59 protein-coding genes and 1 riboswitch (2 of these 60 cut by a window edge) are annotated in these 57,671 nt (G+C 46.6%); of the genes, 12 read left to right on the top strand and 47 right to left on the bottom strand.

Annotated features, from left to right (window positions below; all coding sequences use genetic code 11):
* The 7 genes from SATMO3_RS08525 to SATMO3_RS08495 all read right to left on the bottom strand — a co-directional run.
* Window positions 1-1,321, bottom strand: partial view of a tripartite tricarboxylate transporter permease gene (locus SATMO3_RS08525; RefSeq protein WP_371380045.1) — the 5' portion only. The gene continues 167 nt to the left of window position 1, outside the view; only the first 1,321 of its 1,488 coding nucleotides appear in the window; its start codon is at window positions 1,319-1,321; its stop codon lies beyond the left edge, outside the window.
* Between the two features lie 16 nt (window positions 1,322-1,337).
* Complete coding sequence (locus SATMO3_RS08520) at window positions 1,338-1,790, bottom strand: tripartite tricarboxylate transporter TctB family protein (RefSeq protein WP_371380044.1); 453 nt, start codon at window positions 1,788-1,790, stop codon at window positions 1,338-1,340.
* Window positions 1,787-2,785, bottom strand: coding sequence for a tripartite tricarboxylate transporter substrate binding protein (locus SATMO3_RS08515; RefSeq protein WP_371380042.1), 999 nt, complete (start codon window positions 2,783-2,785; stop codon window positions 1,787-1,789). Before SATMO3_RS08515 ends, SATMO3_RS08520 begins: the two co-directional genes overlap by 4 nt.
* A 573-nt stretch (window positions 2,786-3,358) precedes the next feature.
* Window positions 3,359-4,555 (bottom strand): MFS transporter, encoded by a 1,197-nt coding sequence (locus SATMO3_RS08510; RefSeq protein ID WP_371380040.1) that lies wholly within the window; start codon window positions 4,553-4,555, stop codon window positions 3,359-3,361.
* A gap of 34 nt (window positions 4,556-4,589) precedes the next feature.
* Window positions 4,590-5,027: a MarR family winged helix-turn-helix transcriptional regulator gene (locus SATMO3_RS08505; RefSeq protein ID WP_371380038.1), complete on the bottom strand. Its 438-nt coding sequence runs from the start codon at window positions 5,025-5,027 to the stop codon at window positions 4,590-4,592.
* A 140-nt stretch (window positions 5,028-5,167) separates the two neighbouring features.
* The gene (gene dapF / locus SATMO3_RS08500; RefSeq protein ID WP_371380036.1) at window positions 5,168-6,025 is read right to left on the bottom strand and encodes a diaminopimelate epimerase; all 858 of its coding nucleotides are present in this window, start codon (window positions 6,023-6,025) and stop codon (window positions 5,168-5,170) included.
* A gap of 64 nt (window positions 6,026-6,089) precedes the next feature.
* On the bottom strand, window positions 6,090-6,527 hold the full coding sequence (locus SATMO3_RS08495; RefSeq protein WP_371380034.1) for a GNAT family N-acetyltransferase: 438 nt from the start codon (window positions 6,525-6,527) through the stop codon (window positions 6,090-6,092).
* A 134-nt stretch (window positions 6,528-6,661) separates the two neighbouring features.
* On the opposite strand from SATMO3_RS08495, the gene SATMO3_RS08490 reads away from it, so the two are divergent.
* Both SATMO3_RS08490 and SATMO3_RS08485 read left to right on the top strand, forming a co-directional pair.
* Window positions 6,662-7,531, top strand: a complete 870-nt coding sequence (locus SATMO3_RS08490; protein ID WP_371380032.1) for an AraC family transcriptional regulator — start codon at window positions 6,662-6,664, stop codon at window positions 7,529-7,531.
* 104 nt (window positions 7,532-7,635) lie between these two features.
* Window positions 7,636-8,655 carry a glycosyltransferase gene (locus SATMO3_RS08485; RefSeq protein WP_371380031.1) on the top strand — a complete coding sequence of 340 codons (1,020 nt, stop codon included), beginning with the start codon at window positions 7,636-7,638 and terminating at the stop codon, window positions 8,653-8,655.
* Between the two features lie 205 nt (window positions 8,656-8,860).
* Here SATMO3_RS08485 and SATMO3_RS08480 read toward each other — a convergent pair whose 3' ends face one another.
* On the bottom strand, window positions 8,861-9,349 hold the full coding sequence (locus tag SATMO3_RS08480) for a GNAT family N-acetyltransferase (RefSeq protein WP_371380029.1): 489 nt from the start codon (window positions 9,347-9,349) through the stop codon (window positions 8,861-8,863).
* Between the two features lie 274 nt (window positions 9,350-9,623).
* On the opposite strand from SATMO3_RS08480, the gene SATMO3_RS08475 reads away from it, so the two are divergent.
* The 3 genes from SATMO3_RS08475 to SATMO3_RS08465 all read left to right on the top strand — a co-directional run bounded on the left by SATMO3_RS08475 (window position 9,624) and on the right by SATMO3_RS08465 (window position 14,294).
* Complete coding sequence (locus SATMO3_RS08475) at window positions 9,624-11,270, top strand: ATP-binding protein (RefSeq protein ID WP_371380027.1); 1,647 nt, start codon at window positions 9,624-9,626, stop codon at window positions 11,268-11,270.
* 161 nt (window positions 11,271-11,431) lie between these two features.
* Complete coding sequence (locus tag SATMO3_RS08470) at window positions 11,432-12,559, top strand: cyclic nucleotide-binding domain-containing protein (protein WP_371380026.1); 1,128 nt, start codon at window positions 11,432-11,434, stop codon at window positions 12,557-12,559.
* Between the two features lies 1 nt (window position 12,560).
* Window positions 12,561-14,294: a radical SAM protein gene (locus tag SATMO3_RS08465; protein ID WP_371380024.1), complete on the top strand. Its 1,734-nt coding sequence runs from the start codon at window positions 12,561-12,563 to the stop codon at window positions 14,292-14,294.
* A gap of 136 nt (window positions 14,295-14,430) precedes the next feature.
* Here the strand turns inward: SATMO3_RS08465 and SATMO3_RS08460 are convergent, their stop codons facing one another.
* The 3 genes from SATMO3_RS08460 to SATMO3_RS08450 form a co-directional block, all read right to left on the bottom strand.
* Complete coding sequence (locus SATMO3_RS08460) at window positions 14,431-16,128, bottom strand: FAD-dependent oxidoreductase (protein ID WP_371380023.1); 1,698 nt, start codon at window positions 16,126-16,128, stop codon at window positions 14,431-14,433.
* A 6-nt stretch (window positions 16,129-16,134) separates the two neighbouring features.
* On the bottom strand, window positions 16,135-16,485 hold the full coding sequence (locus SATMO3_RS08455) for a 2Fe-2S iron-sulfur cluster-binding protein (RefSeq protein ID WP_371380021.1): 351 nt from the start codon (window positions 16,483-16,485) through the stop codon (window positions 16,135-16,137).
* Window positions 16,486-16,737: 252 nt separating this feature from the next.
* Window positions 16,738-17,901: a hypothetical protein gene (locus SATMO3_RS08450; RefSeq protein WP_371380020.1), complete on the bottom strand. Its 1,164-nt coding sequence runs from the start codon at window positions 17,899-17,901 to the stop codon at window positions 16,738-16,740.
* A 194-nt stretch (window positions 17,902-18,095) separates the two neighbouring features.
* Here SATMO3_RS08450 and SATMO3_RS08445 point away from each other — a divergent pair, with 194 nt between their 5' ends.
* Window positions 18,096-18,620: a hypothetical protein gene (locus SATMO3_RS08445; protein WP_371380018.1), complete on the top strand. Its 525-nt coding sequence runs from the start codon at window positions 18,096-18,098 to the stop codon at window positions 18,618-18,620.
* Between the two features lie 170 nt (window positions 18,621-18,790).
* On the opposite strand, the gene SATMO3_RS08440 is transcribed toward SATMO3_RS08445, so the two are convergent.
* Together SATMO3_RS08440 and SATMO3_RS08435 are read right to left on the bottom strand one after the other, a co-directional pair.
* A complete protein-coding gene (locus tag SATMO3_RS08440; protein ID WP_371380017.1) occupies window positions 18,791-20,119 on the bottom strand; it encodes an FAD-binding oxidoreductase in 1,329 nt (442 codons plus the stop codon).
* A 114-nt stretch (window positions 20,120-20,233) separates the two neighbouring features.
* Complete coding sequence (locus SATMO3_RS08435; protein ID WP_371380016.1) at window positions 20,234-21,166, bottom strand: LysR substrate-binding domain-containing protein; 933 nt, start codon at window positions 21,164-21,166, stop codon at window positions 20,234-20,236.
* 136 nt (window positions 21,167-21,302) lie between these two features.
* Here SATMO3_RS08435 and SATMO3_RS08430 point away from each other — a divergent pair, with 136 nt between their 5' ends.
* Window positions 21,303-22,163, top strand: coding sequence for an EamA family transporter (locus SATMO3_RS08430; protein WP_371380014.1), 861 nt, complete (start codon window positions 21,303-21,305; stop codon window positions 22,161-22,163).
* A 33-nt stretch (window positions 22,164-22,196) separates the two neighbouring features.
* Here SATMO3_RS08430 and SATMO3_RS08425 read toward each other — a convergent pair whose 3' ends face one another.
* Entirely contained in the window at window positions 22,197-23,189 is a 993-nt protein-coding gene (locus tag SATMO3_RS08425; RefSeq protein ID WP_371380012.1) for an asparaginase, read from the bottom strand.
* A 323-nt stretch (window positions 23,190-23,512) separates the two neighbouring features.
* Here SATMO3_RS08425 and SATMO3_RS08420 point away from each other — a divergent pair, with 323 nt between their 5' ends.
* The 3 genes from SATMO3_RS08420 to SATMO3_RS08410 are packed head-to-tail and all read left to right on the top strand — an operon-like array spanning window position 23,513 to window position 25,505.
* Complete coding sequence (locus SATMO3_RS08420) at window positions 23,513-24,310, top strand: TrmB family transcriptional regulator (protein WP_371380010.1); 798 nt, start codon at window positions 23,513-23,515, stop codon at window positions 24,308-24,310.
* An 11-nt stretch (window positions 24,311-24,321) separates the two neighbouring features.
* Window positions 24,322-24,603 carry a TIGR04076 family protein gene (locus SATMO3_RS08415; protein WP_371380009.1) on the top strand — a complete coding sequence of 94 codons (282 nt, stop codon included), beginning with the start codon at window positions 24,322-24,324 and terminating at the stop codon, window positions 24,601-24,603.
* Between the two features lie 5 nt (window positions 24,604-24,608).
* A complete protein-coding gene (locus SATMO3_RS08410) occupies window positions 24,609-25,505 on the top strand; it encodes a DMT family transporter (RefSeq protein ID WP_371380008.1) in 897 nt (298 codons plus the stop codon).
* A gap of 84 nt (window positions 25,506-25,589) precedes the next feature.
* On the opposite strand, the gene SATMO3_RS08405 is transcribed toward SATMO3_RS08410, so the two are convergent.
* A complete protein-coding gene (locus tag SATMO3_RS08405) occupies window positions 25,590-26,735 on the bottom strand; it encodes an amidohydrolase (RefSeq protein ID WP_371380007.1) in 1,146 nt (381 codons plus the stop codon).
* A gap of 155 nt (window positions 26,736-26,890) precedes the next feature.
* Between SATMO3_RS08405 and SATMO3_RS08400 the strand changes: the two genes are divergently transcribed.
* Window positions 26,891-27,388, top strand: a complete 498-nt coding sequence (locus SATMO3_RS08400) for a GNAT family N-acetyltransferase (RefSeq protein ID WP_371380005.1) — start codon at window positions 26,891-26,893, stop codon at window positions 27,386-27,388.
* Between the two features lie 154 nt (window positions 27,389-27,542).
* Here the strand turns inward: SATMO3_RS08400 and SATMO3_RS08395 are convergent, their stop codons facing one another.
* From SATMO3_RS08395 to SATMO3_RS08355, 9 genes are all read right to left on the bottom strand, one after another.
* Complete coding sequence (locus SATMO3_RS08395; protein ID WP_371380003.1) at window positions 27,543-28,505, bottom strand: hypothetical protein; 963 nt, start codon at window positions 28,503-28,505, stop codon at window positions 27,543-27,545.
* 115 nt (window positions 28,506-28,620) lie between these two features.
* A complete protein-coding gene (locus SATMO3_RS08390; RefSeq protein ID WP_371380002.1) occupies window positions 28,621-29,577 on the bottom strand; it encodes a sulfurtransferase in 957 nt (318 codons plus the stop codon).
* Window positions 29,578-29,787: 210 nt separating this feature from the next.
* Window positions 29,788-30,783 (bottom strand): radical SAM protein, encoded by a 996-nt coding sequence (locus SATMO3_RS08385; protein ID WP_371380000.1) that lies wholly within the window; start codon window positions 30,781-30,783, stop codon window positions 29,788-29,790.
* Window positions 30,784-30,871: 88 nt separating this feature from the next.
* Window positions 30,872-31,273 carry a replication initiation protein gene (locus tag SATMO3_RS08380; protein WP_371379998.1) on the bottom strand — a complete coding sequence of 134 codons (402 nt, stop codon included), beginning with the start codon at window positions 31,271-31,273 and terminating at the stop codon, window positions 30,872-30,874.
* 206 nt (window positions 31,274-31,479) lie between these two features.
* Window positions 31,480-33,009 (bottom strand): DUF2703 domain-containing protein, encoded by a 1,530-nt coding sequence (locus SATMO3_RS08375; protein WP_371379997.1) that lies wholly within the window; start codon window positions 33,007-33,009, stop codon window positions 31,480-31,482.
* 91 nt (window positions 33,010-33,100) lie between these two features.
* Complete coding sequence (locus tag SATMO3_RS08370; protein WP_371379995.1) at window positions 33,101-33,847, bottom strand: ABC transporter ATP-binding protein; 747 nt, start codon at window positions 33,845-33,847, stop codon at window positions 33,101-33,103.
* Window positions 33,848-33,864: 17 nt separating this feature from the next.
* The gene (locus SATMO3_RS08365; protein ID WP_371379993.1) at window positions 33,865-34,650 is read right to left on the bottom strand and encodes an ABC transporter permease; all 786 of its coding nucleotides are present in this window, start codon (window positions 34,648-34,650) and stop codon (window positions 33,865-33,867) included.
* A gap of 64 nt (window positions 34,651-34,714) precedes the next feature.
* Window positions 34,715-35,485: an ABC transporter permease gene (locus tag SATMO3_RS08360; RefSeq protein WP_371379992.1), complete on the bottom strand. Its 771-nt coding sequence runs from the start codon at window positions 35,483-35,485 to the stop codon at window positions 34,715-34,717.
* A gap of 120 nt (window positions 35,486-35,605) precedes the next feature.
* Window positions 35,606-36,586 carry an ABC transporter substrate-binding protein gene (locus SATMO3_RS08355; RefSeq protein ID WP_371379990.1) on the bottom strand — a complete coding sequence of 327 codons (981 nt, stop codon included), beginning with the start codon at window positions 36,584-36,586 and terminating at the stop codon, window positions 35,606-35,608.
* A 316-nt stretch (window positions 36,587-36,902) separates the two neighbouring features.
* Here SATMO3_RS08355 and arsS point away from each other — a divergent pair, with 316 nt between their 5' ends.
* On the top strand, window positions 36,903-37,853 hold the full coding sequence (gene arsS / locus SATMO3_RS08350; protein WP_371379988.1) for an arsenosugar biosynthesis radical SAM (seleno)protein ArsS: 951 nt from the start codon (window positions 36,903-36,905) through the stop codon (window positions 37,851-37,853).
* Between the two features lie 154 nt (window positions 37,854-38,007).
* Here the strand turns inward: arsS and SATMO3_RS08345 are convergent, their stop codons facing one another.
* The 23 genes from SATMO3_RS08345 to nrfD form a co-directional block, all read right to left on the bottom strand.
* Window positions 38,008-38,790, bottom strand: a complete 783-nt coding sequence (locus tag SATMO3_RS08345) for an ABC transporter ATP-binding protein (RefSeq protein ID WP_371379987.1) — start codon at window positions 38,788-38,790, stop codon at window positions 38,008-38,010.
* On the bottom strand, window positions 38,784-39,803 hold the full coding sequence (locus SATMO3_RS08340) for an ABC transporter permease (RefSeq protein ID WP_371379985.1): 1,020 nt from the start codon (window positions 39,801-39,803) through the stop codon (window positions 38,784-38,786). The genes SATMO3_RS08345 and SATMO3_RS08340 overlap by 7 nt, the downstream gene beginning before the upstream one ends.
* 73 nt (window positions 39,804-39,876) lie before the next feature.
* A complete protein-coding gene (locus tag SATMO3_RS08335) occupies window positions 39,877-40,875 on the bottom strand; it encodes an ABC transporter substrate-binding protein (protein WP_371379983.1) in 999 nt (332 codons plus the stop codon).
* Between the two features lie 18 nt (window positions 40,876-40,893).
* Entirely contained in the window at window positions 40,894-41,556 is a 663-nt protein-coding gene (locus SATMO3_RS08330) for an ABC transporter ATP-binding protein (RefSeq protein WP_371379981.1), read from the bottom strand.
* Window positions 41,556-42,764 (bottom strand): FtsX-like permease family protein, encoded by a 1,209-nt coding sequence (locus SATMO3_RS08325; RefSeq protein WP_371379980.1) that lies wholly within the window; start codon window positions 42,762-42,764, stop codon window positions 41,556-41,558. Before SATMO3_RS08325 ends, SATMO3_RS08330 begins: the two co-directional genes overlap by 1 nt.
* Window positions 42,761-43,186 carry a DUF4418 family protein gene (locus SATMO3_RS08320; protein ID WP_371379978.1) on the bottom strand — a complete coding sequence of 142 codons (426 nt, stop codon included), beginning with the start codon at window positions 43,184-43,186 and terminating at the stop codon, window positions 42,761-42,763. Before SATMO3_RS08320 ends, SATMO3_RS08325 begins: the two co-directional genes overlap by 4 nt.
* A gap of 124 nt (window positions 43,187-43,310) precedes the next feature.
* Window positions 43,311-44,189: a radical SAM protein gene (locus SATMO3_RS08315; protein WP_371379976.1), complete on the bottom strand. Its 879-nt coding sequence runs from the start codon at window positions 44,187-44,189 to the stop codon at window positions 43,311-43,313.
* Between the two features lie 92 nt (window positions 44,190-44,281).
* Window positions 44,282-44,803, bottom strand: coding sequence for a molybdopterin-guanine dinucleotide biosynthesis protein B (gene mobB, locus SATMO3_RS08310; protein WP_371379974.1), 522 nt, complete (start codon window positions 44,801-44,803; stop codon window positions 44,282-44,284).
* 16 nt (window positions 44,804-44,819) lie between these two features.
* Window positions 44,820-45,431: a molybdenum cofactor guanylyltransferase gene (locus tag SATMO3_RS08305; RefSeq protein WP_371379972.1), complete on the bottom strand. Its 612-nt coding sequence runs from the start codon at window positions 45,429-45,431 to the stop codon at window positions 44,820-44,822.
* A gap of 34 nt (window positions 45,432-45,465) precedes the next feature.
* Window positions 45,466-47,439, bottom strand: a complete 1,974-nt coding sequence (locus SATMO3_RS08300; RefSeq protein WP_371379970.1) for a methyl-accepting chemotaxis protein — start codon at window positions 47,437-47,439, stop codon at window positions 45,466-45,468.
* A gap of 51 nt (window positions 47,440-47,490) precedes the next feature.
* Window positions 47,491-48,189 (bottom strand): cytochrome b/b6 domain-containing protein, encoded by a 699-nt coding sequence (locus SATMO3_RS08295; protein ID WP_371379968.1) that lies wholly within the window; start codon window positions 48,187-48,189, stop codon window positions 47,491-47,493.
* Window positions 48,190-48,201: 12 nt separating this feature from the next.
* Window positions 48,202-48,513, bottom strand: a complete 312-nt coding sequence (locus SATMO3_RS08290) for an iron hydrogenase small subunit (protein ID WP_371379966.1) — start codon at window positions 48,511-48,513, stop codon at window positions 48,202-48,204.
* Between the two features lie 30 nt (window positions 48,514-48,543).
* Complete coding sequence (locus SATMO3_RS08285) at window positions 48,544-49,806, bottom strand: [FeFe] hydrogenase, group A (protein WP_371379964.1); 1,263 nt, start codon at window positions 49,804-49,806, stop codon at window positions 48,544-48,546.
* Between the two features lie 240 nt (window positions 49,807-50,046).
* The gene (gene glp / locus SATMO3_RS08280) at window positions 50,047-51,288 is read right to left on the bottom strand and encodes a gephyrin-like molybdotransferase Glp (protein ID WP_371379962.1); all 1,242 of its coding nucleotides are present in this window, start codon (window positions 51,286-51,288) and stop codon (window positions 50,047-50,049) included.
* A gap of 18 nt (window positions 51,289-51,306) precedes the next feature.
* Window positions 51,307-52,329, bottom strand: coding sequence for a molybdopterin-binding protein (locus tag SATMO3_RS08275; protein ID WP_371379960.1), 1,023 nt, complete (start codon window positions 52,327-52,329; stop codon window positions 51,307-51,309).
* Between the two features lie 38 nt (window positions 52,330-52,367).
* Window positions 52,368-52,808: an MOSC domain-containing protein gene (locus SATMO3_RS08270; RefSeq protein WP_371379958.1), complete on the bottom strand. Its 441-nt coding sequence runs from the start codon at window positions 52,806-52,808 to the stop codon at window positions 52,368-52,370.
* 39 nt (window positions 52,809-52,847) lie between these two features.
* Complete coding sequence (locus tag SATMO3_RS08265) at window positions 52,848-53,336, bottom strand: molybdenum cofactor biosynthesis protein B (protein WP_371379956.1); 489 nt, start codon at window positions 53,334-53,336, stop codon at window positions 52,848-52,850.
* 27 nt (window positions 53,337-53,363) lie between these two features.
* Window positions 53,364-53,843, bottom strand: coding sequence for a cyclic pyranopterin monophosphate synthase MoaC (gene moaC, locus SATMO3_RS08260; protein ID WP_371379954.1), 480 nt, complete (start codon window positions 53,841-53,843; stop codon window positions 53,364-53,366).
* The gene (moaA, locus tag SATMO3_RS08255) at window positions 53,843-54,823 is read right to left on the bottom strand and encodes a GTP 3',8-cyclase MoaA (RefSeq protein WP_371379953.1); all 981 of its coding nucleotides are present in this window, start codon (window positions 54,821-54,823) and stop codon (window positions 53,843-53,845) included. The genes moaC and moaA overlap by 1 nt, the downstream gene beginning before the upstream one ends.
* A gap of 79 nt (window positions 54,824-54,902) precedes the next feature.
* Window positions 54,903-55,036: riboswitch (molybdenum cofactor riboswitch) on the bottom strand.
* Window positions 55,033-55,617, bottom strand: coding sequence for a flavin reductase family protein (locus tag SATMO3_RS08250; protein WP_371379951.1), 585 nt, complete (start codon window positions 55,615-55,617; stop codon window positions 55,033-55,035). Its footprint overlaps the riboswitch before it by 4 nt.
* Before the next feature lie 45 nt (window positions 55,618-55,662).
* Window positions 55,663-56,451 carry an MBL fold metallo-hydrolase gene (locus SATMO3_RS08245; RefSeq protein WP_371379949.1) on the bottom strand — a complete coding sequence of 263 codons (789 nt, stop codon included), beginning with the start codon at window positions 56,449-56,451 and terminating at the stop codon, window positions 55,663-55,665.
* A 40-nt stretch (window positions 56,452-56,491) separates the two neighbouring features.
* Window positions 56,492-56,956, bottom strand: coding sequence for a GNAT family N-acetyltransferase (locus SATMO3_RS08240; protein WP_371379948.1), 465 nt, complete (start codon window positions 56,954-56,956; stop codon window positions 56,492-56,494).
* Between the two features lie 18 nt (window positions 56,957-56,974).
* On the bottom strand, window positions 56,975-57,671 hold the 3' portion of the coding sequence (gene nrfD / locus SATMO3_RS08235; RefSeq protein ID WP_371379946.1) for an NrfD/PsrC family molybdoenzyme membrane anchor subunit. The gene runs 269 nt beyond the window's last position; only the last 697 of its 966 coding nucleotides appear in the window; its start codon lies beyond the right edge, outside the window — the gene reads right to left on this strand; the stop codon is at window positions 56,975-56,977.

The following is a 57,671-nucleotide window of genomic DNA, read 5'->3' as shown; positions in this document are numbered from 1 at the left end:
CCAATACCATTCCTAAGGCCAGCGGCGTTGGATCGTACCCGTGGTTGCGGAAAAAATATCCCAGGAAGCCAAATATGACCAATACCCAGATATCAAAAAGACTGTTACGCACGGAGAAAGCGCCGATAAAGCAGAATACAATGACCAGCGGCATCAGATATTTGCCGGGTATACTGGCGACACGGGCAAACAAGCCCACTAGCGGCAGGTTAAGTACCAAAAGCATTGCATTCCCCACATACATGCTGGCAATAAGCCCCCAGAAAATTTCAGGATGCTCCTGGATCAGCGTCGGTCCGGGGATTACATTATGCAGCATAAAGGCTCCCAATAAGACGGCCGGCAGCGGTGAAAAAGGCACTCCCAGAGATAATAGCGGCACCAGGGCTCCACAGCTGGCCGCATTGTTCGCCGTTTCCGGACCGGCAACTCCCTCAATGGCGCCCTTGCCGAATTTTTCCGGATGCTTGCTCAGCTTCTTTTCCACACCGTAAGACACAAAGGTACTGATAATATTGGCAGGCCCCGGAATTAACCCGATAAGAAACCCCAGCAGTGTTCCCCTGGCCACCGGTCCGGCACTGTCTCTAAAATCCTGTTTGGAGGGCAATAATTCCCGAAACTTTACTTTCAATACTTCCAGCGGTTTAAACACATCTTCCGCACTGCTCAGCACCTCGGCAATGCCATACAAGCCCATAATAACCGGAATAAAATCCAACCCCTGGATTAAAGCCTGGCTGCCAAAAGTAAACCGTTCTGTCCCGCCGATCGGGTCCATTCCCACTGTCGCCAGAGCAATCCCGCAGAACATCATGATATAGGATTTAATGGCCTGCTTACCAGTCAACCGTGTCAACAGCAACAACCCCAGCAAAGCAATCCCAAAATATTCCGGCGGTCCAAATTTCAGCGCCGCTCGGGCCAGCGCCGGCGCCATCAGCATAATCAGTACAACCCCGACCGTGCCGGCCACGAATGAGCCGATGGCGGCAATCGACAATGCCGGGCCGGCTTTTCCCTGCTTCGCCATCTTGTTGCCGTCAAGGCAGGTAATCACCGAGGCGGCTTCCCCCGGAACATTCACCAGTATGGAGGTGGTTGAACCGCCATACATTGATCCGTAATAAATACCCGCCAGCAAAATCAAGGCACTGGTGGTATCCATATTAAAAGTCACCGGCAACAGCAGCGACATGGCTCCGACCGGTCCGAGACCGGGCAATACACCGACCAGTGTCCCCATGACCACTCCCAGAAAGCACCAGGCCAGATTCTGCCCGGTAAAAACAGTAATAAATCCTTGAATAAGATCCTCCACTGGTAATCACTCACTTTCAAAAGTCAAGCATTGTCAAGAGCGGTTCAGGCAAAGAAAGCTGCAGCAGCCACTGAAAAATCAGGACAGATAAAAAGACGCCTGCCAGGCTGAACCCCAGGCATGTAACCCGGCTATGGTTTCCCATCAGATAAGAGACATACATCAGAGTCAAAAACGTGCTCAAAGAAAATCCGATGACAGGCAGCAGCAGCGTGTATATTACAATGGCCGCACTTACTTTAAATACCCGGGCTGAGTCCGCCCCGTCCGGACTGTCGCCATTGTTTTCCTCGCCCCTTCTATTAGCAAGAGCAAACAAGGAAACAGCCGCCCACAATATGCCGATGATCAATGGAAATAAGCCGGCGCCAGGGGCTTTTAACGTCCCTAGCGGAAGACTGCCGGCGACAAGCAGGTAGCCGGCAGCACACGCCAGGTGCGCGCTTATAATGATTTTATTCAGCATCATTTGGGCATCATTCCCAAATCCGTATAGATCTTGCCTGTTGTCTCGTACCATTGTTTCAAATCCTGTTTCGATTTATCTGTTTCCGCGTAGATTACCTGATACCCCGTATTTTTAGCAAATTCCTGGAACTGAGGGTCTTCCGTCACTCTCTTCAGGGCTTCTTGCAGGGTTTTGGCTACATTATCCGGTAATCCATTGGGAGCCACAATATAATGACTGGCGCCACCGGCAATATCAATCCCCTGCTCTTTCGCCGTAGGCACATCCTTAACCGCCTCCACCCGCGTATCGGCAAAAACACCCAGCAGTCTCACTTCACCCGCTTTATACTGGCTCATGATTTCCGAAACATTGAGAAAGGCAAGATCAACATGGCCGCCCAGCAAGCTGGGGATTAGCTGCCCGCTTCCCTGAAAAGGCACTGATGTTAATTTAATTCCGGCCTTTTGCGAGAAATTTACCCCTGTCAGGTGAACCACCGTCCCCTCGCCGGGAATTCCCACCGACAGTTTATCGGGATTTTGTTTGGCATAGGCGATTAGTTCCTGCAGGTTTTGCCAGGGCGCGTCTTTTTTTACTGCAACCGCCACCCGTAACGAACCGATTTGCACCAAAGGTGAATATTTGTCAATTCCATAGGGAGCTTTCACCACATGCAGCCCGGATGCCAGTTCCCCGCTTGAGCCAAAAAGCAACGTATAACCATCGGCGGTTGCCGAGATTACCTCGTTTGTACCAACTGTGCCGGAACCGCCCGGACGATTGACAACATTAACAGGCTGCGGCAAATAGTTCTTACTGACCTGAGCAATCTGGCGGGATACCAGATCACTGACGCCGCCGGCGGCAAATGGCACAATTAGGGTAATGGGTTTTGTCGGATACTTAGCCTCCTGTTTTTTCGGTGTTTGACTGGCAGTATTGCAGCCTGCCGCCACCAAAGCGGCCAATAGCAGCATTATCCCCAGAAGAACGGTCATTTTCTTTGCTCTCATAATCTTCCTCCTAAACTTTTCTGCCACAAATAGGTTCATTTAATTCTAAGTAAATTCGGCTTTCGATTCGGCACGGCATCCCGGTATACTGGTATACCATTAAAATAATGCCAATCTGTTTTATTATCCTTGCCAGGGCTATGTTTCTTACTGCTTTTTATGCATATTTCCTATTCTCCTTCCGTTAACAAATTAACTAGGATGAAGTAAGAATCTGGCTTGTACTATGTCCTTTTAGGACACGGATCAAACCGATCTTACGCCTTATCAGTGAGGATTTCTTCTCCTCTCTGAAAATAAAAAAGGCAAAGAAAAACTCAAATGAGTTTCTCTTTGCCTTCAGTGGCCTGATCAGCAAATATTGTATGGTCAGAATAATAACACGTGAAAGATGTATTGTCAAGTCAATTTAGTTATATTTTAGCTACGGGTTTCTCCTGCCGCCTGCCGCCTAACCAGTCAAGCTTCTCTCTTTTTTGATCCGCCACACAAAGGAGATGCCGCCGTAACCGGGCGCACCGAGTATGCTTTCATCAGGCCGGCTGGCTGGTTGTCTAACAGTATTAAAGCCCTTCAATCCCCTGCTTCAGCCAATTTAGCAGTGTAGCATTTTGCCGACAAAACATAATATACGACGGCTGTAATACCGGTAACTGCCGCGGCAAAGAAATACATAGCATGATAGCCGGCATGAGCAGTCACTACGCTAAGAAAAAACGATCCGAGCCCAACGCTAATATCCAAAGCTAAAAAATATGTGGCTGTAGCCACACCTGCCCGGTGGGCGGGTGAAAGTTGTATCGCCAGTGTTTGAAAGACCGGACTAAGAGCACCAAACCCAATGCCAATAACACTTCCTGCCAGGAAAAAGCTTACAGGTCCCTCTACCTGAGTTAAGCCAAGCAGCCCCAGCATGAAGAAGATAAATCCCGGATAGACGACAGTATTGGCGCCAGAACGGTCAAATACCCGCCCCACCAGCGGCCTGGTCGCTACAATAAATAACGCAAACACAGCAAAAAACGCGCTGGTATATTCGGTAAGGTTGAGCTGTTTCGCATATAAAGGAATAAATACCAGTACCCCTGTATAGGCAAAAAATAACAGCCCGCCAGTAAGCGCCATGGGCAAGGCACAAGGTTCTATGAAATTACTCCATTCCAATGCACGTCTGCTTTTCTTCGTCGTCTCTTGGCCGGCAACACTATGGACTCCGGCCCTGTTGCCAGACCAGAAAGCCAATATTGCCAAAACAATACACCCGGCAAACAAGATAATGAACTGATAATGGGCAATAATTATCAATCCCCAAAAAGGCCCCACCACCATGGCCAGATTCGAGAACATGGCAAAATAGCCAATTCCCTCCCCCCTGCGCGTCGCCGGCAAAGCCAGCGCCGCCATTGTAGCCACAAGGGTGGTGCCGATGGCAAACACAGCTCCGTGCAGTAACCGTATTATCAACAAAAAGTACAGGCTGTCTGCTGCGCCCAAATACATTATGCTGACTAATAAAAAAACGCCCAGTGACAAGAATAGCATTTTCCTGGAATCGTATTCATCGATCCATTTACCGGCGAGTGGACGGCAAAGCACGGCGCCAATCTGAAAAAAAGTCATTGCCAGTCCTGCCTGCCAGTCATTACCATTCATCTGTTCTATAACAAAAACCGGCATTACTGCAATTAAGGCATAGTGCGTCATATACTGGAAAAAACTACTCAGGCTCATTCCCATAAAAGCCTGAGTCCACAACGATTGTTTCTGCATAATTTTCACCTGATATTCCTGTGCATTCTAAAAATTACTCATCTTCATCCCCATGTAAAGAATCGATGGCACTTTCACCCACTTTTTTAATGAGGCTTACTAAAGCTTCGGTATCCTGAAACGAAAAGTCTTTTGTTATCAGGGCTATCCATTCATCTTCAATATTGATGATCTCCTGATAAATATTCCTTGCCTTTTCAGTAGGGTACAGCCGAATAGTCCGCTTATCTTTTTTGTTAGGCTCTCTTCTGATAAAGCCTGCACTTTCAAGCTGCGCCAGAGCCCGCGTTATATTACTTTTGTTAATGTGAATAAGCGGCTGCAGTTTGTCCTGTGTGATCCCTTCGTGTTCACATATTCGCAGGATATACACCTGTTGACTGCTATTGATTCCCAACGGCTCGAATTTTTTGTTCAAATACATTTTGTTAAACCTGTCGGCAATAGAAATCCACTTTATTAATTCGTTCATGATCCCTCCTATTATTGCGAGGGCAACGATATCGTTGCCCTCGCAATAATTATAAAGAATTAGTATGCATCTGTCAAGGTGGCTCTTCTCTTGTCTGTGATTCGACCGCTAACTTTTAATAAAACAAGCCCGACATTTTCCTATTTTGTAAGCTGAGCCCATAACTCCTCACAAAATACTCCCTTTGCAACCGAAGTTACAGGTCCGGTCATCAAAACTCTGCCGGTAGCCTGCAGCTCGATCCGGATGATTCCGCCCGGCATATGCACGTTTATCTCCTTATCAACCAAACCCATTTTGAATGCGGCACTGGCAGCAGCACAGCTGCTGCTGCCCGAAGCCAGTGTATAACCTGCGCCCCGTTCCCATATTTCAATTTGAATGTTATTACGGTCTAAAATTTTTAAAAATTGTACATTAATCCGGTTAGGGAAAATAGCATTTATTTCAAGCAGAGCGCCTAATTCAATAGCCTGTTCCCTGGAAATGTCGTCACAGAGCACGACGCAGTGGGGATTGCCTATCGACAAGCAGGTAATAGTTAGCCGCCGGTTAAGGATTGTCAGTTCTTCCTTAATTACTTCCCGAACCGGGCCGGCTACCGGAATCTGATCACTCTGAAAGGTTACCGTTCCCATATCCACCTGTATTTGTCCGCCCTTACTGTCCATTAGCGCAACATCGACTTCTCCGCCTAATGTGGCTAGACGGAATTTACTGCCGGTAATATACCCGGCATCCGCCAGGTAACGTGAAAATATCCGAATGCCATTGCCGCTTTTCTCAGCCTCACTCCCGTCCGGGTTAAATATTTTTAAGCTAATGGAATTGTCCTGAAATAATGGCCCGTACAAAATGCCGTCTGAGCCGACACCGAAATTACGATGACAGATCAGCCGGATGTTTTCCTCCGATAAGTAGTTAATCCTGGTCTTATTAGGATCAATAACAATATAATCATTGCCTAACGCGTGATATTTGTAAAAATCAGACTTCAATTTGCTTCCTCCTTAAAATGGTATATAATATCCAAGAAAGATTTACAGGCAGGGTTATATATGCTTACAGGTATTTTTTATATCCCTGCACTACTCCCGGTTTGTAGCCTGCCTGTTCATAAAATGCGTGGGCTTCTGTACGCTTAAGCAAAGAAATCATCATGACATAATAACAGTTTCGCTCGCGCGCGTAATTTTCAATATACTGAATCATTTCTCTGCCAATGCCTTGCCGGCGGCAGCGTTTACTCACTATGACGTTTTCCAGTACCATAAACGGCCGGCATTCCCCCACCATATCCATACATAGGATTCCCAGCAGCGAGCCAACCAACCGCTGCGCCTGATCTTTAGCGCCAAGTAAAAGATAATCCTGATTGTTTATTATCTTCCCGAAGATATTCGCCATTACCGCCAGGTTGCTTTTCCTGCCGGTAAGCTGTTCGTAAAGGCCGGCCAGCTCCCCCAACTCTGCGGCACATACAGGCGCTATGGTCAACATATATTCTTTTCCCTCCAGGCCTGTTCAATTTTCCCTGATCGCTATTGTCATTATAGTAGTTTACACTCAGGCAAACATTGCGTAAGCTGGAAAAAAAGGTTGCAAAAACTGCCCTGGCGAATAACACTAATACTATGGATAAAGATAACGAATTTCAAAATAACAAGCGCGGCTATCTGCTAAGCGACTTTACTTTCTTCAACCTGGAAGATAAGGGAGAAATGCAAATTGAATCTCATTATCATGACTTCAACAAGGTTGTCGTATTTATCGCCGGCAACGTGACCTACTATATAGAAGGTACAGCTTACAAACTGAAACCCTGGGATATCCTCTTAGTCAGCAGTTCCACCCTTCATAAACCGGTGATCGATCCTGCCGCTGCCTACAAGCGAATGGTTCTATGGCTCAAGCCTTCCTTTTTACAAAAACATAGCAATACCCAGTCCAACTTATTAACTTGCTTTGAAATAAGCGGTCAACCTAAATGCAATTTGTTACGCATGACACCACAAACGCGGGACATGATCCGGTCACTGCTCGCACAAATTCAAAGCACTTGCCACAATCAGCACTTTGCAGATGATTTGCTGGGGAATGCGCTGTTTTTGCAGTTTATCATTTATCTGAACCGACTGAGTTTAGACAGGGAAAACGGGCTAATCGCCGCTGACAACGATATGGAATACGATGAGACGGTCAACAAGGTACTACAATATATTGATGATAATCTTGCCGAAAACTTAACAATCGAAAAACTGGCATCCGTCTTTTTTCTCAGCAAATATTACCTCATGCGCAAGTTTAAAAAACATACCGACTTCAGCATCCATCAGTATATACTGCAGAAAAGACTGATTGCCGCCAATCATTTACTGCGGTCCGGCGAACCTGTATTAACCGCCTGCCTGGAAAGCGGTTTTCAGGATTATGCCAACTTCACCCGGGCTTTTAAAAAGATGTATGGTTCCTCTCCGAAAAAATATCATAACCTGCACAAATAAGCGTAAATCCTGCTGTTCTGTACCGGACCGGCAGTTTTTTTCAGAAATAGCACCGCCAGTCAACCCCTGACTACTAGTGAATATAATGGAGCGAGGTGGTAACTATGCAACCGGTGATCGTATATCCGCCGACATTCGACTGGGATTACCTGCACCAGCGACCGCAGCAGCTCTTAAAGGCGCTGGCGGAGCTTGGCTGCATTTCTGTCTTTTGCAATATTAATGCTTACAAGCAGCACCCGGAAGGGCTTATTTCGCTTTCGCCAAACCTCTTTCTGGCCAATGGCCTAACTTTTAATACAGCCGTAAAAACAGCCAGGAAGCTGTACCCTGGCCAGCCTGTCCTAGCCTACTTCACTTATCCTCCGCACATAACACAGGTTCAATTACCGGAAGTTGACCTGCTCCTGTTTGATTCGGTAGATGAACCGGCCGGCGAGTTTTCCGACTGGCTCCCCAGCTACGCGCAAGCAGTACTGAATGCCGATATTGTGACTGCCACGGCCCGTTCGCTTGTCGTCCGGGCCAGCTTACTGGCACGAGAAGTATATTTAATTCCCAACGGTTGTGACTATAACCATTTCAAGGAAGCTCAAACCAAACAGTATATTGAGAGTACTCCCTTTAAACCGGGAAGACCTATCATCGGCTATATCGGCTCAATCGCCCCCTGGGTGGATATGCCGTTAGTCAACACCATGGCGCGATGCCTGCCTGATTATGAATTTGTTCTCATAGGACCTTTATTGAAACAGAATTGGCTGGCGCTGCTCAGCAAGAACATACATTATCTCCATCATAAGGCTTATTCCGAGCTGCCGCGGTATCTGAGCAACTTTGATTACTGTTTAATTCCTTTTAGAATTACCGACATGACAAAAGGAGTAAACCCGATTAAATTCTGGGAATACCTGGCAAGCGGTCTGCCGATTCTAAGCACCCCTTTGCCTGAAATACCGCCGGACTTTGTCACCGGGATAACCGAAAGCATGTTTCCGGGCTTTTTGCCTTCCCCCGGCAAACGGAGCCGCGCCGAGAGAATTCAGCTGGCCTCAGATAACTCCTGGAAAAACCGGGCGGTCACACTGCTTGAGATTATCAGCAATAAGCTGGCCTGCGGCTAAAAATTTAGCCGAATGTGCTGCCGGACCCTTTGTCTTATAATCCTGCAGCTGGTTACCATGGAAACGTTGGTATTCGCCGAAAAAAGCGAACTGGTCAATCTGCGCTCCGGCAGGCCTACTGGCTGCTAAGCTTGCAGCCGGCAGCGAAAAATAACGACTTGAAAAACGAACCCCGCTTAAAAACCGTTTAGGCGGGGTTCGTTTTTCACAGGATTTTTTCCATGTAGCACACCGCGAAAGGAAGATGGACATGCCGTGCAACATGTTGTTCCTTAAAACCCAGGCTGCAATACCAGGCTTTTAACAGCACATGCTCATCAATCATGCCGATTAATACCCTGCCGCCCCCCTGGCCGGCAACATAGGCCGACACATGCTCAACAATTTTCCGTCCATAGCCTTTATGCCGGTACTCAGGCAATACGGCCAACCGTTCCATATAAAATTCATTCTCAGCTTTTTTCTCCACGGCGACAAAACCAACTTGACTCTCATCATGAAAGACTCCGAACATGACAATGCCTTTTTCACGCATTCTCTTAAGGTGCCGTACTTCGATGAACGCCGGATTGGTAGGCGCATTATCCGGCGTAAGGTTGAACTCTCCCGCAACGGTAGCAAAAGAATTGCGAATGACTATAATGCTGTCAGTTAAATCTTGGTCGGCGTTAATTGGTTTATATATCAAATCCATAACCATCCCCCTCATTCCTGAGCATCTACGCCCAGGACAAACTCTTTTTATCATAATATCTTATTACCTTTTCTCTATCCAGTAATAAACTCCTATAAAGGTTAATTCAGTGAACACCGTCCGGGCAGCTTGGATATTTTGGAAATATATAGAGGAATTGGCAGGATCATCTAGAAAATTACAAATTGTGATTATTATACAAATACTATATTGGAATCGTTAGCTCAACTAAGATTTGAACATACCGTGAGTTTCACTGAATGGGAGGGGTTCCATGTCAATGGATACCGCTGTCACAGCCAATATTATTGCCACTGCTTTAATGGTTTTGACTTATACATACCTTTACTTTCAGTACAAGCATGGCTATCTGGCAATGTGGATGGCAGCATGGATTTTACACGAAATTCGTATCGTTTTTTTTGAAGTATCTTTCGTTGAACAGTCCGCCATAGGCATAAGCCTAATATATTCTTTACTTTGTTTCGCTGATAATCTTCTTATGACAATAGGGACTTTGAGACTTGTAGGCAGACAAATCCCAAAAGTTTGGATTATCACCAGCTTAGTAGTTCTGCTATGCACGGCTTTAGGGGTTCTTTTAAAACTTCCAATTGAAGTATATATTGTGCCAGGGACTTTATTAATAGGTATTACTTATATTAGTACAGGAATTGTTGTCCAGGAGGTCAACATCCAGGGGATAGGTAAGCGACTTACTGCTTGGACTTTTATACTTCTGGGGCTGCATACATTGGATATGCCCCTTCTATTGACGATTAACTGGTTTGTTCCCTGGGGCTACCTGATTGACGGTGTACTTAGGTCAATCGTCGCCATTGGAACGGTGTTCATCTATTTCGAAAAAATAAGGGATGAGTTGGCCACTAAGGAAAAGTATTACCGCTTGCTAGCAGAAAACGCCACCGATGTTATCTATCGCTATCAACTGATTAAACCAGCCGGTTTAGAATATATTAGTCCGGCAGTAAAACTACTGACCGGCTATGATCCAGCAGATTTGAATACACTGCGTCAGATGATGCGCCTCGTTCATCCTAATGATCGAGGAAAGTTAAAAAAAATTATAAAATCACCAATCGAGAATAATGAATCCTCCATTTTCCGGGTGATCCACAAGAACGGAGAGACTCTCTGGCTGGAACCAAAACAAACTGTTGTCACTAATTCAGCCGGACAACCTGTTGCTGTCGAAGGGATAATGCGCGATATAACTAAGCGGGTTTTGCTCGAACAGGATGTATCCCGCCTCGACCGGCTGAACATTGTGGGCCAGATGGCCGCCAATCTCGCGCATGAGGTTCGCAATCCCCTTACCACCGTACGAGGCTATTTACAATTATTTGGTAACAAGCACGAGTTCCAGCATTATAAAGAACAGTTTACCCTATTGTTGGATGAACTCGACCGGACCAATCAAATTATTACCGAATATTTGGCGTTAAGTAAAAACAAAAGCATTGATATGAAGAAATGCAGCCTGAACGAAATTATATTGTCAATACATCCTTTGATCCAGGCAGATGCGATTTCCTCAAATATTGACACTCGTCTTGAGCTTGGCGATATTACCGTTCTCTATCTTGATGCTAAAGAAATAAAACAGCTTGTACTTAATTTGACCCGCAATGCTATTGAAGCTATGTCGGCAGGGGGGCAACTGCACCTTAGAACAGATAGCAACGATGCTGAAATCATCCTTACTGTCTCTGACCAGGGACCAGGTATCCCCCAGCATATCCTCGATAACCTTGGAAAACCATTTCTCACCACCAAAGCCACCGGTACCGGTTTGGGTATGGCCATCTGCTATCGCATCGCTCACAGACACAATGCTAAACTAGACATTGATACAGGACCGGCCGGGACGACAATTCACATAAAGTTTCAGCGCAAGTAGTCCAAAGCAAAAAGAAGGCCGATATGGCCTTTTTTTTTCGCCTTTCCGCTTTTTTAGGCTGCGTAAAGGCAAAAACCAAACGCTGGAGGTGAATTTATGGTATCGAATTGACTAAAAAGTTAGCAAAGTCACGTACTAACAAAAAAGGAAGGATGAAACACATGGAAAATCGTCAATTACAAAGTGAAAATGCACCTGTTTGGGAAAATGTAAAAATTTATGATGCATATACGCAAGCAGAAAAAAAAGCTATTTATCGTTTCCGTTATCAAGTGCATGTAAAAGAAATGAGCCGTAGTATTCCCGGTACCGATCACATCCGTCAGCAGGTTATTGATGAACTCGATCCGTGGAGTGATTTGGCTTATGCTGCCCTGGATAACGGGCAAATCATCGGAGCTGTGCGGGCTACCGTCGGTATGGCCAAAGACTTCCCGGATGAACTTATCCGCATATTCAAATTAAATCGTTTCCAGGAATTTGATGACAATAACAGCATTATTTGCTTTGGCACCAAAATGATGGTAGACCCGTTGTACCGTGGAACCCCGGTGTTTTTTAAGCTTATGGTAAAGAGCTATGAATATTTAAGGGAGCATAATATTGATTTTAATTTCGGCGGTTGCAATCCGTATTTATTGCCTATGTACGAGCAACTTGGGTACCGGCGATTCACCAGCGGTTTCCAGGATCCGGGTTATGGCTTTGTTGTACCAATTTTACTATTGCCGAAAGATATCGAACACTTTGCTGCCATTCGCTCTCCGTATTTGCGCATTGCTAAAAAATATTCTAATTCTACTGCCGCCAGGGAGTGGTATCTAGCTAATTTTCCGGAGGCCGCCCGCTATCCTGTTAACTTATTTGTCAGCGAGCAGGAGCGTTTGAATTCCGTTAGGCAGCTTATTGGCCAGCCCTTAAATAACATATCACTGCTGGCTAACCTGAATGAGGCTGAGATCAAAGGCTTACTCCAGATAGCAATGCCGGTAGACTGCAAACAAGGGAGCGGGTTCATTCACCTGGGTGATGTTTGCAATGAGCTCAATCTGCTTATTGCCGGTAAAATGCAGATTACCGATCAAACAGGGGCTGCGCTCCTGGCAAATGCCGGTGATGTGCTCGGCTCAGTTGGTCTATTCGAACAGGCGCATCATCAAATTGATGCTAAAGCTGCTACAGAATGCGAAATTTTAACAGTGTCACGGTTCTCCTTTGAAAAGCTGCAGCGTTCCTGCCCTGAGATTGGTGAAAAGCTCAGAATCAATCAGCATAAGGAGGCAAAATAATATGAACCCAAACCCGGATATACTCCTGATTAACAGTTATGCACCTCGCCAGCGCGTGGTCTCGGATGCGGCCCTTGAAAACAGTCTTGTCATTCTTCGCACCTTTCTGGCGCATAAAGGATTGTATGCAGAAATTGTTGATGATCAACGTGTGTCTACTTTGGAAAATGGCGTTCCTGGCTGGTGCCTGCAACTATTAAAGGCCGCAACGAAATTGTTAATGAAAACTTACCGGCTAAAGCCTGTTGCCGGCAGTCTGTTAATTGCTGCTTGGCCATTGCACGCTTATGCCCTAAATTGCCGCCGGGAATATATGCGTAACCGGATTCGTAGCATTGTAGCCGACCTGAAAGCCCGGAACATCCCAATGGTAGGGTTAAAACTCTGGTATGGCGAAGCTTATACATGGAGTCGCGAACTGGCGGCTGAAATTAAGCGTCACTGCCCGGAAACAGTCATTGTCGCCGGCGGCCCCCAGGTTAAAGTTTATGGCGACATAGTATTATGTAATTCCGACTTTGATCTTGCTATTATGGGACCAGGTGAAGAAATACTGGAGAAACTGATAACTCTGCGCCGTCAAACTCTGTATAAAGAGATCTTCCTTGAGAAGGTCGTAGAAACATTAGGCGGGCGCCTGCTAAAAACAGGCGGATTTGCCGGAGATAGCCAGGATGTTATCCGGGGATTAGCTACGCAAACTATCCCTGACTATGGTGACGCCGATTTTGACGACAAAATTCTGTTTCATACTATTGTTGACGGGGTCGGTTGCAGTTGGAATAATTGCAATTTTTGCTCTCACACCCGTTGCACTGTTCCATTTACCCCCCGGCCTGTCGAAGACATTATTACTGAAATTAAAGCAATGCTGCAACGCGGCGTAGCCTTTTTCCGGTTCAGCAGCTCCGAAACGCCGGTAGAACATGGCCGCAAGATTGCTGAAGCAATTCTTGCTCATGGGCTAAATATCCGTTACTCTATGTTTGTACGCGCAACCAAAGTTACCGAGGAAACACTTGCTGCATACCGTATTATGATTCAGGCGGGTCTCAGAGCCGTCTTTATGGGCGGTGAAACAGGCCATGACGGTGTTAACCGGGATATTATGAATAAGGGAGTAGAAAAAAAAGATATCGTTAATACTATTGCCGCCATCCGACTGGCCTCAGACTCAATCGGTATTTCTTGCCGAATCGGCCTCTCACTGATTTATCCCTGCCCATTGCCTGCCGGAATTACCCTGGATGAAGTTTTTCAAGCTAACCTAGCCTTAATTGATGAGTCTTTGCCAGATACCGTCATCGTAAACCCTCCCGGACCGTTCCCGGAAACCAAGTGGTATAAGGAGGCAGACAAATTCGGCTTTACATTCTCCGAGGGTGCGGCAACCTTCACCCAAAACTTTATGGAATACGAGTACTCAATTTATAAGCCTGTTGAATTTTGGCAGGATCTAGGATCTTCACTGCACAATATGGAGAGTAAGGCTGTATTAAAAGAAACAGGCAAACTCCGCGCCTATGCGGCAGGCATCGGCATACCCACAGATATTTCCGATGAATATCTGATGATGACCGAAGCTATTGGCCTGCGTTCCAAACTGGATCTGGTCAAGTTTAAACAACAAACACTGATCGATATTATCAGCGGCAGCACTGATTACACCCGGGAAATTACAGCGGCCATTAACGCCGCCAGCCGCCGGATGGCAGCAGCTTATACTAATAAATAGCATTGTAAAAGCAGGTACTGTAGCGGTACCTGCTTTTCGTTATTAGCATCTTGGTTAATAATTGCATTCGCCATACAATACACCAAAAAAGATCGTCTATAACTAAATTTGAACTATCGGTTACTTCACATACCCCTCAAATCGGGGTCCTGATTCTTACTACAGGTCTTTTGCCATATCCAGGCTTACCATCTTTTTGGAATACAAGCGTATGCTGGAGCCAATTCAGATTATCCGGGTCAGGAAAATCCGAGCGATAATGATGTCCCCGGGATTCTTGACGCAACTGTGCGCAACCGGCCACCAGACCGGCAATTTCACACATATTTTCTAATTGCAACAAATCCACTAACTGTTGATTGTAATACGTTACCGCCGGAACCTTTTCACTGCCTAATTCTTCCTTTATTTCCCGGGCAATCTCCTGTAGACGCAATAATCCTTCTTTATTGCGGATTACGCCAGCGTATTGTTGAACTGCGGACCGCAATTTTTCCCGTAATGGCATAATATTTGATTTTTTATGATTGCCACCAGCAATTCTGCTGCTAACCCGTCCGATTTCTTCCTCAAGCGAGGCTGCGCCAATCGTCACAGGGCCAGTTGAACGTGCCCACTTGTGGGCGCATATTCCGGCCTTTGCCCCAAAGACCTGCGTTGCCGTAATTCCCCCGCCAGCCAGCCGGTTAGCGCCATCGAAATTACCCGCACATTCAGGCGTTGCAAATAGTCCCTTGATAGAAGTTTTGCATTCTTCATTAATGAATATGCCGCCCATGAGATAATGGGCGCCCGGAGCAACTTCTATTTTATCGGCTGCGGGATTAACTCCGTGTGATTTTATGTAATTGTACTGCAACGTGTTGAGCACTTTGCGGACAACTTCCTCGCCTTTGGGTGAATCCCCAACATACCAAAATAATCCACCATGAGGTCCGCTCCGGCCATCCTGAATGGCTTTTGCCATCAGCCGCATGGCTTGATCCCGTACAGGCAGCGGTTTGGGCAATACGGCCTGTCCATCTTTATCATAAACGTTCCCGTCCAAGACGTCAGGACTAAGAAACTCATAGTGCACGAAGGCCCCTTTAAGCGACGCCGGTCGGAGTATGACCGACGGATAGAATAATACCATTTCCATATCGATCAGTTCCGCTCCGGCCCGGTATGCGTAGACTACCCCGTCTCCGGTTGCATCGGCAGGACAATCTGTTGTTTCCCACAGCCACTGACAGCCGCCGGTAGCCATTATAGTAGCTTTTGCACTGATAAGAGTCAGATTGCCATTTTTTAAATTCAAACCCACTGCTCCGGCAACAGCCTTTCCCTGAGAGCCATCTTCCCTGACCAGGCCGGTTACAAAAAAATCATCAAGGATAGTAATCCGTTCATTATGTTTACAAGCGCCAACCAGGGCGGAAACCAAACCAATGCCGCCGCCTTTTATAAACACGTTTCTTGGTCTGGTCTGGCCGGGGAACTGACCCATAGAGTAACCCCCGCTGGCATCACGAACAAAATTGACGCCATAACGTTCCAAATCGGCTTGTCTTCCCTGCGCTTCTTCCACTAAAGCACGCACCAGGTTCTGATCACCCAGGTCATAGCCGCAACGGACGGTATCTGCAAAATAGTAATCTGGCTTATCCTCAGGATGTATTGGCACCTGCATACCACCGGCAGCAGTCAGGGTAATGCCTGATTTACCCGCTGGTCCTTTATTAAGGATTAAAACCCGTGAACCAGCCTCAGCAGCTTCCAGTGCCGCCCTGAGACCGGCGCTGCCTGCGCCGATAACCAGTATGTCGGTTTGTAACTGCTCCGTGATTTCCATAGTGTTCTACTCCTTTCTATTCCCGGCCGGTTGAAAGAAATCAACTACGACATCGCGAATAACCGCAAATTTAGAATGGGGTTCGATTACAACTGCCTCTCCCGGTTTTACCAGAGTTGTGCAGCCAAAAACGTCCTGACCGTTTACCCGCACCAGACAGGAGCCACATTGCCCTTTAAAACACATAGAAGTGCGGCAAGCCAGGGTGAGATCCGCTTCATGGACTTTAGCCAATAAAGCCATTATGGATAAAGGTTCCTTACTTTCCACCAGATACTCCTGAAACCGTCCTGCGGTTTCTGCGCTAGGATCAAACCGAAAGACTTTGACCTTAATATACGCTGCTTTTTCGCTCACGTTTTACTGCCTCCCCTGCACTATCTTTTTTACTAATTTCTATAACCTATAGTATCATCCTGCTGACAATTACAAAACAGGCAGGACTTTACGGCCGTACCTGGAATGAGCCTTGCCTGACTGTCTGTTATACGGCTTAATACAATAATAAAAGATCATGCCTGAAGATGCATATATCCCAGGCATAATCTTATTAATGTTATATACTTTCTCAAAAGCGCTTCCGACAAGAATAAACATAAAGAAGGCGTACTATTTTGTCTCGTTTGTACAAAGAACGGAGACCGCAACAATTTGCTCCACATTGATATATACGATTTGCCCGGTCGCAAAGGGAAATGATGGAACTACCAGCGATAGGGCCAAATACTCTTCTTGTTGTTCCTCACAAGGTTTTTGTCCATGGTGGTGTTTATCTGAATAAGGCTTATGATGCTCATTGTGCTCTTTTTCCTTATTCGGTTTATAACACTCGTCATGTTCTTTTCCCTTGTGCGGTTTATTGTACTCGTCATACTCTTTTTCCTTATGCGGTTTATGGCATTCGTCACATTCTTTTTCCTTATGCGGCTTGTGACATTCGCAATACTCTTTTTCTTTGTGCGGCTTATGGCATTCGTCACATTCTTTTTCCTTATGCGGCTTGTGACATTCGCAATACTCTTTTTCTTTGTGCGGCTTATGGCACTCCTCACACTCTTTTTCCTTATAGGGTTTATGGCATTCGTCATGCTCTTTTTCTTTGTGCGGCTTATGGCACTCCTCACACTCTTTTTCCTTATAGGGTTTATGGCATTCGTCATGCTCTTTTTCTTTGTGCGGCTTATGGCACTCCTCACACTCTTTTTCCTTGTAGGGTTTATGCCACTCGTCATGCTCTTTTTCTTTGTGCGGCTTATGGCACTCCTCACACTCTTTTTCCTTGTAGGGTTTATGCCACTCGTCATGCTCTTTTTCTTTGTGCGGCTTATGGCACTCCTCACACTCTTTTTCCTTGTAGGGCTTATGCCACTCGTCATGCTCTTTTTCTTTGTACGGCTTATGGGACTCACATTCATTTACCTTGCACGGATTATGATATCCGTCATATTTCTCTTCTTTGTTCGGCTTATAATACTCTTCTTTTTCTTTATCCGGCTTATGATAGGTGTTATATTCTTTGTCTGGTTTATGGTCTTTGTCGTACATTTCATCTTTTTCCTGATTATCATATTCGTCAAAATAATCTCCGGTAGCATAAATTGAGATTTGTTTGCGTGACCGTTCGAGTTTTTGTTGAGTTTCTTCAATAACAACGCCGGTAAATATTCCTTTAAGTACTCTTTTATGATATGTTCCTAAAGCCGCAGTTGTAAGAACAGTCACAGTTGAACCAGACTCAATATTAAGACCGCCGGGAGGATGTTTCTTTACCACAACTGTCAACCCCTCATAATGAAATTTATGGTCTACTATATTCTATTCATAAAAAGTGCTAACGTGATTATCGATCAATTTTTTGTTTGAAAAATTACAGTACTTCCACACGTAAAGTTCCAGTAACTCTTACATAACAAAATGCATATTATGCAGTAGGCCAATAAGCCGAATATATAAAGGAGGGATACTAAATGGAGTCCCCAAAAGGCTTCCCTAAAGGACTAGATTTTCTTGGATGCTTAAACGTCACACTTGTTCTGCGTGATTTTCAGGTACTGACCGGACGGTTTAAGGGATTCATCGGTGATCGCGATTATTCCGATGATCATTACGAGCACAAACCTAAGAAGGATTATGATTCCTATGATGACAAGGATGATGACAAGGATAAGGATAAGGATAAGGACAAGGATAAATGCTGCAAACCAAAAGTAGACATTAAAGTTGAAGTAGACGAAGACAGCAAATTTATTGTGTTAGAGCTGACAAGACCGACAGCAACTGTCAATCTAAGTTCATTTACATGCACCGTTACTGACGACACTGTAACCGACATAGACATCGTCGTATCCGGAACAACCTTCCCTGTAGGTACGTGTCTGGCCGTTAATATCGAAAATATTCTTTACGCCGGTCCTTCTCCTGAGTTCTGCGATATTCCAATCAGCATCGGTACGGTTGCTACCGGCGGTTTAACCTTTTCCATTAAAAAGTAAATGCCCGTCTATATAATACAGTTGAGTTCACCTAACTAAAAAAACACAGCCAGCGGCTACACCAAACCTTAGTGACAGGTGAGTGCCGCTGGTTGTACTTTAAAAACATTTTGGTGATCTGAGGCCCTAGGGCCTCAGATCACCTTTTTACATTACCTGGTTGTTACCACTTATATTCCGGCTGTTTTAATACTTTGCGGAAATGAAAAAACACTGTCCGGATCATACTTTTGTTTAATATTTTGTAATCGCAGTACATGATTTCCGTAATATGCGCGCTGATAGTTGGGCAAAGCGCCATAGGGAAAATTAATATACGATCCGACTGAGATAGTGTAAATATATTGAAATGCATTCGCCACCCACCGGCTATGAACCGGCGCTTCTTGCTCTGTCTTCCAGGTAGATGACGCACCTAAAATATAGTCTGCATTTCTGTAGTAGAAAGCTGTATCCTCTTCGTTTTTATCACGAACAGCTCCGCCCAGGGAGTATACAGACAGATAGGAACTGGCCTCTGAAGGCGCATTGTCCATAATGTTAAGCAGAGTATCCACTTGGTCAGGCAGAAGCGGCCCCTGCATAAATCTGCCTGTAGATTTAAAAGCTTCCGGCCCGGAATAGGTAGCACTTATGCTATTTATAGCTTCAATAAAATCTACATATTCAAGTTGCCTAAGCGTAATTCCCGGTATTGCGAGCAATGGCGACAAGATATATTCAGCCGCATCGGCTCTTCCGTAAAAGAATGCATAAAGCCAGGCGCCTCGCTTGTAGATTCCGCCAAAAGCGCTCATCCTGCGATCCAGGGTTTCCAGCCATACCGGCCATATTCGGAGAAAATCACGCCTTGCCGGTATGTTGTCACTCCATTCCAGTTTAATGAGAGTAATTTTGTTTACTTTTCTTTTTAGCGCAAATTTATAAGAAGTTACCACACCAAAATTCCCGCCGCCGGCGCCCTTGAGCGCCCAAAGCAGATCGGAATGATGGCAATTATTTGCTGTTACAGTATTGCCCCCGGCATCCACCATATTAGTTTCTATAAGGCTGTCGGCAGTAAGCCCCAGATACCGTGTGGATAAGCCTATGCCGCCCCCCAGGACTAAACCGGCAATGGCCACTGTCGGACATGTCCCGCCCGGAAAAGCATACCCGTAATGGGACAAAGCTTCATACAGCTGCGCTAATCTTGTTCCAGCCTGTACATTTACGGTATCATTGTTATTATCCACGTAAATCCGGTTCATGCAGGAAGTATCTATAACCAGTTTACCAGTACCGGTTGAGTACCCTTCATAATTATGCCCGCCTGAACGAAGCCGCAATGGAATGCCCTGTCTGCGTGACCATAAAATGGCATTGGCTACATCACCGGGTTCATAGCAGTATACAATGACACTGGGAAATTTGTTGACGGCTTTGTTCCATTCGCGCCTTGCTTGCGCATACTGACAATCGCCAGGTAATACAACGTGTCCGGTTAATCCTTCAAACATTACACCACCACACTTTCTCTTTTTAAGTCATTTTATGTATATTAGCAACATATTGCTACTGGCGCGGAAACTAAGCGCTTCATGCTGGCAATAGTAGTACATAACAAAGGAGACTTATCGTTGATAAGTCTCCTTTGTTATAGGCAGGTGTCCGGCATTAGAGCTGCCGCTGTTGTAAAGTAACCGGACAAGCTGGTTTAGCAAATTGAGCGATGACGCTTTGGCGGGATCAGGGTATTTAGGCAGTAATTTATAACACACTCTTGGCGGGGGCGGGTCTGACAGGCGTTGCACTACAAATTTATCAGTTTTGGCAAAAGAAGCAGCTATCGACTGAGGTACAATAGCCCATTGCCGGGTATCCCACATAAGTGAGAAAATCAGCGCCGCCGCATCAATTCGCAGATAAGACGGACTGTAGACTTCCCACCACCGGTCATGCCACATTTGATAAGCCGGCCCCCAATTGAAATAAAGCTGGTAGCGGCAATCTAGTTCCGGCGGCGCTAAAGTATCTGCCGGTGTCCTTTCCTCTGTCGCCAGCCGGACCAGCACCATTTCATCTTCAAAAAATGGCTCAGCAGCAACATTGGGTACAACTCTTTCCATCTTCACAAACGCCACATCAACCTCACGGCGCGCTATGCTCTCATACGATTCTAAAGTGTGCTGGGTGCGAATCTGGAGATGCAGAAAAGGACACTGCTGGCTGATTGCCCGGTAAAGCGGCGGCAATACATAGACGTTCAGGCTATCGGCAGCCCCTATTGTTAAGCTAACCTGCGGACCTCTTGACTGTAAGAATTCCACTTCTCTGTTGAGCAGGCGCCAACGCTCGGCCAAGGCCACAAAACTTTGACCAAACGGAGTCAAATTAATAGTCTGTATCCCCTTCCTGCGCTCAATAAGAGTGGCGCCCAGCCCCTTCTCCAGCACTTTTAACCTGTAGCTAACAGTTGACTGGGATAAATGAAGTATCTCGGCCGCTTTCGTCAAACTGCCGGTTTGGACAATTGCCAGAAACGCCTCTATACCTAAAAACTCCATACACTATCACCCATAAATATCGAATTTATAGATATTTTATCACAATTATATCTGTTTTACTTTTATTTTTTTATATATTAAAATGAGCATACATTCATCGTACCTGCCAGTATTTTCATTCAGGAAGGAGTTTGAAATGACCAGTCTTGCACTAACATTGATAATTATAGCCGCTTTCTGTCATGCAGCCTGGAATTTTCTGGCCAAGCGGGCTTGCGGCGGCACGGCATTTATTTGGATATTCGCCACCCTATCCGCAATCTTCTATTTTCCTTTAGCCTTATGGATACTTCTGATAGAAAAGCCCTTACTCCAATCTTATCATATAATTCTTATCCTCGGCAGCGCTCTTTTGCATTCGATCTATTTTATCCTGTTGGACAAAGGCTATCGTTTCGGCGATCTTTCCGTGATATATCCTCTGGCCAGGGGGACCGGACCGCTCCTGTCTATATTAACGGCAATTCTGCTTCTGAACGAACAACCCACACTGCTTGCCTTGACCGGCGCATTCTTCATAGGCGCAGGCATTCTGGTCATCACCGGCAACCCCTTTAGCCAAAAGACTAGCGGCGCCCGTAAGTCAATACTGTATGCCCTGCTCTGCGGTACGGCTATTGCCGGCTACACCGTTGTTGACAAAGTTGCCGTCAGCATATACCTGTTACCGCCGCTCGTAATGGACTGGTCAACAAATTTGGGCAGAGTCCTGCTCTTAACTCCTTATTCATTAAAAAACTGGGATAAAGTCAAAGAGCAATGGGAGAGTCATAAAAAAGAAGCAATCGGCGTGGCCATACTTTCACCGCTGGCTTATATTCTTGTGCTGACAGCCATGGTTTTTAGTCCTGTAAGTTATATTGCACCTGCCAGGGAAATCAGTATTTTAATCGGCGCGGTTTTGGGTGCAAAATTATTGTCGGAAAGCGATTTCAAAATACGATTGACCGGAGCTGCAACCATGTTGATTGGATTGACGTGTTTAGCACTTGGCTAACGATTTACGGGGTTCGGTTCCTGTCCTTGCCTGTCAATACTCCCAGAACATCCTTTGAATATCTTCGGGTTCTCTGGTTGCAGTCAATGCCAGCATTAATAAAATTCTTGCTTTCTGCGGATTCAATGAATCGGCGACAACAAACCCGGCAGTATCATCATCAACGGCTCCGTTGCGGGTAACTACGCCACTGCCGCTCCGGCTGCTGCGTACAACTACGATCCCTTTTGCAGCACTGTCAACAAGTGCTTCTTTAATTGCCGCCGCCATGCCTCCGTTGCCTAAGCCGGCGTAAATCAGGCCTTGAGCGCCGGCAGTCACTGCTGCTTTGATGAGCGCCGGATCACTGCCTACATAAGAGTAAATGACATCTACCCTTGGCAACTGGTTAAGCCCGTTAATGTCAAATTGACTGCAGAAAGTATGTATACGGGTTGGACAGCGGTAAAAGTGTGGAATTCCGCCTTGAATATACCCTAAATACCCTAAGTCCGGCGACTTGAATGTATCTTGCAGCGCGGTATTCGTTTTAGTAACATCCCGGCCACAATTAATCGTATCATTCAGGGTGACAAGAATTCCTTTGCCGGTGCTTGCCGGATGGATCGCCAGCGCGACACCGTTATACAGATTCATCGGACCATCGGCGCTAATAGCATTCGCCGGGCGCATGGCTCCTACCAGAACTACCGGCTTTTTACTTTTGACCGTAAGGTTAAGAAAATAAGCCATTTCCTCCATGGTATCTGTACCGTGAGTGACAACGACGCCATCGACAGCCGGAGATGCCAGCAGTTCCTGGATGCGTTTCGATAGCATTAGCCATAGTTCAATCGTCATATCGCAACTATCCACTTGCAGAATTTGCTCGCCGGTAATATGTGCTATATTGGTAAGCGAGGGAATCTGAGCAATCAGATTTTCTACCTGTAGAACAGCCGCCGTATAGTTGAGGGTTTCTGTCTCACAGGCGGCAGTACCTGAAATAGTTCCGCCTGTGGCTAAAATCACAATATTCTTTTTCATAAATAACTCCTCCCCGCAAACTCACCCAACCTGTAAAATGAGCGTATCATACCAAAATAAACTTAGCAACTGTTAATAAGGCTACAAACACAGAATAAAAAAATGCAGGCTTTGCGCTTTACTAAGCACAAAGCCTGCATTTTTACCCTCAGTTGAAGCGCGAAGAACACCATATTGGCAGGAGTTCTTACTCTTTGGATAAGAGACTTTCTTTCCTATACTTTATCCAACTCCGGAAAATTTTCTCTACCTCACCCCGGTCAATATTGCTACAATTCACACCACGATTTATTATAGGGATAACGGCGCGTCGGGAGGATATTATGAATGATATCATTTTGAAACTCGAACAACTGGGGTTTTCCGCTTATGAAGCAAAAGCATACTACACGCTGCTTAAAAAGCATCCGGCCAACGGCTACGAAATCAGTAAAATTGGCCGGATACCTGCGGCCAAAATCTATGATACGTTTAGCAGGCTGAAAATTAAAGGCTTTATTATTGAAAGCAGCACAGAAACAGGAAAGTACTATCCTGTTCCGCCAGACAAATTAATTAGCAGAGTCAAAACAGACTTTGCCGGCATTATCGACGGGTTGGAGCTTCAGTTACGTGAAACTGAACCAATTGTCGATATCGATTTAACTATGAACCTTGCCAGCTATGAGACTATCCTGGACAAAATGGTGACTGTCATCCAGTCAAGTCAAACATCCCTGCTGCTTTCCCTTTGGCCGGACGAGGCTGTTCTCTTAGCTGATACTGTTGCCACAGCAAAAAAGCGCGGGGTTGTTGTCATCGCCGCAGTGTTTGGGACCTGTTCCCTGGACTGTAACTACTGTATTAGCCTTGAACCCTGCGGCTTATCTTCATTTAAACGTTTAGGAAAACGCCTCACCGCCATAGTCAGCGATAACAAAGAAGTCGTCATTGGCGAAATTGACACCGAAAGTACAACCGAAGGAATTTGGACTACAACACCTGGCATTGTATTGGTAACCAAGGAATACATCAAGCACGATATTTGGGGCAGTGTTCTTATCGATGCCCTTGGTAAAGATAATTTTCAGAAACTCTGCGAACAAAATCAGTTATTAGCGTACTTAATAAAGAATCGATAGGAGGCGACAGTATGGCGGATCTTGTTATTACCGCAAAAGAAGTAAAAAGTACTTGCTCAGCCGGCATACAAACAGGCGATAAAATAGTGCTGAGGGGTGCCACCCTGTCTTTGACGGAAAGTGACCGCATTTGCGGCTTTGCCTTTGCCAATATATATCCGGCAGTTTTTGCCGTAAGATTAGGAAAAGATTTAAGGGAGCTGGGACTGGTTACCCGAACAGTGCAGTGCATTGATCCGGGCCCCCCTTACAGCGAAGGCGGTACAGTCCTTTTTGAAATCAAAGCGTTATAATAATTATGCGGTCAGTCTTACAGGCCAAAATTAAACTTTCAAATTTATCCCTGCACATTGAGCTTTTTTTCGTTGTCGCGATTTGGGCCGGTACATTTGTTTCTACCAAGCTTGTTCTAGCGGAAATTACACCGGCCCTGTCCGCATTGTACCGTTATCTAATAGCTTCGATAATTTTAATTATTATCGACTTTCGCAATCAGGAACGCATTAACCGTGAAGATTACCCTCTATTCCTGTTTTTATCAGCTACAGGCGTAACGCTGTATTATCTGCTGCAGCACTACGGAATGCAATACACAAATGCGACTAACGCCGCCATTTTGATAAGCCTATCACCTGTTTTCATCGGCATCTTCTCCTGGCTGTTGTTTAATGAAAAATTTAAATGTATTAATTGGCTGGGGCTTACTTTAGCATTTGGCGGCTGCTGTCTCTTGATTACCGACGGCAATATGTCGCGAAATCTGCTTGATAATCGTTCATGGGGTAATCTCTTCATTCTAATGACGGCGATTTCCTGGGCCCTCTACAGTGTCTATGGCAAAAAGCTTCTTAAAACCTATTCATCAATTACAATAATAAAATATACTACTCTTCTTGGCACCATAATGCTTATTCCTTTTTCACTGGGCGAAATTACATTAAGCTCAAGGTTTGCACTATCGTGGCTTGGGTTTGTCAATCTCCTGTATCTTGGCGGGCTGGCCTCCGTTTATGGCTACCTCGCCTGGTACAAGGGACTGGAGAGACTTCCGGCCATCACCGTAGGCAGTTATCTCTATTTCAGACCGCTATTGACCGGCATCCTGGCCGCAGCCATCCTGCATGAAAATATCAGTTCTACTGTGATACTGGGCGGAATGCTGATATTAGCAGGAGCATACCTGACAACCAAATAAAACCCGGTATATAAAGAGAGAAACCTGGCGCATGCGGCCTGATTTCTCTCTTTAATGCTTATAGTAAACTCCTGAGAGGCTAACTCACTCTATTATCTCCAGGTTTCCATCGACCATCACCATCTCAGGACGGGCAGTCAGCAGCAGAGGCTCATCACTCCACACAACCAAATCGGCATCCATACCAGGCGCCAGACTGCCAATACGATTATGCAGGCCCAGAATTTTAGCTGCATCACAGGTAATCATTTTTAGAGCCTGATTGGCCGGAAGACCATAGCGGATTGCAAGGCCGGCGTATACGGCCAGGAAGCAGCTTGGAGTCACCGGATGATCACTCATCATGGCAAATGCAACCCCCTGGCAAAATAACAAAGCCGGCGACTCCATCGTCTTATCCCTAAGTTCCGGCTTGGACCGGGTAGATAGTGTAGGGCCAACAATTACCGGAATTTCTTCGGCGGCTAACACATCGGCAACAAGATATGCTTCTGTGCCATGTTCTATAATAATATCCACGTCAAATTCACGGGCAATCCGTACGGCAGTAATAATATCATCGGCTCTGTGCGCGTGCGCCCGCAGAGGCATCTCCTTGCGAAGAACTCTGGCTACTGCTTCCAGTCCGGGGTTATAAGGAAAATCCTTTTCACCTTGCTTTGCCATGTAATGGTGCGCTTTCCACAATGTTTCCCTTATCAGCGCGGCAGTAGCCATACGTGTGACAGGCATTTTTTTATGTTCTATTCCATAACTGCGCTTAGGATTTTCACCAAAAGCAATTTTTAGTCCGGCATACCTTTCTACCAGCATTTGTTCCACCGTCGGCTTAGGCGCTGTTTTTATAATTACACATTGGCCGCCGATTGGATTGGCGCTGCCGGGAGCTATCATAACGGTAGTGACACCCCCGCGGTAGGCTTCCATAAGACCGATATCAGCCGGATTAATGGCGTCAAGGGTATGCATACCCGGCGTGACAGGTTCGCTGCGTTCGTTGACATCCCGGCCTTCCCAGCCCAGACCTTCATTCTCCACACCCAAATGTGTGTGCGCATCAATAAGTCCGGGAGTTACTATCCTGCCGGTTATATCTATAACCCGGCAACCGGGCGGAATATCAATATTTTTGCCGACATCCCGTATTTTCCCTCCCCGCACTAAAACAGTGCCGCGCTCCAGACTTTTGCCGCACATGGTTATGATTTTGCCGCCTGTTAATGCAATCATGTCAATACCTCCTGCCTAGAGACTACAATATGATATATTCTATTTTGTATCTGGTTATAAACTGACAAACATCTGACTTTTTCTGGCTCTTCTATGATATAATGTAATTTAACACAAATTCTTGTTAATTGAATTATATGCCAGGAGGAACATCCATGCCAGCAGTTATTATTCGCAAAGTTAAACCGGAAGATTTAGATAGAGTCGCGGAAATAGAATCAATCTGTTTTCCGGCGGCTGAAGCGGCCTCACGGAACTCATTCCAGGCAAGAATTGCCGCATTCCCTGATTACTTTCTTGTAGCCGAAGACAAAACTAACGCAAAACTGATCGGCTTTATCAATGGCTGCGTTACAAATAGCCCTGTAATCTATGACGAGCTTTTTTATGATACCAGCCACCACATACCGGATGGACAAAATCTAACCGTATTTGGACTGGATGTAATTTCCGAATATCGCCGCCAGGGTGTTGCCGCACAGTTAATGAAACATTTTATTCAGCTTGGCAAAAAATCCAACCGCAAAAATGTGCTGCTCACCTGTAAAGAAGAATTGGTGCACTACTATGAGTCATTTGGCTATGTAAACCAAGGCCGCTCCCAATCAAATCACGGTGGTGCCATTTGGTATGATATGATACTGGCCCTGTAAATCTATTCTGCCGGCTTGCCACTTCCAGCTTTTCATTTAGACGCATACGTTAAGCGACCATTTCCTGCAAAAAACCACGGCAACTTGACTATTGCCGTGGTTTTTTGCTGTTGCTGCCGGCCCACTTCACAGTTAAGTCGCCGAAAATCTAGATTTATAAGTCATATTCAGCATCTTCCAATAGCTTCCTTATTGTCATTACAGAGACTCCTCTGTTTTTCTCTGTAATGGAATGACTGTCCCGCGGATTGGCGCCTACCTCAGCATATAACTGATTGACTCCGCCAAGCAGCGTTAGCGGGGTAACTTCATGAGTATTCATGGCGCGTGACGGAACAGTCACCATTCTGGTCACAGCCGCTATTTTAGCCAATTCCAGTGCGGTTATTTGCCCCTTATGCTTCAACGGGGTTCCCGGCACAGGAATTCTTCGCATCACCGCCATAACTTTGACATCGTATTCCCGCGCCCGCAACATTTCATCAATGAGCTCCTGGTAACTATGCTCAGGTCCAATCGGTTCGACACAGTAATATAAATCAAGATCAACGGCGCGAATAGCTTCCAGCGTTTTTATTCTTGTTTCCGGCTCAATATCCGTATCAATTCCTTCCCGCAGACGGTGAATGTGATAGACACCGGTAAACCCGGCCTGTTTTAATTTCAAGGCAACAGTTTCATCAAAGTCACCAATATTGGCAACAAATTTTACTTTTTCCGGCAGTTGTCTACGGACTTTTTCCCCGATATCTAAAAAATTTTCAATAGAATAATCAGCCGTTGTCATTAAAAAAAGATCATCAATACCTGTTTGAATAAGACTGTCAACTTCCGCTGATATAGCCTTATAATCTTTTTGCCAGGTACTTTCCATGGCGTAATGATTTTCCCCCATGGAACAGAATTTACAGTTTTTCGAACAAGGCTCGGCATTAATGCCTATTTGGGCAAAGATATAGGCCCGGTTTTGAAACTCACGACGCGTCAATTGATTCGCGACAGATAGAAGTTTATGAAAATCAGCCGATATGTTTTCGATATGCAATAAAGCCAATGCCTCTTCGCCGGTAAGCGGCTGTCCGGCCAAAGCAGCAGCCAGTATTTTTTCAATCGTCATTTTTCCCCTCCATATACTCATTTTCAAAAAACCCCGTTATCCATAAAGCGGGTTGGTGAAAACATGCTTGTCCCCAGCCATTTTGAGAGCTACAGCCAATACAAGCTGCTTCGTATTAACTGTCACTTTCTATAGGCAAATCCCCGCGTTGACTCCATACGCTCCAGGACCCGGCATAGTTTTTTACATTTTTATAGCCGAGAAGCTCGTTCAGCACATAGGCGGTGTGAGCGGCCCGTACTCCCGCCTGGCAATAGGTAATGATTACCTTATCCCGGGTAATGCCTTTCTCAGCGAATATTTTTTGCAATGCATCAGTATTTTTCAGAGTTTTATCCGGATTTAACACGTCTCCCCAGTATAACCAGACAGCACCGGGAATCCGCCCTTTTCTCGCTGCGCCCGGAGCCTGCACATCCCCGGTGAATTCGCCCCATTCCCTGACATCCAGAATAATTACATTGGGGTCATGCTCGTTTACGGCATGCCAGACTTCTTCCGTCGTTGCCAATTTTGCGGTGTCTATCCTTTTAACCTGAAAATTACCGGTGGGCACTTGCGAAACTTCATCGGTCAAGCTATAGCCGGCAACTCGCCAGGCTTCCAGGCCTCCGTCCAAAATTTTTACGTTTTGGTATCCAAACATGTCAAGCAGCCACCAGAAATGAGCCACATAGGCAGGACCATGCTTATCCGCATCGGCATAAAGCACAATTGTATCCTGATTATTAATTCCCAGCTTGCTTAGCAAAGCGGCAAGATGCTCCGGCGAAGGCACAAGCCCGTTTGTGTCCTGGTAGTCGCTCCACCATGTATTCACGGCCCCGGGAAGATGTTCTGCCCGGTAATGTTCCGGCGGCCTTACATCAATCAGTTTTACGGTTCCGCTCTTTAACATGGCACTTACATTTTCAGGCGTAACGAGTGACTGAACCCCTTGCTGTACGGGAATCCCGCCGGCGGCATTAGCCATGCTGCCAGGAAATAGCGGCCCTACTGCAAGGTTCATTATAAGCATGCCCAGCAAACTAAACATAACCATTTTTGTATCTATATTTTTGCGTTTTAACATCTATGCTTTAACCTCCTGTAACTGGCTGGACATAGCCTGGAACCGCTGTCCTCGGCCGTTGACCGGCCAACCAGACCAAAAGAGTGTCAGGCTCGTCCCCACTGCCACTGACCCTGCCAGAAAAGTCCGGCAGGTCATTTTAAGTCCTGTTTTATCTTGACTAGCTCATACACTCACTGCTCCTCCTGCTTACATTCTGCTATGTATAACCTACCTGCCGCCAAATAACCGTGACGGACCTTCGACTATTTCCCAACCGGCTTGCTCAAATGCCTGGCGCCTGCTGTCCACCGTGCCGCCAATTACGGTATTGGCCTTGGTATCCCGTGGATTAGAACCGGACTCAGCCCAGGAAAGGTTTACGCCGGCCATGGCAAAGTGGGAGGAATCACCGCCGGCATGACCGGGAATGTCATACCCCATAGCCAGTTTAACCGCGGCGGTTATGGGCGCCTGCTGCGCTTCGGTGAAGGCCCCGTGAACCTCAAGGGGTGAACCTGGGATGTTAATGCGGCGGCCCGATCCGGCATGTACCGGTTTCATAGCTTTCGCCAGCATAGTTTTTTCAACAATTTCTGCTATCGAGTGTTCCGGACCGACCGGCTCAACACAGGTTCCCACCAGGAGACCGGCTTTTTGGGCGGCGGCGACGGTTTTCAGTCTTACTTTCGGATCAATCCCGGTTACAACACCTTCACCCATCCGGATAACATGATAAATACCGGCAAAGCCTGCAGTTTTTAAAGCACTGGCTCCGGCTTCGTCAAAGTCATCCACATTGGCAACCATAGGAGTGTCCGGCTTTAAGGCTGCCCGTACGTCCCGGGCAATCTCCAGGTAATCTGCCATTTTATAGTTGGCCGTAACCATCAGGTATATGGCATTGGCACCGTCGGCTTCGAAACGCAGAGCTTTTTCGATGATCTCGGCCCGGCTGAAAACCTGCTCTTTGGGGAACACCTTATTGATGGGCGCAAAAGAACAGAAATGGCAGTTCTTCGAGCAAGGCCCAACGTTTATTCCTACCTGGGCGTGTACTTCAGCTTTACCTTTTGCCGCAGCAGCACTAAGCTTACGTGCGGCCCATTGAATCAAATAGGCTTCTTCTGATAAATAGTGGACGGAAAGCAACTTTTGGAGTTCAGGCGCAGTGATCTCACCACCCTCTACCGCTTTGCTAATGATTTGGGAGATTTGTTTATCCATGTTATATCTACCTCCAGGCATATTTATAAGTGCACGTTACGCCCTATGCTGTGTGGCTGTTTTTTTCTTGGGCAACGCAAACTTAAATTCAGTCTCTTTTTTTTCGTAATGCTCGCGCTTTCTCCCCCATTGTTACTTTAAACCAGATATCATTCACTCTGCGGCCTGAAAATGCCGGTCCAAACTCAACAAATATTGCGTCATCATGATCGTATATTTCTTGCAGCGAAGGTTCCAATACCCGGAGCTTAAGCTGTCCGTAAGAATACCTTGTGTGCTCCAAAGACAAAAGCTCCATCAATTCAGAAATGCTGTACTCGGTCACGCCTGTCGCTTGCGAGGAAGTAATGATTTCAAAAATGGTGCGAGTGTATTTCCCTCGGTATGGGAAATGATTGTGTTTAATTACAAGTCCTTCAGGCTGAAACACGGCAGCTGCCAATTTTTCAGCATCGATAACGGGGTTAATCCGTCTCAGAAAGATTGCCACCTTCATCACCTCAAATCCAGTATATAACAAAAAAATATCGATTGCAATTCAAAATAGATTTGCAATCGAATAAGTAAAAAAAAGAGCAAAACCTCATATTATAGTTTTGCATGTGTTTTAGACCTATTACCATTATATAGAAAAACAAAGGCGATTGCAAGTTGATAATTATACGCAATCAATAAATATCTAAAATATTGGCTACTTCAGATTTGTTTTTCCAGACCAGTAAAAAATTTTTTCAGGTTTGAAGGCATAACATAAGGCTGCTCACCGACAGGCTCCGGTTTAGTGTAAACCGCTTCCAATATTTTGTTCACCAGCATTTCTTTCGGCGGTACTTCGTATTCGTTGCCTTCGTAGATCCATACGCGGCAGTCTACCGTGCTGTCACAGCATAAATCACCGCATTCGCCGCAGAGAGATTCTTTGAATTCAATGTCAAGATCACGTCCGTTCACACGAATTGTCGGCGAGGTCATGAACTTATAGCGCTGAGCAATTGCTCGGTTTGCAACATGAATCTTGGTGAGCTTCACTTCATATCCTGCGGATTCAAGCAGTGACTCAATTTCCGCAAGAGTATTTCCAAGTACATCGTCCGTATCCACGCAGCGCTTGCAATCATCAAGGTCTAAATAAAGGTAATCAATCTTCAGTGGTTTCTTTGTCACAGAAGTCTTCTCCGCACTGCAGCATAATGCTGAGTTTGCTGTTTCAAATCCGCAGCAGCAGGCAGCTTCCGCTGTACTTTGCAAAGTGCCGCAACATGATGATGCTATCTTATCCGGCACTGAAGAATTAGTATAGCAATTACAGGAATTCCCCCCATTTTTCCAGTCCGCATAATGGTATGTAGGCGGTGACAGAACGACATCTGCATGGCCAAGAGAACGGAGTCGTTCGGCTGTTCTATGGCACACGCTGAACGGTATATCTTGTTTAAGAATATGACCCTTGCCGTCATCATAGAATTTGTCGTTTCCTGTGTAGGTTGCCGTTTCACCTATATAACAGCAAAGTCCGTCTTCCGGCAATGGTATTTTGAAAGCAGCGATTTCAACGGTATCAAAAATGACGTCTTCCTCAATTCCGTAACGCACTTTGCCAAAAACATGATACGGACGGCGCGCACGGACCTGAATTTCACCAAAACCGGCATTGGCAAATAAATCGATATAATCTTCCCGTAACATACCGCCAGTTAAATTCTCTTTTCGTAGAAATTCATCGTTCAGATTGCCGGGTATTGGAGAATTTGTTATCGTACCGGCTAGATAGAGACGGCCCCCCAGCTTGATGACGCGATTAATTTCTGTTAACGCTTGTTTTAAATCATTTGCTTCAACTTTATTGTCCATGCAATTGAATACCGCAATATCTATACATTCGGACGGCAATGGCAGCTCAAGAATATCGCCATGAACGATTTTTATGTAATCGAATTGGAACCACTGATTTTCTTCTGCAGCAAGTTTAAGATTCGCATTCATCTCGGTGATTCTTTCCAGCACATTGTCAACTACAATAACCGAAGCTTTGCGACGCGTAAAATAGGAATATTGCAGCGCTGCTATTCCCGTGCCGGCACCAATACACACAACTGTTTCTTCCGCCTTTATCTCACTGCAGTACGGATTTATGCTGAATTCATACTTCATGCCGTTCATTTTCGCCGGAATCGCCATCCCCGGCAAAAAAAATGATCGCCCGATAGTTTTTTGATAATCACTCATCGTTGATCCTCCAAAATTTGGTTTTTTTAGTTAGAAGAACTTGCAATTCCGTTGTCGCTTGTAAAATGATCCCTCCTGATTGCTTTAAGCATTATAACGAAAATTCATGATAAATTTCATTGCGTAAACGAATAAATTCCGGATCGGTGTAGTCTTTAGCCATACTGGGCGGCACAGTAATATCCCGTTTGATTGTACCGGGGCGCGATGTCATAACAATGACGCGCGAGCCGAGAAAAATTGCTTCGTCGATATCGTGCGTGACCATAATCATTGTTATTTTATCCTTTTCCCAAATCTGCAGAATTTCTTTTTGCATATTTTTCCGCGTCAATGCGTCAAGCGCACCTAATGGTTCATCCAAAAGAAGAATTCTGGGGTTGCTGACAAGAGCCCGCGCTATCGCAACCCGCTGGGCCATGCCCCCGGAAAGCTGGTGCGGAAAAAAATTTTCCGTTCCAGGCAAATCGACCAGTTCGAGATATTTTGCAACCAGTTCTTTTTTTTCACTCTTTGGAAGGTGGTTGACTGCCAGATAGATATTTTGTTCGACGGTCAGCCAGGGCAACAGGCGATGTTCTTGAAAAACAACACCAACGCCGCGGCTCGGTCCATTCAATTTGTGTCCGTTAATGCTGAGCGCACCTTCATATTCCCGCTCCAACCCGCATATGAGGCGCAGCAACGTACTCTTTCCACAACCGCTCGCGCCTACAATGCTGACAATTTCATCTTTGGCAATCGTCAAATTAATGTCTTTCAAGGCATCAATTCGATTGTTTTTTACATAAAATGTTTTGCTGACATTTTCAATACGCACATATTCTTGATCGCTCATGCGTTTCCTCCATGAGTTCAGCAGCCATTATGGACACCGGTATACGCTTTTCGCCAGTTAATGATTCGTTCTTCTATATAACGCAAAGCGTAATCCATCGTTTTGCCGACAATACCGATAGAGATCATGCCTGCCATGACTCTCGCTGTCTGACTCAGCGTACTCGCATCCTGCAAAAAATAGCCGATGCCAACCACTCCGGCAGCCAATTCCGCACCGATAATACACATCCAGGAGGCGCCCATACTGATACGCATACCACTGATCATATACGGATACGCATTAGGGATGACGATGCGCCGGATAAAAGTTCCGTGCGATAATTGCAAGACGGTTGCAAGTTCAACGTACTTTTTATCCAACTGGCGTACGCCGTTCGATACGGTAATGAAAATCGGATAAAACGACCCCAATGAAATGATAAACAACTTTGATGCCTCATCGATGCCAAACCAGAGAAGCGAGATTGGCACAAATGCCAACTTGGGAATAGGGAATAGCAACATAAAGAACTTGCCGAAGGTTTTTTCCATATTACGATACAATCCGCAGCCAAAACCAAAAAGGAGGCCAAACGCCCCACCAATACAAAACCCAGCAATGACACGCAGAAAACTCGTCCCTATATGCTTGACAAATTCACCATTGAGAATTATTTTCCACAAGGCAAGTAGAACATCTGTAAATCGTGGCAGAATAACCGGTTTAAGTGTCCCGCTTAATGCAACACTTTGCCAGACGATAATGATCATAAGCGGCATAGCCGCACGGAGCAGCCATCGTTCTATTCGTGATAATCTCATGAGATCACACTCCCTTCCTAGTTAAAATGGCAGCAACCGTCCTAAAACTTCATGCCCAGCTTGTTCATTTACCGTCCCTGCACCAAGGCACCAGTTGATCTTCAAGCAAGCCTAAAACAACATAAATACTATTGCCAATAATTCCAATAATGACCATCGCTGCCAGTACCATATCCGTATGAGCCATTGCCCGGGCCTGAGTCATAAAAAAACCGATTCCGGCAACGGCGGTCGTCAGTTCTGCGCTGATAATACAGGTCCAGGCAACACCAAGCCCGATTTTAAGCCCTGACATAATATACGGCAGGGAATGAGGAATGACAATACGGTAAACAAAAGCGGCTCGCGACAACATCAAAACCTCAACCAATTCCACGTATTTTACATCAAGCTGCCTGACACCGCTCCACACATTAATGAGAATGGGATAAAATGCCCCCAAGAAAATAATAAACAACTTCGATTTCTCATCAATGCCAAACCATAATAGCGACAACGGTATCCATGCCAGCGTCGGTATCGGGCGCAACAGCAGAAAAACGCTGCCCAACAATTCATCGAGAATAGGGAAAATGCCAATAAGAAGCCCCAGTGTAATGCCTGCACATGCGCCTAACGCATAGCCCATTAAAACGCGGCGCAGGCTCATACCGACATGCAACCACAAATCGTCGCCAGCAGCCATCGCATAAATCTGATAAAAAACATCCCAGGGAGTCGGCAGTAAGATCAGATTCATTTTACCGTTCATTGTAAAAAAAGCCCAGATGAAAATAACTGCAAGCGGCACGCTGACAAACATCAGGCTGTTTCTAAGCATTGCCACAAATCTCATAGTCCCTTCTCCTCACCATTCAATCGTAAAATAAGTATAAGGAGCTTTGCCATCTGATTCCAAATAGCCAGAACCGGATTGGATGGCAGGTGCTGTTTTTTGTTTTCTTTTTCTCAATGATTATTTTTTTGTAAAATTAGTAATTACAAACTCTGTATTATCCACCTTGTTTGGAATTACGCCGATATCATACATCTCTTTCGCAGTGTTGGCCATAAATTCAACGTCCGACGGACGAAGTTCGGTAATCATAGTGTATTTGCTAAGAATTTGTTCCGCCAATTCCGGTTTTAATTTTTTCACGTATTTGAGAACGATCTGCGCACTTTCTTTCGGGTGTGCATTCATATAATCATCAGCTCTTTGACAGGCAGTAAGGACTGCTTGGACAGCTTCCGGACGGTTTTTAACGGTTTCACTGGTTGCAACCCACATGCTGGCTCCGGGACCATAACCGATGATTTTTCCGTCACCGCTCTCAGCTACACGGGTAAGAATTGGGTCGGAAACACAAACCCCCGCAACATCACCGCGCAAAAGCGCCGTAACACCATCTTCGTCCGTCATGTGAATAAACTGAACATCATCAAGCTTCATGCCTGCTTCTCTGATTAGGTCAATAAAAACAAGGTGATGAGAGCTTGATTTTGTAGCGGCAACTCGCTGGCCTTTGAGGTCAGCTATGCTTCTGGCCGGATTATCCGCTCTGACAAGAAGACCGCGGCCTTCCGTATTTGTAGTAACATTTGCCACAATATGATAGTCAACACCGTTTGCATTGCCAACAATCGCCGCAAATTCACCCATTATTCCCATGTCAAGATTACCGGAAATGAAAGCGTCTTTTACAACAGAACCGATGCTGAATGATTCAAGCTTATAAGTGTAGTTGACTTTTTTGAGTTCTTCATCAAGATAACCAAGATCTTTCGCCACCCAGAATGGTGCATAGCTGGTAGATGGAACGGCACCAAGACGAATTACCTTCGGCGCTTCCGCCGCTGCCTTAGTTTCCTCTTTTTTGGCACTGCCGCAGCCTGCGTTAACAAACATAGCTGCCGCAAACATGATTGAGAGTAAAACTGCTGTAAATTTTTTCATTTTCTTCCCGCCTTTGTTTATATTTAATAGCCGAGTTTCATGGATTTTTCCCGCTTACTTGCCACTTGCTTTTGTATTCCGCGGATTAGACCCGGAGCAGTCAAAAAAGAAATGCAACTGAGTCTGATAAAAGCTTGCCACCTTCATTATTAAACCCAGTATATAACAAAAAAACCTCGATTGCAAGTTTGTATTAACTTGCAATCGAAAGAGAAATATTTTAATATAAGAATAGACCCTTATATTTACAGGAATTAAAATTCATTTAGCATGAAGTATACGGTAACGGTCAAGTAAAGGAAAATGGAGGACGTATATGAAAACATTTTGTGAAAACGTCAAGGAAAGCGACGAGAAACTGGTCAGGAACAAACTTGATAGTGTCCAAATAAACGTTGGGTATGTTTGCAATTTAACCTGTAGGCACTGTCATGTACAAGCAGGACCTAACCGCACAGAGCAAATGAGTTCCGAAACAATGAAAGCCTGCCTCAATTTTATCAAAGAGGCAAACGCAGCTACGGTTGATATTACCGGTGGCTCACCGGAAATGAATCCGCAGCTTCCCATGCTGATAGAAGAATTAAGTAATATCAATACGGTAAAACGCATTTTAGTCAGAACCAATATGACACTTCTGGGCTTAGATACATATAAACATTTACTTGATTTATTTAAAGCCAACAAAATTGAACTTGTTGGCTCATTGCCTTGCTATGGTGAAGAAAATGTCACGGCGCAGCGGGGCGCTGGCGTTTTTAACAAAAATATTGAAGTATTAAAGTTATTAAACAGTATTGGCTACGGGAAAGAAAAAACCGGCCTGATTCTTGATCTGGTATATAATCCGGGTGGCGCATTCTTACCCGGGCCGCAGGCAGAATTGCAGGCAGCTTATAAAGAGCAGCTTAAGAATAATTATGGTATTGGCTTCAATCATCTTTTTACCATCACTAACGCCCCCTGCGGCCATTTTAAGGAAGATTTGAAAAATAGCAGTCAATTGGATGCTTATCAACAATTGTTAGTCGATAATTATAATAAAGACAATCTCAAAAAGGTCATGTGTGTATCACAAGTCAATATTGGCTGGGATGGCGCTGTTTATGACTGCGATTTCAATCAAATACTGGGGCTGCGTATCCATGCGCCAAAAACAATTGCTGATTTCACACCGGAAGAGTTATTGTGTGAAATCATAGCAGATGATCACTGCTACTGTTGTACTGCCGGGGCCGGCAGCAGCTGCCAGGGCAGTTTGGAGTGAGTATTATCCGCGGTCTTGAATAAAAACCTGTGAAACCACACGAGTAGCGTGTGGTTTCTATTTTGCCAAACAAGTGGTGAGTTACTTATCCCCCTTGTTTACAAAACGTAGGTTAAGCGCCAGCGGCGTAACATGAATCTCAGCCTGCCTGCTGTTAATCAAGGGCTACGCCAAGCTCATCCAACATAAGCTTCTTGTACTGAAAAAAAACATCGTCATTTCTGCGGCGCGGCTTGGGGATATCAATCTCAATGATTCTTTGTATTTGTCCGGGATTTACTGACATAATGACAACACGATCACCGAGATAAATTGCTTCGTCGATGTCGTGTGTAACAAAAAGAAGTGTCATTTTCTGTTCGTTCCAAATATGCAGGATCTCATCCTGCATATTCATGCGGGTCAAGGCATCAAGGGCGCCTAACGGCTCATCCAAAAGCAGCGCTTTGGGATGATTTACAAGAGCACGGGCAAGTGCTACACGTTGTGCCATCCCACCGGATAGTTGACGGGGAAAAGCATTTTTGAACTTGGTCAAGCCCACAAGTTCGATGTATGCATCAACATCAGCCTTATGTTCTTTGAGAGTACCGCGTGCTTCCAATCCGGTTGCGACATTGTGCCATACATCCTTCCACGGAAACAGCGTTGGATTTTGAAAAGCAAAACCGCGTGTAAAATGAGGTCCGGTGATAGATTCGCCATCAATGCAGAGCTCGCCATTACTTGGGTTATCGAGTCCGGAAACCAGCCGCAAAAGTGTGGATTTCCCACAGCCGCTGGGACCGATGATCGTAATGAATTCACCGGCTTTGATTTCCAGATTGATATTATGTAGCGCCTTCACTTCCGTACTTTTTGCATCCATGAAATTTTTTGAAACATTACGGATGGAAATTTTCCCCGCCAAGCTGGCAGCCTTTTTTTCTTCTACCACTTTACAGTTCCTTTCTGCCAGATAAGAATCCGCTCACGCACTTTAAAAAGAAGCGATGTACAGCCTGAGCACATAAGCGCGCTGATGCCAAGTGCCGCATAGAGCTTGTAATATTCGGCCCAGCCTTGCGCCCAGTTGATATACCAGCCAAGTCCCGCCTTGACGCCAAGCATTTCGGCGGCAATGAGTGTGGCAAAAGCGCCGCCGAGGCCCATAAACATTCCGACAAATATGGTTGGAGCCGCGCAGGGCAGCGCAATTTGCAATAACTGATACCGCTCATCCGCCCCCAGTGTACGGGCAATTTCAAAATAGGACTTGCTGATATTGCATACACCGGAACAGGTCATGACAGTAACGGGAAACCAGACCGCCAGGGCAATAAGGAACACACTGCCGGAAAAGCTGGTCGGAAATGCTACCAGAACAACAGGAATCCAGGCGGTAGCCGGAATCGGCCCGATAATACGGACGACCGGATTCATCCAATAGCCGAATTTTCGGTACCAGCCCATCATTAAACCGCTGGGAACGCCGAGCAGCATACCGATAAGGTAACCAAGAATAAGAAGACGCAGGGAATAGGCAACGCTTTTTAAGAGAATCGCCCAGTCCGTGACATACGCTTCCAAGATCTTGGGAGGAGACGGGAAAAACGGTAATGGCAGCAAGGCTTTTTTCAAGGTAATGATTTCATAGCTCAGTGTTAAAAGAATGGCGGCCGTAATAAATAAAGAGTAATAGGAAAGCTTCTCACACCATTTCTGCTTAATGGTTGAGCCGAGAGCCCAAGCGGCGAAAAAAGCCGTAAGAAAAGAAATAAGCAGCGTATAGTAGCCGGTATTAACCAGTTGCTTGTTAGGCATTTCCGCATGGATCCCCAGGGTGATAAGTAATGCTAAAACCGGCGCCCATAACGTGAATTGTTTTTTAAAGGTTTGCTTAGTTTCCGCGGCAAAGAGGCGTACCGCAAACGAAGGACTTGCCGCAAGCTGTTTTTTTAGAGTCTGCATAATAATTACTCCAAATTCTTACTGAATTTTTATAAGTAACTCCGGCATAAACAAGGAATTACGCCATTAAACTCTATTGAAGAATTTTATAGGATTTTTTAATGAGTTCTTCCGGATTTGTAGAGGCGTCAAATATACCAACGTCTTTGAAAACCTTGACATGCCAGTTCCAGTCCTTTAAGCCACGTGCCGGGTCGGAAAACCACTGGTAGGCCTTGATGAGCTGCACATTGAGTGCAGGCGTGCCACCGGTGTATTTTTTTTCAACCATCATCCTGGCAACTTCATCCGGTTGTGTTTTGCATAATTCACCGCCCGCCTGGAAAAACGCCTGGATGTTTTTCGCAGCTTCCGGTTCTTCCCTGACCACTTTGCCGGTAACCCCCACGAAGCAGCAGGTATAATCCTTATAGGGAGACATGGTGGTATTGCTCCAGATAATTTTTGCTTTTCCTTCGTTTACAGGAATCTGCGGAAAGGGGTCCCAGGTACCAAAGCAGTCGATTTCACCTTTATCCATGGCGGTTTGAAGTTGCGGCGGAGGATAAACTTTCCATTCCACTTCTGTTTTCGGGTCGATGCCATGCTGTTTGAGTTCATTGCTGATGTAGGCCATAAAGGGGCCGCCCATGGCGTCCACACCCACTCTTTTTCCTTTGAGATCGGCGGCGCTGTTAATGGGGGAATTAATCGGTGCGGAAGCTTGAATACAGCCGGTATGAGCCGTATTAATTAATACAAGATCCATTCCCTGTTCAATCCCTTTGAAGCTGCCAGGGGATGAAAGTACCGCATCCACCTTGCCGGTAGAAAGCATTTCCGCCGTATTTTTAGATGCCATAAGTACGAGTTCCACTTTGATGCCCAGTTTTTCGGCGACCTTGTTTTCGTAAGCGGCAAAAATGGGGGCTTCACAGGTTCCGCCCCAGTAACCGATTCTATAAATCCGTTCTGTTTTTGTTTTGCTGTTGTCTTGTTCTGTGGCTGTCTTTTTGTCACTGCCGCAGCCAGTCGTGACCAGGGCTGCCGTTATCAAAATAGTCAGTAAAAAAGTAATCCATTTTCTATTCATTTGGAGGCCTCCTTTTTTTTAGCGGATCTGATGTAAGATACCACCCGCAAGATTATATTCACACTCCGTCTTGGCGGCAAGAGAGCGGTCATGCGTGACAATCACAACTGCAGCGCCGTTTTCTCCTGCTTTAAAGAGGGAGGATGTGACAATTTGAGATACTTCAGAATCGAGGTCATTGGTCGGCTCATCGGCCAGCAGGATTGCCGGTTTCATAATAAGCGCCCGGGCAAGGGCTACACGGCGCATTTGCCCAATACTAAGCTGTTCCGGCTTATAGTCAAGATGCTTGCTCATTCCTAGAGAGTCCAGCAGGGCGGCGGCTTTTTCCCGCATATTGCTTATGCCGCTAAACGCAGTACAGACAAGCGTATTTTCAAGAGCAGTCAGCGATCCCACAAGGCGAGGTGTTTGAAACAGATAACCAAAACGGGCAGCGCGAATTTTTGATAGTTCAGCAATACCGGTACCGGCAACGTCTTTTTCATCAATTAAGATGCTCCCGGAAGCAGGTTTTTGTAATAACCCCATGATGGATAGCAATGTAGTTTTCCCTTCGCCGGAATTGCCGGTGATCACCGTGGTGGTCCCTGCCGCGGCAACAAAATTAATCCCGCGCAAGATGCTGATTTTGCCAAATGATTTATGAATGGCCTTGAGCTCAATCCCTGTTTTTTTCATCAATCATACTCTCCCTTTATCATTACAGTGCTTGGATCCAGCCTTGCCGCCTGCCACGCCGGAAACACAGAAGCAGCGGTTGTAATACATACGCCAATAGCAAAAGTGATACCAGCGTTTAGGAAAAACTCATAACCGGAAAGGGAGAGCAGTGGATAGGAACGCAGCGCGGCAAGAAAGTCGCACGAACCGCGGTACAACAGCATACCGGCAAGCAAGCCGAGAATACCGCCGGTCGCGGCAATAGACATAGCTTCGCCGACAATTAGCATGTAGATTTTAGACCGGGATGCGCCAAGCGCCAGGTAAATGCCATATTCACTATGTCGATGCCGCATGGAAAGATAAAAATTGGCAAATACCTGAAAGACAATTGCGCCAATGATGCTGAGGCACAGTGTACCGATGATTCGAATGAGAAGCTGCAATTGGCTCTGCATACTTTTTTTGGCATCTACGGCCAGAATGGGTTTTATGCTTCCAATTTTGGCAAGATATTGATTAATGAAATTTATATCCGCGCTTTCATCCAAGCGAAGGAGAATAACCGATATCAGATTTTCCGGCTGTCCGGCCTTAGCCCAAATATAGCGGAGCGAATCGTTGTTTTTTGCCAGTTGGCGGGCCGTATTGATATTCATATAAATAGAGTAGTCTATTGATGTACCGGTTTCTCCGGCCACAGCTGCAACGTCGAATATTTTTCCGAGAATTTTGATCTGCGGTTCCCCTGCATAATCATTTTTGGCCCCGAGAATCACGCTGTTGTCCGGCAGCTTACCGTTATAGGCTTCCGGTAGCCACGGGTTAATATAAATGTCGCTTGCAGGTTCAATCCCGATAACGCGGGTGGGGATGTCAATACTGCAGCAGTCTGCGCCGGACAGTGTCTGCACGAAAAACTGAGGCGATACTGAACGGAAGCCGGGAATATCTTTAATTTCATCTAACTTGGACTGGTTCATATAAACATTTACAGGTGCGCCGCCGTAAAGGAGGGTTCCGCCTTCGACTTCCGCGGTATTGGGCACAATGACAATATCGGCGCCCATACGTTCAACCGCCTCGTGCATACCGGCATCCACACTTTTATAAAGCGCAGCTACCGCAAAGGCAACGGCAACGCCAAGAGCAATCAGGATAATAAGAATACTGTTTTGCAGTTTTCTATGCAGAAGGTTGCAGCCAATCATGTGCCATAAAGTCATTTAGCTTCATCCTCGTCAATTGCTTGGGAAATACGAAAGCTTTGGTAAAAAAAATATATGCCTAATACAACCAAGGGAATAGCCCCCACCAGGGTATACAGATACGTCTTATGACATGCCATATTTTCTTTGACGCACATGCCGACTGCCCACGACTGAGGAAATGCTGCGGCAATTACTCCACAGATGCAAAGAACCAGACCCAAGGCCTTTTTTACCTGTGGATTCGCTGTAAAAATAAGATAGCTGCTGACAATGAGCGCCATAAGGGCATTGAATGGTTCAGACCGCCATGTATACCAGCAAGCCATATGCCCCATACCGTGAACTTGTGAAACACAGATTGGAAAAAAGAAGGGTACGAGCAAAAGCCATAACGACAGTAAGAAACATATACCCGGTATTAGTCTTTTGGATTGCAATTTTACTCCCCCAATTCCACAAATGCCCGCTTCTATCAGTTGATAAAAAACATAGCCGTTTAACAATTGCACTCTATAACTAACTTGCAATTGTCAAGGTTAAAAAAAAGACCAAAACTGCCAATTATACCTTTTCGGTGGCCCGGCGGCGCAAACGCGACCAATCCCGGTTGTCAATAATATCAGCCAGTGTTTGCAGCAGCCGGTCCTTATCTTCCGGCAGCCAGCCCTCCAGGGAAATACAGTTGGAAGGATGTATGGAGGTAAAACCACAGTGCTCAAGTTCCAACCCTTGCAATAAAAGCCGCATTTCTGCCAGTATCGCGGGATCATCCGGCACTATAAAGCCACCGGCCTGCACTTGTTTATAAATTGGCGTCCCGGCCTGAACAAGGATGGTTAGTAAGCCCAGATAATCCGGTTGTATCTCATTACAAATGCGGGCGGTGTGTTTAGCATGGTCCACAGACTTGTCCGGTTTCCCGGCCAAGCCCAGGATGGCTGTGACAAACAAGTGTATGTCCGCTTGTTTCAGCAGGCGCCCGGCCTGAACCATTTGCGCATAGCTGACGCCTTTACGGATGGCATAGAGGATTTGTTCATCGCCGCTTTCCACCCCCAGGTGAGCCTCGGTCAACCCGTGCTGCTGCAAGTCTCTGAGCTCGGCCGGAGACTTATTGAGAACACTGCCGGCACTGGCATAAGTGCCGACATAGGACAACCCCGGAAAACTGGCATACAGATAATCCAATATTGTTAACAAATCTTTAGCCGGCATGCTAATCGCATCGCCATCGGCCAAAAAGACCTTTTTCACATCGCCGTAAGCTGCTTTCGCCAGATTAATATCGGTTAAGATCTCCGGCAGGGCCCGGACCCGGTACTGCTTGTTTTTATACATATAGCAAAAGGTACACTGATTATGACTGCAACCAATTGTGCACTGCAGTACATAGTCGTCTCCGGCAATATGGGGACTATAAATATCGCCTTCATAACGCATAATTTGCCCCCCCTCCCCCGGAAAAACACCGGTTACAACGATGTTTTCCTTTCTATGACAATAGCCAATAAAAGATTTTCAGACTAGCCTTGCTATTTTGCGGCCGCTGCATTCGGGAAATTCCATAAGTACTTAAGTACTTCCTGCACAATACCGTCAATATCATTGATGTCACAGCAAGGTACGCCAATATCCCAGACAACATCACTGGCAATAGCCAGTAATTCACCGGCCTCACATAACAAGTCTTTATGCGCCGCCGAGCGGAATACCTCTATTTTGGGCTTACCGCTCCGTTTAAAGCCTTCTGTGAGTATTAAATCAACCGGCGCAAGCATGGCAATCACCTCATCAAGCTGTTTCTCTTCGACCACTTTTTCAATGATCGCTACTTTGGCCGGTGAGGAGATGGCAACAATATCTGCCCCGGCCTGTGCCAGCCGCCAGGTATCTTTGCCTGGCTTATCGATATCAAACTGATGGGCGTCATGTTTTATAACTGCCAGCCGAATCCCGTGATCTCTCAGTCTTTGTATTACTTTTTCCAACAGGGTTGTTTTGCCTGACCCCGATTTCGCAACAAATGAGATTACCGGTGTAGTCTGATTGTTCATATTCTAACCCCTTATTTCAACAATTCATTACCTTGGTCTGTTGTAGCTTTTCCTTACCAATCAGCCTGTTTAAATCTTCCGGTGTATTAAGGTTTAAAAACAGTTCTTCCAGATTTCCTACCGTCTCCAGTTCCCTTTCCGCAACCTTTAATACTTTTACCTGCGGATAAAAAAGGTACACTTTACTAATCCCGGCTTGCAAACACTGTTCCATAGCCCCGATGCAATTACGCGAGTATACCGCACACAAAGGTTCCCAGCAATTCTTTAATTCCGGAGCGATGACATCATAGCCTTCCCGGCGTGCCAATAAGTATTTGGCTAGTTCTATCGTAAACAGCGGCATGTCGCAGGAAACTATAAAAGAATATTGATTGCGGGCAGCCAACAGACCGGCATGCATACCGGCCAGAGGTCCCATCCCCGGATACAGGTCAGGGACCTCTCTGATACCTGCAAAATTGTATTTTGCCGTGCTATTACTGGCAACGATCACTTCATCCGTAAAATTTATCAGCTTTTTCACAGTGCGTTCTATCAGAGTTTCATTATCGAACGGCAACAGCGTTTTGTCACGCCCCATCCGGGAACTTCGCCCCCCAGCCAGAATAATTCCGCTCACAGCCATTACATTGCCCTCCCCCGCACATAATGCTCTATTCTTATAATTTAAACCGGTTAACGGCATCCTGCAACTGTTCTGCAAGTTGAGCCAAATGTTGGCTGGAAGAAGCAATTTCTTCCATGGCGGCCGACTGTTCCTCCGAAGCGGCAGAAACTGTTTGTGTCTGACTGGATATTTCCCGGCTGATATGTTCCACTTCTTTCATAGCATCAACAATAAGTTGACTGTGACTGACCAGCTGCTTCATACCGCCGGCGGTTCCCTGGGCTATCACGGCAACTGCTTTAATATGCCCTTCGATGTCACGAAAAACCTGACCGGCCTGATCGACAACGCTAGATCCCTGCCGGACTTCCTGGGTACCGTCTGCCATAGCCGCGACTGCCTGCTCGGTTTTCCCCTGGATATCACCAATGAGCGTAGCAATTTGTTTAGCCGCCTCCTGCGATTGTTCGGCCAGTTTCCGCACCTCTTCGGCCACTACGGCAAATCCCCGTCCCTGTTCGCCGGCCCGGGCCGCCTCAATCGCCGCATTCAGTGCCAGGAGATTGGTTTGCGCGGCAATACCGGAAATAGTCTCAACAATTTGTCCGATTTCTTTGGACTGTTCACCCAGTTCGGCCACAACCTGCGCCGAGTTTTCAACAGTTTCCCTGATATGGCCCATTTGGTTTACTGCCAGGCCTACGGCCTCATTACCGGCGGCGGCCGCCTCTACCGCTTTATTGGCAATAACAATGGATTGTTCGGTATTTTTGGCTTCTGTCTGGGCACCGGCGGCAATTTTCCGGACTAACTGCAATGCATTATCCACAGTGCTTACCTGCGAATCAGCTCCCCGCGCTGTCTCGGTAATGGAAGCGGCAATCTGTCCGGCAACCTGGGCGGATTGTTCGGCATTGGCCGTCAATTCCTGCGATGCCGCCGCTACTTGCTCGGATGAGTTAGTAATTTGCTGCACCAGACTGCGCAAATTACCAACCATGGTTTCAAAGCCATGGGCCAGATGTTCCAGTTCGTCGCCGGATTTAACGTGAATACGGGTTACTGTAAGATCGCCGTCTGCAATACCATGAGCAGCCCTTTCCAGCGTGTTTACCGGTTTAGAAATCCACGTTGCCACCCAAAACACAACCCCTAAGGATAACAGCAACACAATAATACTGGTACCGAACGATATCCAGGTAAAGGTATTTAATTTAGCTGTAATTTCACTCACAGGCACATTGACACCCACAGACCATTTGGTACCGGCTATCGGCGCGTAAGCCAGATACTTGTTAATACCCAGATAATCGTAGTTTATAATCCCCTGTTCACTCCTGGTCATTTTCTCGGTGGCCGCCCTCAGTGCGGGCGTCGCATTCGGGTCGGTAAGACTGCTGAACTTTAGGGCAATTTCTTTATTAGGATGAAAAATAATTAAGCCATCCCCTTGGATCACATAGGCATATCCGGTCTCACCCACTTTGACTTCCAATACCTGTTTTTCTACCGCTTCAATATTAATAGCCCCCGCCAAAACACCGGTTATCCGGTTATCCTGACGAATAGGAATAGAGATTATTACAATAGGTTTGTTGGTCTTCTTAGAGATAACCGGGTCGGAAATGACGGTTTCTCCCTTAATTGACCGCTGGAAATATTCCCGGTCGGCTAGACTGCCGGTTTCTCCCTTAAAATCAAAGTATTTGCCGGTCGGGTCAATCCATATCAAACTTTCGTATACCTCGGCTATACTTAGCTCTGCCGCCAGGTAAGAGACGATTGCCTGCTTGTCGCCACTGACAATAACAGGCGAACGAGCCAAGCCGGCGATTTCCGTTCGGGTACGGTCAAGCCAGCTTGCCGTTTCCTGCGAACAATTTTGCACGACGTGAGTAAGCTCAGCTTCCACATCTTGCATAAGTATCTTTTTGGCCTGCCAATAACTTAAGCCTGCCAGTAAACTCAGTGCCAATATAAATAGAGTAGCCACTGTTGCCACAAGTTTGATGCGAATACTTTTCATGTTACCTTCTCCCCTATATCCTGCAGACCCGAAAGTGTTTCAACGCTGCTGCTAACCTGCCGTCCGCTGCCCGGAAACAGATACGGTACCAGTCTTTATCCGTTCAATTTCCTGGTCAACCCATACCGGGTTATGATGTCTGGCCTGGCTGAGCGGCTGGGTACCATCGCCAAACATGGCCAAAAACTCGCCCCAGTTGTATATGCCCAAAAAAATGTGCATAAACACGCCTAATCCCAGTACCACCCCCAAAACCAAATGAACCATGTCAAACCAGTACGTAGCTACCTTGGGCGCAACCGGCATGAAGGCATATAGTACCCAGCCGGTGACAATTAGCATAATGCCACCCAGGAACATGCCAAGCCCCATCAATTTCTGTCCGGAATTCATCTTACCCATTGGCGGTACAGGAATTGTCCTGCCTAATAACATCTTTTGCGGATAGCCGCCACCGACTAACAACCAGCCGATATCTCTTTCATTCCAGCTAAAAATCCGCCGGATAAAAGCTACGATTCGCGCAAAGCCAAATAGACAATAGTAGATTGCGGCAATAGTCAGGATCACTGCGCCAGCAATATGAATCTGCATGATCAAATTTTGAATGTCATCACTAAATGGTTTCATCCATATAAAGAATCCGGTAATGGCTGCCGGTAAAAAGCCGAGAATCAAGCCCCAGTGAAACAGGCGGGAAACAAAAGAATGTTTTAGCACCCGTGGTTCAAGCGTCTCATGATAGTTCATCACCAATCCCCCTTACCCTAATTGCGTGCGGTTAACATATTTAGTATGGAACAGTTCTTCCGCCAAGGGGCTTAGCGGATTTTGAGCGAACCTGGCATACATCTGGCGAACCGCCTGATTATTGTGGCTCTGCCGGATTTTAGCCTGAGCGTCGTCGCGGTAGATACCTTGCGCCCGCATTTTAATATACTTTGTCCGGTCCTGTACCAAATCTGTCGCCGCATATGCGCCAGTCCACAAAACCGCGCCGGCTATGCCAACAACACCTAAAAACTCCCGCCGGGTAACCCTGACTGCCTTCTCAATATAATCATACTGTGCCATTGTCTGCCTCCTCATGATGTTTGCTAAAGTTTACGCCCATGGCAGCATTGCTTTTGCTTTGCCGAGCCAGGAGGTGCCCATCGGATTTACAGGCTGACCGCCGCCGTTAACACAGCCGCCGGGACAATTCATAATTTCAATAAAATGATAGGGTAATTTGTTTGCTTTGACTTCTTCCAAGAGCGGCCGAACGTTCTCTTTGATGCCATGAGCGACAGCAACATTCAGCGTAACTTCTTTACTGGTTTTGGCGTCTTGCATGGTTACGCTGGCTTCCTTCACGCCGGCAAGTCCCCGTACGGGTTTGAACTCCAGCACATCAAGCTCCCGGCCGGTAATCACGAAATACGCAGTACGCAGTGCAGCTTCCATAACTCCGCCCGTATTGCCGAAGATAGTGCCTGCACCACTATATTGAGCCAAAGGATTATCTTTGTCAGTAAATTCGGGAGCATTGGCAAAATCAATGTTCCGTTTCTTAAATAGGCGGGCCAAATCCCGGGTAGTAAGAACTACATCAACATCAGGATAATGACCATTCTCACCTTGCTTGCGCCAATAGTGCGCCGCACTGTCAAATTCCGGTCTTGATGCTTCAAATTTCTTAGCGGTGCAGGGCATAATGCCAACCACAAAAATATTTTCAGGTTTTACTCTCCATACTTCTTTGGCTCCATAAGTCTTAGCCAGAGCGCCGGCCATCATCATGGGAGATTTTGCAGACGACAAATTAGGAATAAACTCAGGATAGTATAATTCCACATACCGAATCCAGGCGGGACAGCAAGATGTAAATTGCGGCAACGGTCCCAGCGGCTGTTCGGCCGGTTCACCCAGGGCATAGTGCCTGATTTTGGCGATTAACTCCATGCCTTCTTCCATGATGGTTTGGTCGGCGGTAAAATTGGTGTCCAATATTTTAAAGCCGGCCTGGTTGAGAGCGCCATATAGCTTTTCCGTGACCAGGCTGCCTGGTTCCATCCCGAACTCTTCCCCGATGGCAACCCGTACGGCCGGGGCAATGGTGCCGACAACCGTCAACTGCTTATTATTAAGCTTCTCAATTACTTTGTCGACAACGTCAACCATGTCTTTAGGCGCCCCGAACGGGCAGTTGACAAGGCACTGGCCGCACGATATACACTTTTCGGTAGTGACGGTATGTGCGGCCCCATATTTACCAGCAATTGCATCTGCCGGGCAAAATGCCTTACAGGAATCGCAACCCTTACAGATTTTGCGGTCAATTTCAATAACACGATTTAATTCCTGGGTTTGAAATCCTTTCATCATTAGACCTCCCCTATATAGATTTAAATGAGAACCTGGCTCGCCCCACGGGAAGCGGTTTATAGAGCAAAGTTACTCTTAGTAAATCAGAAAGTATGCTTCTTTCTGATTTACTAAGAAAACTATTAAACCAAGCAATATAGGATAGTCTGATGAAGCAAACTAGTTTCAGGCGGAGTATAAGCCCCACTTGCAGAAGCGGGGGGCTTATATAGCGGGTTAATCACAGGAGGAACCTACCCGTTAGATAAAAATTCCCGCCGCAGCATTCCTTAATACAACTGCCGAAACTTCCTGCCCGGCTATCAGCGGTCCACTGCCGGCAGGCACATCAATTAAGGCATTGCAATCAATCATTGATTTCAAAACTCCGTTACTTTGCTCGCCCGTTAATTTCACATAATTCATTTCATTGTCCCGCTGTACCCTGGCGCGCAAAAATCGCCGCTGCTGGCTGGGTTTATTAAAGCTGTCGGTCAGTATAGCCGATATTTTGGGTGGAAATTGCTCTGCAAGCCCCATCATTTTTTTTATCAGCGGTACAACAATCAGATCAAAGGTGATAAAGGCGGCAGCCGGATTGCCTGATAGTCCGATAATCAGCTTCTGGTTGTACCGGGCTGCTATTACCGGTGAACCGGGCTTCATATCTACTTTCCAAAAGGCAATTTCGGCCCCGATTGCTTCCAGTGCATCGGGCACAACATCATAATCCCCCACCGATACGCCACCGGTTGTAATCACAAGATCAGCTGCCGACAGCGCTTGCCCCAACCGGGCAACAATTGCCTCTTTTTCATCCGGCACTATGCCCATGGAAATAGGTTCGGTCCCTAATTGGGAACAGAATGCATTCAAACTGTGCAAATTGCTGTTATAGATTTTTCCGGGAAGTAAAGCTGTAGCCGGATCTACCAGTTCATCGCCGGTGCTGAGAATGGCAACTTTGACTTTTTCATAGACCGGTACTTGTGCGATACCTACCGCCGCCAACAACCCAACCAGCGGCGGATTTAACAACGCGCCCCGGCAGGCAATCATCTCACCTAGCGTTACGTCTTCGCCGGCCTTAATCACATTTTTACCTGGCTGCAGTGGATAAGACAGCGAAATATGATTATTTTCCCTGACGACATCTTCATACTTTATAATCTCGTCTGCGCCTTCAGGCACCGGCGCTCCAGTCATTACCTTTATGGCTGTTCCGGAAACCACTTTGCGCTGCGGCACATAGCCGGCCCGCACCTCTTCAATGACCTCCAGTACGACGGGTTGGGAACGGCTGGCAGTTTGGGTATCACCGGCCTGCACGGCATAACCGTCCAGCGGGGATTTGCTAAAGGCCGGCAGGTTTACACCTGATTGTATATCCCGGCATAAAACCCTGCCTGCCGCAGCAAACAGCGACACATAACCCGGTTTTACAGGCTGGACCAATTCCCCTAAAATTGCATGGGCTTCTTCCAAGGAAATACTTGTTTTCACTTGTTTCCCTCCTCTCCTTTATGCGCCAGTACCAAAGGAACAAGCCGGATACTGACAAACATCACATTCCAGACACATACCACCCAGCCCCAGTTTCACAATCAGCGGCCGGGTAATCCGCCGTTCGGCCAGAACTAAGGGTAAGAGCAGATCAAAGACGGTCGTTTTATGGTACATGACGCAGCCTGGCAATCCTAAAACCGGCACTTTTCCAATATAGGCAACCATGAGCATAGATCCCGGCAATACCGGCGCGCCATAAGTAACGATTTGTGCACCGGCCTTTTTAATGCCGCTCGGGGTTACATCATCAGGGTCAACCGACATACCGCCGGTAGTCAGTATTAGTTCAGCACCGTTGGCAATCAACGCATTCACGGCTTGCGCGATTTTTGCCGCATCATCCGGCACGAGAATATGCTGCAGGACTTTACAGCCAAATCCTGCTACTTTCGCCTTGACAACCGGTCCGAATTTATCCTGGATGCGTCCGTGATACACCTCGCTGCCGGTTGTAATTACGCCTACTTTATAGGAACGATAAGGTGTAACAGCTGCAACTTCGACTTTTTGCCCGATCTCTTCCACCATTTGTATTTTTTGTTCGTCAATCATCAGGGGAATAACCCGGACACCGGCTACTTTGTCACCTTGTTTTACCGGACGGTTATGGTTGCGGGTAGCAACGACAATTTCCTCAATGGAATTAATACCAGTTAAAAACTCTTCGTTAATAGTGAGCAGCCCGTCGTGCTTGGCTATAAGATTTACCTTGCCTTCACTGGGTTCACTCAGCGCAAGCCCATGCCCGGCTACTGCTCTGGCTATACGCAGTCCGGCATCATTTTCATGCAGAAAGCCTGCCTTCAGTTTCCACACATACAGGTGCTCTTTGCCTAGTTTCAGCAATGTAGGTATATCCTGCTCACAGATGACATGCCCCTTTTTAAAAGCTTCTCCTTTGAACTCCCCCGGCACTATTCTCGTAATATCATGGCATAATACATTGCCGATGGCATCTTCTACCCTGACCATTTGCATAGTTTTCAACCCTTTCCAATTAGTAACGCATTCTCTGCCTAGTTAAGCCGTTCCAGGACATCGCCTGGTTTTATCCAGCCAGGGGTAATTACTTTGGCAAATATTCCTTCCCGCGGCATAACGCAGTCGCCGGTTTTTTCGCGGATGGCACAGCCCATGTGGCATTCCTTGCCGATTTGCGTTACCTCCATAATGGTCTCGCCGACTTTAAGTTTTGTGCCGACAGGTAGCTCGTACAGTATCAAACCTTCGGTGGTAATATTTTCGGCGAAACTTCCTGTCGCCAGGTTGTCAAAACCCAGCTTCTTTATCTTGTCAATGCTCTCGTTCCCTAAAAGACTTACCTGCCGGTGCCATTCACCGGCATGCGCATCTCCCCTAAGTCCGCAATTTACTGCAAAATAGCCTTTATCAATGGCCTGTTTGGGTTGTCCCTTCTCCTCACTGATATTGATTGCCACTACTTTTGCCACTTTCATAACCTCCGCCTGCAAAGTATTAGGATTTCTAGCGTTAAATCATCCCTGTCCGCACTCTGACGCCATCCCCTGAAGAATATCCAGTGCGTGATCCAGCGCCGGCAGTGCAGCCGCCAGCGATTCACGCACGCCTCTCACACTGCCGGGAAGATTAATAATGAGCGTCTTGCCCCGAATGCCGGCAACAGCCCGTGACAGCATAGCCTTAGGTGTCTGTTGCAGTCCGTAATAACGGATGGCTTCCGGTATTCCCGGCACAACTTTTTCAATCACTTCCCTGGTGGCATCAGGCGTCACATCGCGGCTGGAAAAACCGGTTCCCCCTGAGGTAAGTAAGAGCGCCGGCGATAATTGATCACAGATATAGCGCATTTCCGCCATAATCTGGTCTTTTTCATCCGGAATAATTTTATAATACTCAACACTATAGCTAGGCCCCAGCGATTCCTTAATTTGTTTACCGCTCAAATCCTGGCGCTCGCCGCGGGCCCCTTTATCACTCATGATCAGAATGGCTGTTTTGTACATCTTAGCCTCCTTGGAACACCTTACTCTTTATTGCCCGCGCTTCACATGACCGCTTTTCCCGCCTGATTTTTCCAACAGCTTGATATCCGTAATCTCCATCCAGCGGTCAATGGCTTTGCTCATATCATAAATGGTCATAGCGGCAATACCGGCGCCGCTGATAGCTTCCATTTCCACACCGGTTTTGCCGGTTGTCTTCACCTCACAGTTAATGGTTATACTGGAAGCCGGTTCATTGATGTCGAAGGAGATATTTACTGAACTTAACATTAGCGGATGGCACATGGGAATGACACCGGCCGTCTGCTTGGCGCCCATGATGCCGGCCACCTGCGCAACTCCCAGCACATCACCTTTTTTTATACCACCGCTCCTGATGGCAGCCAGCGTAGCCGGCTGCATACGCACAACGGCCTGCGCCGCAGCAATCCGCACAGTATCTGTTTTGGCACTAACGTCCACCATGCGGGCATACCCGGCATCATTGAAATGAGTAAACTCCATCATTATCCTCCTATTTGGTACATCTTGCGTTTGTTATCGGCGCCCCAGCCTTCCCCCATGTAGTGGCGGTTAGGTTTTTCCCTGATGGCTTTGCTAAAGAGATGCGCAATTTTTTCATCACTGGCGCCATTCTGCAAGGCCAGTTTCAGGTTGAGTTCCTGCTTACCGAACAGACAACCACGCAGCTTGCCATCGGCTGTCATACGAATCCGGTTGCACTCGGTGCAAAAATGGTCACTCATGGCGCTGATAAAACCAACCGTACCCAAACCGCCATTTATCTGATAGCATTTGGCAGGTCCGTTGCCTTGCACAGTTAAGCTCTTATGCAAGCTATACTGCTGCCCGACAATTTCTTTTATCTCACTGACCGTAACCATCCGGTCAGTTTTATAAAACGGTAAATCACCTACCGGCATGAACTCAATAAAACGCACGTGGAGCGGCATTTCTTTCGCCAGTCTGACAAAATCGAGGATTTCATCGTCATTAATCCCTTTCATGACGACAGTATTGATTTTTATCGGCGCCATCCCGAGCGCCAGCGCTTTAGTAATAGCACACGTAACATCCTCCATCGATCCCCGGCCGGTAATATAGCGAAACCGCTCAGGGCGAAGACTGTCTAAACTGAAGTTGACCCGTTTGAGACCCGCTGCCTTGAGTTCTGCAGCCATGTCGGCAAACAAAATTCCGTTAGTGGTAATAGCAACCTCTTTCATCTGGGGTAGTGCGGCAATTTGCGCAATAAGCCTGGTAATATTCTTGCGGACAAGCGGCTCGCCACCGGTTAACCGCACTTTACGAATGCCAACCCGGGTAGCGATACGGACTAGTCGAAAAATCTCTTCCAATGCCAGTACATTGGTATGCCCAATATCTTCAATCCCCTCTTCCGGCATGCAGTATTTACAGCGCAAATTGCATCTGTCCGTAACCGAAACACGTAAATAGTCAATTTCTCTGGCATAACTATCAAACACGGACATTCACTCCCCTTACTGCTAAATGAATAGTCAAAAATAAAACTTCTGTGACGAAAGCGCACAGAAGTTCTTTGAAAAAACTCATGAAACGCCTCCTTTCCAAAGATGGGAGGTAGCGGAATTTCTCCCGCTGCCCCGTGAACCAGCCGGTTCAGACTGACTGACCATAGAATGCCGTTAGGTCAGTCAGCTCGGAGTACCAATCTTTATTTAATTTTCGTGCCCACGATTTTCAAACCGGTGTGATAGGCTTGCCCCAGACAGCCGCCCACTTCATAATATTTACGGTCCGGTGCCGTGCTAATAATCGGATTGATCAGTTCTATAACCGGGCATTTTTGTTCATTGAGCACCGCTGCCTCAGCTTTAACATCCAGAATTTCCCCGATAAATTGAGTATGGACACCAATTTCTACCGTATGCAGCAGCCTGCACTCCAATATCAGGGGAAATTCCTCGGCATAAGGCGCCTGCACCAGGTCACTTTGGATTGGGGTAAGGCCGGCGGCCAAAAACTTATCGGCGTGCTTGCCTGAAGCAATCCCGGCGTAATCAACCGCAGTTAGGTGCTGCTTGGATGGTATATTAATGGTAAAAGCTTTGCGCTTAATTATGTTGCTATATGTCAAACGCGACTTCCGCACCGAGATGGCAACACACGGCGGGTCTGATGAGCAGATGCCGCCCCAGGACAAGGTCATCATGTTTGGCTGGCCGTCGTCCCCGTAGGTGCCAACAACCCATACCGGTGAAGGCAGCGCCCATGGCTTTGATCCCAGCGACTTTTTCATGGTATTCTCCCCTTTCGGGTTCTGACCGTATCTGCTTCTAAGCTGCTACAGCCTGATGCGCATACCGTCGTAGGCAACCGCTACCTGCGGCTGCCGGGTGGCTTCAGCCTGCAATTCTTTGTTCGCAACCGGCTGGCTGTAATGTATGGCCATATGGGTAAGGATGGTAGTTCCAGCGCCTACTTCCTGTCCCAGTGCAATGGCCTCTTCGATGGACATATGGGCGTGAGGAAACCAGTTCTCGCCATGGAAAGTGGCGTCACACACCAGCCAGTCAACACCGACCACCACTTTTGCGCTTTCAGCCGGCAAGCCGGCAGTATCCGGAAAATACGCCAACTGACACCCCTTGGCGCTAACCAAAAAACCGGCCGTTTCTATACCGTGATTGGCAGGCAAAGGCATAAGACTTACCTCGCCAAAACCATAGGGCTTGTTAAATTCCCACGCCCGGACGGAAAACACTTCGCGCAAATTAGGAAAAGCGGCCGTAAATTGCGGGACGGCACTTGGTGGTAAAAACAACGGGATAGGTTCGTGACGTACCAGTTTCACATAATATTCCAGTTCCCCCAAACCACCAAAATGATCATAGTGCCAGTGAGTAAGAAAAACGTAATCAACCTGTCTGATTTGCTCGCGGATAAGCTGTTGCCTAAGATCCGGTGAAGTATCAATCAGTATCTTGGTTGTGCCGGTATCCAGGAATGCACCGCTGCGGGTCCGGGCTAAAGCCGGATTACTTCTGGCCTCCCGGCAGCCTACACAATCACAAAAGAAGGATGGCAATCCCGGCCCCGCGCCGGTTCCCAGGATAACAAAATTTGTTTCCATATTCCGCTCGCTCCTCTGTGCTGATTTGTCTGTACTGCGCTCATGAACGCGCAAACATCATGGCCACCGGGTTGCACCTATTCTTGTCAGAACAACCTGTGCACTGCGTATCAAAGGGGTATGCCAGTTCCGAAAAATCACAGGCGATAAAGCCGTTTTGTTCATAAAACGGTACCGCTGTCCCCCGGGCCACGGTAGTAACCTGATAGGAAGCGTCACTGCTTTCCCCGGGGGGTTGACAGTATCGTCCGGGATTACGCAGCATGGCCTGCATTAACCGGCTGCCTACCCCCTGCGACCGGGCATCCATCCTCACGGCAAACAGCAAAATGTGATACAGACTGTTATCAAGCTGGGCCACCATGGCTCCCGCCACAATTTTATTATCTTGTTTTACCACGATGTGTTCATCGACATCACCCGCCATGCTCATACCATAGGCTGTGAACAATTCCTGCAGCTCATCTTCAGCTTGACTTGTTGCAAATTCGATCCTGGTGTGCATAGTAGTAATACCTCTGCTTTATTTTTGTGCGTTGAGCCAGCGAGCCTTTTCCTGCCAGCAGCCTTCCAGCGTCATAGCCAGTTGGGCAATCTCTTTGCGGCTCATTTCTTCCCGTTCCTCGCCGGGCAAGGTCACCCGTACCGCTGCCCGCAGGAAATCAATGCGGAAACTGATACCGCCGATAAGTGTCAGCACAGCGGCAATAACCAGCCAGTATACCGAGCTAAAGAGCAGATTGCATACCAGCGGAACCAAGGTTCCCAGGATGACAATTCCCAGCCAGAAGGATTTGCTGAATTCACCGTTCCATAGCTTGGCGGCTCCGCGGCGCGCCTCCTCGGCCGAAGACAGTTTCATCCCCAGTACATAGCCCGGCACGGTAAAGAGCTGGGCAACAAGCACTGCCGCCGACAGATTGCGGATGGTCGCGGTATAAGCGCTATCGGCCTGGCCAAGCACCATCAGCATGATTAGGAGCGCCGCCATCCCGGTTGCCGTACCGTTAATCAGGAAAACGCCGATCAAACCGCCGCCGTTCCAAAATGCCCGGCCTTTGGCTTCTGCCAGCTCGATTCCCGGATACGTTACATAGAGTAAGGCGGTGATAATGGCCACCACAGCCAGGATGGCTTTGAGCCAGCCGATTCCCGCCCAGGGAACAAAACTGAAGAAACAGGTTGCGTACAAAAATACCAAAGGAATATAGGCACTTTGT

Source organism: Sporomusa aerivorans (assembly GCF_041428895.1).
GTDB lineage: Bacteria > Bacillota > Negativicutes > Sporomusales > Sporomusaceae > Sporomusa > Sporomusa aerivorans.
The sequence above is the reverse complement of the archived record's forward strand: the minus strand, read 5'-3'. Positions and strand labels throughout refer to the sequence as shown.

Coding starts and splice junctions, on each gene's coding strand:
- SATMO3_RS08240 (WP_371379948.1), bottom strand. CDS start 56,956: ATGCACACCAGGATCGAATTTGCAACAAGTCAAGCTGAAGATGAGCTG.
- SATMO3_RS08385 (WP_371380000.1), bottom strand. CDS start 30,783: ATGGATAAACAAATCTCCCAAATCATTAGCAAAGCGGTAGAGGGTGGT.
- SATMO3_RS08250 (WP_371379951.1), bottom strand. CDS start 55,617: ATGAAAAAGTCGCTGGGATCAAAGCCATGGGCGCTGCCTTCACCGGTA.
- SATMO3_RS08490 (WP_371380032.1), top strand. CDS start 6,662: ATGGATAAAGATAACGAATTTCAAAATAACAAGCGCGGCTATCTGCTA.
- SATMO3_RS08420 (WP_371380010.1), top strand. CDS start 23,513: ATGAATGATATCATTTTGAAACTCGAACAACTGGGGTTTTCCGCTTAT.
- SATMO3_RS08330 (WP_371379981.1), bottom strand. CDS start 41,556: ATGAAAAAAACAGGGATTGAGCTCAAGGCCATTCATAAATCATTTGGC.
- SATMO3_RS08415 (WP_371380009.1), top strand. CDS start 24,322: ATGGCGGATCTTGTTATTACCGCAAAAGAAGTAAAAAGTACTTGCTCA.
- SATMO3_RS08270 (WP_371379958.1), bottom strand. CDS start 52,808: ATGAAAGTGGCAAAAGTAGTGGCAATCAATATCAGTGAGGAGAAGGGA.
- SATMO3_RS08520 (WP_371380044.1), bottom strand. CDS start 1,790: ATGATGCTGAATAAAATCATTATAAGCGCGCACCTGGCGTGTGCTGCC.
- SATMO3_RS08305 (WP_371379972.1), bottom strand. CDS start 45,431: ATGGCTGTGAGCGGAATTATTCTGGCTGGGGGGCGAAGTTCCCGGATG.
- SATMO3_RS08290 (WP_371379966.1), bottom strand. CDS start 48,513: ATGGCACAGTATGATTATATTGAGAAGGCAGTCAGGGTTACCCGGCGG.
- SATMO3_RS08410 (WP_371380008.1), top strand. CDS start 24,609: ATGCGGTCAGTCTTACAGGCCAAAATTAAACTTTCAAATTTATCCCTG.
- SATMO3_RS08245 (WP_371379949.1), bottom strand. CDS start 56,451: ATGGAAACAAATTTTGTTATCCTGGGAACCGGCGCGGGGCCGGGATTG.
- SATMO3_RS08325 (WP_371379980.1), bottom strand. CDS start 42,764: ATGACTTTATGGCACATGATTGGCTGCAACCTTCTGCATAGAAAACTG.
- SATMO3_RS08265 (WP_371379956.1), bottom strand. CDS start 53,336: ATGTACAAAACAGCCATTCTGATCATGAGTGATAAAGGGGCCCGCGGC.
- SATMO3_RS08400 (WP_371380005.1), top strand. CDS start 26,891: ATGCCAGCAGTTATTATTCGCAAAGTTAAACCGGAAGATTTAGATAGA.
- SATMO3_RS08480 (WP_371380029.1), bottom strand. CDS start 9,349: ATGGATTTGATATATAAACCAATTAACGCCGACCAAGATTTAACTGAC.
- arsS (WP_371379988.1), top strand. CDS start 36,903: ATGAAAACATTTTGTGAAAACGTCAAGGAAAGCGACGAGAAACTGGTC.
- mobB (WP_371379974.1), bottom strand. CDS start 44,803: ATGAACAATCAGACTACACCGGTAATCTCATTTGTTGCGAAATCGGGG.
- SATMO3_RS08485 (WP_371380031.1), top strand. CDS start 7,636: ATGCAACCGGTGATCGTATATCCGCCGACATTCGACTGGGATTACCTG.
- SATMO3_RS08390 (WP_371380002.1), bottom strand. CDS start 29,577: ATGTTAAAACGCAAAAATATAGATACAAAAATGGTTATGTTTAGTTTG.
- SATMO3_RS08355 (WP_371379990.1), bottom strand. CDS start 36,586: ATGAAAAAATTTACAGCAGTTTTACTCTCAATCATGTTTGCGGCAGCT.
- SATMO3_RS08430 (WP_371380014.1), top strand. CDS start 21,303: ATGACCAGTCTTGCACTAACATTGATAATTATAGCCGCTTTCTGTCAT.
- SATMO3_RS08425 (WP_371380012.1), bottom strand. CDS start 23,189: ATGAAAAAGAATATTGTGATTTTAGCCACAGGCGGAACTATTTCAGGT.
- SATMO3_RS08335 (WP_371379983.1), bottom strand. CDS start 40,875: ATGAATAGAAAATGGATTACTTTTTTACTGACTATTTTGATAACGGCA.
- SATMO3_RS08505 (WP_371380038.1), bottom strand. CDS start 5,027: ATGAACGAATTAATAAAGTGGATTTCTATTGCCGACAGGTTTAACAAA.
- moaC (WP_371379954.1), bottom strand. CDS start 53,843: ATGATGGAGTTTACTCATTTCAATGATGCCGGGTATGCCCGCATGGTG.
- SATMO3_RS08275 (WP_371379960.1), bottom strand. CDS start 52,329: ATGCAAATGGTCAGGGTAGAAGATGCCATCGGCAATGTATTATGCCAT.
- SATMO3_RS08495 (WP_371380034.1), bottom strand. CDS start 6,527: ATGTTGACCATAGCGCCTGTATGTGCCGCAGAGTTGGGGGAGCTGGCC.
- SATMO3_RS08515 (WP_371380042.1), bottom strand. CDS start 2,785: ATGAGAGCAAAGAAAATGACCGTTCTTCTGGGGATAATGCTGCTATTG.
- SATMO3_RS08405 (WP_371380007.1), bottom strand. CDS start 26,735: ATGATTGCATTAACAGGCGGCAAAATCATAACCATGTGCGGCAAAAGT.
- SATMO3_RS08365 (WP_371379993.1), bottom strand. CDS start 34,650: ATGAGATTATCACGAATAGAACGATGGCTGCTCCGTGCGGCTATGCCG.
- SATMO3_RS08475 (WP_371380027.1), top strand. CDS start 9,624: ATGTCAATGGATACCGCTGTCACAGCCAATATTATTGCCACTGCTTTA.
- SATMO3_RS08435 (WP_371380016.1), bottom strand. CDS start 21,166: ATGGAGTTTTTAGGTATAGAGGCGTTTCTGGCAATTGTCCAAACCGGC.
- SATMO3_RS08440 (WP_371380017.1), bottom strand. CDS start 20,119: ATGTTTGAAGGATTAACCGGACACGTTGTATTACCTGGCGATTGTCAG.
- SATMO3_RS08360 (WP_371379992.1), bottom strand. CDS start 35,485: ATGAGATTTGTGGCAATGCTTAGAAACAGCCTGATGTTTGTCAGCGTG.
- SATMO3_RS08295 (WP_371379968.1), bottom strand. CDS start 48,189: ATGAACTATCATGAGACGCTTGAACCACGGGTGCTAAAACATTCTTTT.
- SATMO3_RS08460 (WP_371380023.1), bottom strand. CDS start 16,128: ATGGAAATCACGGAGCAGTTACAAACCGACATACTGGTTATCGGCGCA.
- SATMO3_RS08300 (WP_371379970.1), bottom strand. CDS start 47,439: ATGAAAAGTATTCGCATCAAACTTGTGGCAACAGTGGCTACTCTATTT.
- SATMO3_RS08470 (WP_371380026.1), top strand. CDS start 11,432: ATGGAAAATCGTCAATTACAAAGTGAAAATGCACCTGTTTGGGAAAAT.
- SATMO3_RS08395 (WP_371380003.1), bottom strand. CDS start 28,505: ATGACGATTGAAAAAATACTGGCTGCTGCTTTGGCCGGACAGCCGCTT.
- SATMO3_RS08370 (WP_371379995.1), bottom strand. CDS start 33,847: ATGAGCGATCAAGAATATGTGCGTATTGAAAATGTCAGCAAAACATTT.
- SATMO3_RS08285 (WP_371379964.1), bottom strand. CDS start 49,806: ATGATGAAAGGATTTCAAACCCAGGAATTAAATCGTGTTATTGAAATT.
- SATMO3_RS08465 (WP_371380024.1), top strand. CDS start 12,561: ATGAACCCAAACCCGGATATACTCCTGATTAACAGTTATGCACCTCGC.
- SATMO3_RS08445 (WP_371380018.1), top strand. CDS start 18,096: ATGGAGTCCCCAAAAGGCTTCCCTAAAGGACTAGATTTTCTTGGATGC.
- SATMO3_RS08375 (WP_371379997.1), bottom strand. CDS start 33,009: ATGAGTGATTATCAAAAAACTATCGGGCGATCATTTTTTTTGCCGGGG.
- SATMO3_RS08510 (WP_371380040.1), bottom strand. CDS start 4,555: ATGCAGAAACAATCGTTGTGGACTCAGGCTTTTATGGGAATGAGCCTG.
- SATMO3_RS08340 (WP_371379985.1), bottom strand. CDS start 39,803: ATGCAGACTCTAAAAAAACAGCTTGCGGCAAGTCCTTCGTTTGCGGTA.
- SATMO3_RS08315 (WP_371379976.1), bottom strand. CDS start 44,189: ATGCGTTATGAAGGCGATATTTATAGTCCCCATATTGCCGGAGACGAC.